Raw genomic sequence first — 50,240 nt, forward strand, 5'->3', positions numbered from 1 at the left:
CGCGAGCTTTGCTCGCGGCGCTCTCTTACTGAATTAGAAGGGGGGGTTACAGCTCACCGCCGGAGAGGACCGGGGTCAGGTCCTCAAAGTTGGAGAAGCTGGGATAAGAGATGCGCACATCATCGCCGGTGGCGTTGACATCCATCTGCATATCCATCTGGAGCTTGGCAGTAATCTGCGCATTTTCGACCTCCGTGACAGGCAGGCCCAGCACCAGATCCAGGTCGAAGTCCGCGGTGCAGGACTCCAGCTCTCCGTCGGAACCGACGGTGTAGACGTATGTGCAGCTCTGCAGATCTGCGGTGAGGTCCACCGGGCTCTCCATGGCGGCAAGCTCTTCCTGCAAGGCCGTCAGCAGATCCTCCAGAAGGCTGTTCAGGCTATCATCCATCTTCATGGTGTATACGGTGCGGGAGCCCGTGCGGGAGACGTCGATGGAGTCGATCATGGGCAGCATCATGCTGTTCATCTGGCCGCTGATCTGCAGCATCTCCTGGTAAAACTCCGCGAACCCGTCCATGTCGCCCACCGGATATTTGTACCGGTCTGTGGTTCCGTCCATCTCCTCCTGGACATAGACCCAGCCGTCCTGCATCCACTCCTGAACAGAGACTTGATCCTGCATGGTCACATCGGGGCCGGCGCCTGCCGTGTTGGATTCCATGTTCATGTTCATGGAAATGGCCAGCTGGAGCGGGTCTTTCAGAATCATCTGGATGCGGCCGTTTCCGGAGACGGCCACGGACATGGTTTCGTGGACGGTCTCGGTCCCATCGGAGCCGTCAACGGCAATGTCCATCCCCATATTCATGGTATAGTCCGCGTCGATGCCGGTGGAGGAGGCCTGGCTGGCGGCGGTCAGGGCCCGGTAGGCCTCGATTTTCTCGGTAATGGGCCGGGCGTCCGCGGCGTCGATGGCGCCGCTCTCCACCAGGCTGGCCAGCAGATAGGTGCTGCCGTCCTTGAGATCAGCGCCCAGGGCCTGGTAGGTGACGGCAGCCAGATCGTCCCGCAGGAAGGGGGCGGCGTCCAGCATGGAGAGATTGAACAGGCCGTGGAGCATGGCGAAGTCCAGCGTGTCTGCCGTACAGGAAGTCCACGCCGTCCTCATAGCCTAGTGCCCGCAGCAGGAAGGCGCAATACATTTTTGCGCTGCACGGACTGGATGCGCCGAAAGTGGTGGCGGAGGTGCCGTTGGTGATGCCTTGGCTGTACAGCCAGGCGACGGAGGGGGCCGCGGTTTCGCTCACGTCGGTGAAGGGCATGGAGATCTCTCCCGCCTCATAGGCGGCTTTGGCCTCGTCCTCGGCGCCGTAGAGCCGCACCAGCATGATGGCGGCCTCGGAACGGGTAGGGGCGCGGTCCAGCTCAAAGCCGCCGGCGGTGCCCCGGAATACGCCGATGGCGGACAATTCCTCCGCAACGGAGTCGTAGGAAGAGGCGGAGGCGGTCCCGGCCATTGCCGCAGTCAGCAGCAAGGTCGCGGCCAGTATGGTCAGAATGCGTTTCATGGTCAACGCTCCTCTCTTTTTTGGTGGAAGAATTTCCATTGATTACTGCTATCTTACGCCGGGCGGAAAGAGCCGTCAAGAGCAGGGAACATGATTTATGGAAAAAGGGCTGGTATTTCCCGCCGGTTCCCGGTATAATGTACCCAAATGGTTTCTCTTTCCCCATTTTTCCAAACAGCTGTGATCGGCTGGGGCGAGGCGGGAAAGCAGAATCATTGGGAGAAAGCGCGTCCGGTCAAAGGGCTGACACGGGGCAACGGCGCAGGTGCCGTGAATCCCGGCAGCCTATGCATGGATCCGGCGGAGAGAGCAAAATTGCGGCTCTTTTGCAGCCTGCCCGCTGTTCTGGGCAGCCGCTGGACGAGCTGTTTGGCAGGATGGAAAAGAGGAGAGACCATGCGCAAGCTGGCCGCGTTCACCGTGTCCTTCGCTCTGGGGATCTGTCTGGCCCAGTATCTGCTGCCGGAGAGGCTTCTTCTGCCCGTGGCGGCAGTTTTCTTTGCCGCGGCCTGCCTCGCCCTGCTGCTGCCGGGACTTTGGCGGAAGCGGGTGCTGCTGGTGGGCACGGGGCTGGCCCTGGCCCTGGGGTGGAACTGGCTGTACAGCTATGCTGTACGGGCGCCTCTTGCGGCCCTGTCCGGCAGCGAGGGCACCGCTTCCATGACTCTTTTGGAGTACGCCGTCCCCACGGACTACGGCGCCAAGGTGACAGTGAAGCTGGAGGGGGTTCCCCTGGGCAAGGTGGTCTGCTACGGCGGGGCGGACCTGCTGGACCTGGAGCCGGGCCAGACGGTGGCGGCACAGGTGAAATTTCAGGATTCCGCCCGGCTTCGGGAGGATACCATTACCAACTTCACCGCTCAGGGAGTGTTCCTGCTGGCCTACCAGCGGGGAGACGAGGCCGTCTACGGTGAGGGATCCGCCGGCTCGCCACGGTGGTGGCCCGCCCATGCGGCCCGGGCCATGCAGAACCGGGTGACGGCGCTGTTTGACGGAGATGAGGCCGCGTTCCTCAGCGCCATCCTCACTGGGGACACGTCCGGATTGTCGGAAGAAGCCCGGTCCGACCTGTCGGAGGCGGGACTCAGCCACATCCTGGCGGTGTCCGGGTTGCACTGCGGCTTTCTGATGACGCTGATTCTGCTGCTCACAGGACGGCACCGGCACCGTCTGGCGGCGGTGCTGGCGCTGCCCGTCCTGATGTTCTATACGCTGTTGACCGGGGCCAGTCCCTCGGTGGTCCGGGCCTGCATCATGGTGGTGTTCGTGCTGGCGGCACCCCTGTTTCAGCGGGACAGCGACCCGCCCACCACGCTGTCCGCCGCCCTGTTTTTGATCCTGCTGGCGAACCCCTTTGCGGCGGCCTCCATCAGCCTGCAGCTGTCCTTCGGAGCCATGGCGGGGCTTCTCTGGCTGACGCCGAAGCTCCAGGACCTGCTGTTGGGGGAGAGACCGAGTGGGAAGGTCTGCCGACTGCTGGTTTCCAGCCTGTCGGCCACCGTGGGGGCCATGGCATTCACGGTGCCTTTGTGCGCTGTCTACTTCGGGTCGCTGGTACTGATCTCTCCGGTAAGCAACCTGCTGTGCCTGACAGCCTCCAGCCTTGTGTTCACGCTGGGGCTTGGGGCAGTCCTGGCGAGCTTCCTCTGGGTGCCTCTGGGGACGGTGATCGGTTTCGTGCCGGCTTTGCTGACCCGGTATATCCTCTGGATATCCGGGGTTCTGGCGTCTGTCCCCCACCACGCCCTGTACTTCACCAACCCGTACCTGAAATACTGGCTGGTATTTCTGTATGTCCTCTTCGCCGCGGCCTTTTTTCTGCGGCCCAAGGCCCGGCGGAAGTATGCCGTGGCCGGTGTGCTGGCGGCGGTATCCCTGGCGGTGACGGTGCGGCTGGGCGCGCCCCACTACACCCGGGGCGGCCTGGACGCCTATGTGCTGGACGTGGGGCAGGGGGAGAGCGTGCTGCTGACCTCCGGCGGGAAATTTGCCCTGGTGGACTGCGGCAGCCGCAACAGCTGGTACGACGCCGGCGGCATCGCGGCGGATCACCTGGCCACCATGGGCTGCGGGACGCTGGACTATCTGATTCTGACCCACTATGACTACGATCACATCTCCGGCGTGGCGGAGCTGCTGGCAAGAGCGCGGGTGGACACTCTGCTCCTGCCGGACGTGTCCGACGATGCAGGGGCGCGGTTCCGGGTGGAGCTGGCCGCCCGGAACCACGGCGTGGACATTCAATACGTGGAGGCGGAGACGGTTTACACCCTGGGGGAGAGCAGCCTCACCATCTACCCGCCGGGGGACGTGGAGGGCGACAACGAACAGGGGCTGGCCGTCCTGTGCACCTATGGCGACTACGACCTGCTGATTACCGGGGACCGGAACATGGCCGCGGAGCGGCAGCTGATCGCCGACCATGATCTGCCCGACATCGAGGCCCTGGTAGTAGGCCACCACGGCTCCAAATCCTCTACCTCGAAGGAGCTGCTGGAGGCCCTGACGCCGGAGACGGGCATCATCAGCGTGGGGGACAACAGCTACGGCCACCCCACGGAGGACGCCCTCCGCCGCCTGGTGCTGGCAGACGTGGAGATCTACCGGACGGACAAGCAGGGTACCGTCCATCTATCTGTGAATTGAGGAGACACCATGGCATACGCGAAAAAGACATCCAAGGCCAACGAGGCCTTTCAGAAACTGAAAAACGACCTGGCCGCGGGAACGGCGGGGAACGCCTACATCTTCTACGGGGAGGAGACGTATCTCCGGGAGTACTATCTCAAAGAGCTGCGGAAGAAGCTGGTCCCCGCCGGGTTTGAGGAGTTCAACTACCACACCCTGGAGGGGAAGGACCTGACGGTCCAGACCCTGGCAGAGACGGCGGAGGCCATGCCCATGATGGCGGAGCGAACGCTGATCGTGGTGTCGGACTTCGACCTGTTCAAGCTGAACGAGGAGCAGCGGGAAAAGCTGATCGCCTTTTTGGAGGATGTGCCGCCCTACTGCTGCGTGGTGTTCCTCTACGACACGGTGGAATACAAGCCCAACCGCACCATGAAGAAGCTGTACAAGGCCGTCACCGACCACGTGGAAGCGGTGGAGTTCCGTCCGGCGGACAACAGCGACCTGGTGGTGTGGATCGCCCGGCGGTTCAAGGCCCTGGGGAAGGAGATCGACCGTCAGACGGCGGAGTACCTGATCTTCACCTGCGGCGGTCTGATGACGGGGCTGGTGCCGGAGATCGCAAAGATCGGCGCCTACGCCAAAGGCAGGGCCATCACCCAGAAGGACATCGACGCTGTGGCGGATCCGGTGCTGTCGGCGGAGGTGTTCCGCCTGTCCGACGCGGTGCTCCAGGGGAATTACGACGGGGCGGCCCGCATCCTGGGGGACCTGCTGAAAATGCAGACAGAGCCCATCATGATCCTGGCGGCTTTGGGCAGCCAGCTCCGGCGCATCTATACCGCCCGGATGGCCATTGACAGCGGCAAGGACAAGTACTGGCTCATGGAGCTGTGGGAGATGAAGAGCGACTATCCGGCCAAACTCCTGCTCTCCGCCGCCAAAAAGACCACGGCCGCCTGGTGCGCCGACGCGGTGCAGATGTGCCAGGTGCTGGACCGGCGGATGAAGAGCGAGAAGGGCGTGGACGCCGTGGGCGAGCTGAAGCTGCTGCTGGTGCGTCTGGGGGCGCAGCGGCGATGAAGAAAGCGATCCGAGAGGTCATTGTGGTAGAGGGCCGCTACGACAAAAACGCCCTCAGTCAGGTGGTGGACGCTACCATCATCACACTGGGCGGCTTCGCCGTGTTCAACGACCGGGAGAAGCTGGCCTTTCTCCGCCGCCTGGCGGAGCAGAGGGGGCTCATCGTGCTGACGGACAGCGATGGGGCAGGGTTCGTCATCCGGAACTATCTGAAGGGTGCCCTCCCACGGGATCGGGTGAAGCAGGCATATATCCCGGACATCCCAGGCAAGGAGCGCCGCAAGCGGATCCCCGGCAAAGAGGGCAAGCTGGGCGTGGAGGGTATGAGGCCCGCCGTGCTGCTGGAGGCCCTGCGCCGGGCGGGCGCCACCTTCGCCGACAAGGGGGCGGCGGAGTGCCCAGGAGACCCTATCACCAAGGCGGATCTGTTCGCCCTGGGCCTCACCGGCGGAACCGACAGCGCCGCGAAGCGCCGGGCGCTGCTGAAGCAGCTGGACCTGCCGGAGCACCTGACGCCAAACGGCATGTTAGAGGCGTTGAACCTGTTATACAGCCGGGAGGAGTTCCTTTCCCAAATGGTGAAAACTCAGTAAAAAGCGGGAGGAAGCCGGGCCATCGACAGGGTTCGACAGCATTCCCCCAAACGGCCGTGCTACAATTTTTTTGTTCGTGTGTGACAACAGACAGAAGGAGGAAATCGAGGTGCGGGCCTTCCTGGTAGGAAGAAGGCCGTGCCGCGGCGTACCGGTGGACTACTTTCTGCTGGTGGAGGAGTGGGACGCCCTCTGGGAGTGCTACGGCATCCGCGTGGAGAGCGGCGGGGAGCGGACGGAGATCCCAGGGATCACCGCCTCGCAGTCTGGGATCCTGTCGCTGCTGTCCAAGCTGATGCGGGGGAGCGTGACGCCCGTCGCGGCGCGGGATGTGGTGGAGGACTGGTTGCTGGAATAGCGTGCAGTCCGGCCGTAAAAAGGAGTCCGGAGAGGATGCAGGGTGTGCATTCTCTCCGGACTCTTTTTACAAATTTCAGGGCGCTTTTGCCAACGCCGCCAGAACGGCGGACAGGAGCGGGCACAGGACCAGTCCCGCCGCCAGCAGCCGTCCCCGGCGGGAAGCGAACGTCACGCCCTTCCGTCCCGCCCGTTCCGCCAGCAGCCCCATGGGGAGGGACAGCAGATAGATGCATCCCCAGAAGGCCCAGCCGTAGTGCCCGTGTCCCATGGCCGCTCCCGCCGGGTGGGGCCCCAGAACCAGCCCCATCAAAAATCCGATGAGAAAATAGGCGCAGGTGGTGCAGGAGAGCCGGTACCGCCCCAGCAGCGCCGTCAGGGCGGAGAGGGCCATGGCCCACCAGAAGAGACCGCTGCTGAGGAGCCAGCCGTAGAGATAGCTCTCCCCGCCGCTGGGCCGCTCCCACAGCAGCCAGCCCAGCAGGGAGCTGTCCTCCAGGGGGCACCAGAGGATGCGGCCCAGCAGGTAAAAGACAAGATACCCCGCAGTTACCGCCAGAGCCGCCAGGACCCGGGGACGCCGGCGGCTCCGGGACCACAGGGGTGGAGGTGCCTCTGCCGCCGGAGCGTCCGCCCCCTCTGATGGGAGCAGCAGGTCCACCGTGGTGCCGAAGAGCTCCGCCAGGCGGAAGAGGTTCTCCGTGCTGGGGGCGCTCTGGCCGGACTCCCATTTGGTAACCGCCTGGCGGCTGACATCCATCCGGCGGGCCAGAGCCTCCTGGGACAAGCCTGCCCGTCGGCGGTGTTCCCTGATCCGCTGACCCAGCGTGGTCATGGACACACCTCCTTTCAGACTTTATGCTACCAGAATTCAACTCCTTTGACCACCAACTATCCGGCAACAATCGGTTGCGGCGGCGGAAAAGGGCAGCTTTACCGCTTCAGCAGCCGCCGTAGAGAAGCGGTGTCCAGCAGGTTCACCGTCTGGAAGGCACCGCCGTAAAACACGGCGTAGTTGTTGAACACGCAGGGAAGGGCCTTGGCCTTCTCCAATGTGTCCACAGGCACCAGAGAATACGGAGCCCCGGCCTCTCCACACACCTGCCGGATGATCTCCAGGCTGTTGACCGCATAGGGACACTGGTCACTGTAATAAATCGTCAGCGCCTTTTCCTCGATGGTCCCCGCCCTGGCTTGGTCCGTAAAGCGGGGGAGGGTACCGTCGAAGGATCGGGCCAGCAGGGTGTAGCCATAGCCCGTTTCATCCACCGTCTCAAAGCCGTACTTCCGGGCGAAGGACTGGTCGGAGAGCCAGGCCTTCTGTTTTTCCGCCCCCAGCATGCAGATGCCGGATTTTCCCCGGTCCCGGGCGTCCGCCAGGCAGTGCTCCATCAGCGCCCGGCCGTACCCCTTGCCCTTGTATGCACCGGCCACCCAGAGGCAGTAGAGGTACAGATAGTTGTCCCCCTCTACAGGGACCCAGGCGGTCTCCAAAGGGGCGTACTCGATAAAGACCTTTTCCTTGACATCCAGTTTCCGGAAGACGTGCCCCTCCGGCAGGCGGTCCACCAACCATCGGCGTTTAGCCTCCACGCCGGGGTGGGGCTTTTTGCTGCGGATGATGCAGCACAGGTGCTGATCGGCGATGTTTTCCGCCGTCAGATCGATGAATCCCGGTTCCATACAGACGCTCTCTTTCCGCCGGAGACGCCGGCCTTTTTTCGTATCGTACCAGATCCGGCGGAAGAACGCAACTGTCCTGCCGGTTCGCCAAAGGCGCTGCCAGCGGCAGGTTTATCTTATGATGCGGTGCCGGCGCATCCCGCTTTTGGGCATTGAGGAGAGGTCAATCTCCGTTTTGTGAATATGTGATCGCTTTTGACATATTCCCGCATACAGACAAGTTTTTGCTGTCCCCATGCCGCCAATGGCCGTCTAAAACAACGTATTGCATTTCCCCGTCAGATTTTGTATAATAAATATCCTAACGTGTACGCATACCAACGATACACTGCGCGAGAGGGAGGAATGACAGCGCATGGCAGAGGAGATCAAGCTGACGCAGGACGAGGCGCCGGAGAGCCGGAACTTTATCCACGCTTTCATCGAGGAGGACATCGGCCCCGGCGGCCAGTTCGAGGGGATGACCGTCCACACCCGGTTCCCGCCGGAGCCCAACGGCTACCTGCACATCGGGCACTGCAAGGCGCTGACCATCGACTTCGGCACGGCGGAGAAGTTCGGCGGCCTGTGCAACCTGCGGATGGATGACACGAACCCCACCAAGGAGGACGAGGAATTCGTAGACGCCATTCAGCAGGACATTCACTGGCTGGGCTTTGACTGGGGCGACCGGTTCTTCTACGGCTCGGATTACTTTGACGAGGATTATCGTCAGGCGGTGGGCCTCATCAAGAAGGGCCTGGCTTATGTCTGCGAGCTGACGCCGGAGCAGTTCAAGGAGTACCGGGGAGATACCACCACTCCGGCCCGCTCCCCCTGGCGGGACCGGCCCATCGAGGAGAGCCTGGACCTGTTCGAGCGGATGAAGAACGGCGAGTTCCCGGAGGGCAAGTACACCCTGCGGGCCAAGATCGACCTGGCCAGCGGCAACTTCAATATGCGGGACCCGGTGCTCTACCGGATCAACTACCTGCCCCATCACCGCCAGGGGAACAAGTGGTGCATCTATCCCATGTACGACTTCGCCCACCCCATCCAGGACGCGCTGGAGGGCATCACCCACTCCCTCTGCTCCCTGGAGTTTGAAAACCACCGCCCCCTATACAACTGGGTGGTAGAGCACTGTGACCTGCCCAGCCATCCCCGGCAGATCGAGTTCGCCCGCCTGGGCATCGACCACACGGTGCTCTCCAAGCGCAAGCTCCGCAAGCTGGTGGAGGAGGGGAGAGTCTCCGGCTGGGACGATCCCCGGATGCCCACGCTCTGCGGCCTGCGCCGCCGGGGCTATACGCCCCGGTCTATCCGGAACTTCTGTGAGCGCATCGGTGTGGCAAAGTCTGCCAACGTGGTGGAATACGGCTTCCTGGAGCACTGCCTGCGGGAGGACCTGAACGAGACCGCCCAGCGGACCATGGCGGTGATCCGGCCCATCAGGCTGACCATCACCAACTATCCGGAGGGGAAAAGCGAGACCGTTACCGTGGAGAACAACCCCCTGGACCCCGCCGCCGGCACCCGGGAGATCGCCTTCTCCCGCAACCTCTGGATCGAGTCCGACGATTTCCTGGAGACCCCGGTGCCCAAGTACAAGCGGCTCTACCCCAATGGACCGGAGTGCCGCCTGAAAGGGGCCTATCTCATCCGCTGCACCGGCTGCGTGAAGGACGAGAACGGCAGCGTCACCGAGGTGCTGGCGGAGTACGACCCGGAGAGCCGGGGCGGCGACCCCGCTGACGGCCGGAAGGTGAGGGGTGCCACCATCCATTGGGTGGATGCCGCCACCGCCATCGACGCGGAGGTGCGGCTGTACGACAACCTGTTCACCGACGCGGACCCGGACGCCGCCGACAAGAACTTCCTGGAGTGCCTGAACCCCAACTCCCTGGAGGTCCTCACCGGCTGCAAGGTGGAGCCTTCCCTGGCGGATGCCGCAGCTCCCGCCAGCTTCCAGTTCATGCGCCTGGGCTACTTCTGCCTGGACAGCAAGGACTCCAAGCCCGGCCATCTGGTGTTCAACCGATCTGTGAGCTTGAAGGACAGCTTCAAGAAATAAGCATACAAAAAGACCGCCGAAGGGCGGTCTTTTTGTATGCGCTTCTCACAGCGGGATCTCCCGGTCCAGCTTGTAGAAGGTGAAGGACCCGTTCCCCAGCAGCGTCCCCGCCTGGTCCCGGATCTCCACCTCGTAAAAGCAGAGAGTTCGGCCGGGCTTGGTCTCCCGGGCCTCTGCCACCAGATGGTCCCCCAGCTTGGCGCTGCGGAGAAAGTTGTAGGAGGCGTTCACCGTCACGGCATAATATCCGTGGGAGGCCATGGCGGAGCCGCAGGCCGTGTCTGCCAGGGAGAAGTAGCAGCCCCCGTGGGCAACCCCCACAGGGTTGGCGTCCTCCGCCGTGATGTCCTTTACCGCCCGGGCGTAGCCGGGGCCGATCTCCTCCACAAAGATCCCCAGCCGCTGGGCGAAGGGGTTGGAGCTGTTCCGGGTGTCTCTGAGCTTTTTGTAGTCCATGTGTGCGGTCTCCTCGTTTTTGATGACTTGCTTTCAGCTTACTCCGAACTTGTGAAAAGGTCAATTTTTTTCCTCCTTTTTTCAGTGGAAATTCAGAAATCCATGATAGACTGCCTCCATCTTGACGGAAAGGATTTGCTGCAATGAAACGAATTGCTTCTCTCTTGCTGGGGCTGGCGATGGCTGCGGCCGCGCTTTCTGGCTGCGGCGCGCAGGGCCGCGAGACGGCCGCGCAGGAATTTCCGGACGCTGTTTCCATCGTCCTCTCGGATGACGGCATTATTGTGGACGGGAAGGCGGTCTCCACAGACGAGTCAGCCGCCGTCCACACGGCCCATGACATTGTCTGCTATGAATCCGGCCGCGACTTCACCTACGGCGAGGGCACGGAGGCCGACGAACACACCGCCGAAGAGGCGGAGGCCCACACGGTGGTCCACATCACACAACCCGGCACCTACGCCCTCAGCGGCACCCTGTCCGCAGGACAGATCGCTGTGGACCTGGGGGAGGACGCGGAGGACGACCCGGCGGCAGTGGTGACGCTGATCCTGAACGGCGTGGACATCACCTGCACTGTGGCCCCGGCGGTGATTTTCTATAACGTCTATGAGTGCGGCAGCACAGACGAGGACACCGCCTCGGAGACCGTGGACACCTCCGCCGCCGGTGCCAACGTGCTGATTGCTGACGGTACTATCAACAACGTCACCGGCTCCTATGTGGCCCGGATCTACGACCCGGACAGCGTGGTGCTCAGCGAGGACGGAATGACCGTGGAGGACAGCGAGAAGCTCCACAAATACGACGGCGCGTTTTACTCCAAGATGTCCATGAATGTGGACGGGGGTGAGGCCGGCACTGGTGTGCTGAACATCACCGCCGACAATGAGGGGCTGGACACGGAGCTGCACCTCACCATCAACGGCGGCACCATCAACATCACCTCCGGCAATGACGGCATCAACACCAATGAGGACAATGTATCCGTCACCACTGTCAACGGCGGTTCCGTGAACATTCAGGTCACCGGCGAGACCGGCGAAGGCGACGGCATCGACTCCAACGGCTGGCTGGTAATCAACGGCGGCGCCGTCACCGCCGCGGCCTGCTCCGACAGCGGGGACGCGGGTATCGACGCCACCATGGGCATCACCATCAACGGCGGCACAGTAGCGGCCTCCGGCAATATGTATGACCAAATCGACGGCGGGGCCCAGAACTATGTGGTGTTCTCCTTTGCATCCCGGCAGAACGGCGGCCAGACCTATACCCTGCAAAACGCCGACGGGGAGACTGTGGGCACCTGGACGCCGGCAAACGACTTCACCTGTCTGGTGGTGTCCTCCCCGGACCTGACGGCAGGGGACTACACCCTGTGGCAGGGAGACACCCAACTGGCCGGCACCATGTCCGACGGCGTGGGCAGCCCCGGCGGCGGTCGGCACATGGGCGGTGAGGCGCCTCCCGCGGACTTGGATCCCTGGCAGGCGCCGGAGGGCGAGGTGCCGGAGAACGCTGGCAGTGAAGTTCCGGACGATCCCCCTGAGCGCCCGGATGGGGAAATGGAGCCTGACGGTAGGGAATCTCCCGCAGGCGGCCACGGCCCCGGCGGTGGAGAGGGCGGCCAGAGCGCCGCGGGCCTGTCCAAGACATTCACTTTGTCGGATGGCGGGAGCTTCTTTAACGGGCTCTCACCGACGGAGACAACAGAAGCCTCTGAGACGTAAAGACAGCGGGGCCGGTTTCCCGGCCCCGCCTGCTCATATATTTTTTTTGATGGTGTTGATGGCGCCCTTCTCCAGCCGGCTCACCTGAGCCTGGGAGATGCCGACCTCCGCGCTGACCTCCATCTGGGTCTTTCCCTCGTAGAACCGCAGGGAGAGGATGCGCCGCTCCCGGTCATCCAGCCGCTTCATGGCCTCTTTCAGGGCGATGCGGTCCGTCCAGGCCTCGTCGGTGTTCCGGGTGTCGCTGACCTGGTCCATGACGCAGATGGCGTCGCCGCCGTCGGAGTATACCGGCTCGTACAGCGACACGGGATCCACGATGGCGTCCATGGCGAAGACCACTTCCTCCCGGGGGATGCCCAGCTCCTGGGCGATCTGTTCCACCGTGGGCTCCCGCTGGTTTTCCGCCAGGTACTTGTCCCGGACCTGCAGGACTTTATAGGCCGTGTCCCGCATGGAGCGGGACACCCGGATGGCGCTGTTGTCCCGGAGATATCGGCGGATCTCGCCGATGATCATGGGCACGCCGTAAGTGGAAAACCGCACTGGCTGATTGATATCAAAGTTATCGATGGCCTTGATGAGCCCCACGCAGCCCACCTGAAACAGGTCGTCGGCGTTCTCGCCCCGGCCGGCGAAGCGCTGGATGACGGAGAGCACCAGCCGCAGATTTCCCTCGATCAGTTCCCGGCGGGCCTCCTGGTCCCCGGCCTTGGTGCGGCGCAGGAGTTCCATGGTCTCCTCGTTTTTCAACACCTTCAGCTTTGCCGTGTTGACGCCCGCGATCTCCACCTTGCCCTGCATGGCTGTGCCCCCTCAAACCCTGAAACTTCATGAGTTCAGTATGGCCGGAGGGCTTTTTTCCTATACTGGAAGCTTTTGTCGCTTTCTGCCCGTCTGCATAAAACAGTGTTGGGACATTCCGTCCACTGCATAGTCTCAAGGCAGGGGGTGAGCGCGGTGCAGTGCAGGATCCGGGATTTCCGGTGCAAGGAGGTCATCAACGTCTGCGACGGCTGCCGCCTGGGCTACGTGTCGGACCTGGACGTGCGGGTGCCGGAGGGGCAGGTGGTAGCCATCATCGTCTACGGCCCGGGCCGCTTTTTCGGCCTGTTCGGCAGGGGGGAGGAGTTCTACATCCCCTGGGAGTGCATCCAGCGGATCAGAGACGACATCATCCTCATCGACAAGCCCTTTCAGCGGCGGGATCCCCGCCTGGAGCGGAAGCGGCGCAAGCGTTGCTGACAAATGCCCCCGCGGTGAAAGCCGCGGGGGCATTTGCGTATGCCGGCGGAGCGGTCACGGCTCCTCCGGATAGGGGATCTTCAGCGTCATGCCGTCGTGCCAGACACCAGCGCTGCGGGAGATGGGCAGATACTGCCCCTCGGTAAAGCCGATGGTCTCCCCGTCGTGGAAGGTGACATCCTCCTCCAATACATAGCTGGCCAGATCCAACAGGAAGCTGTGCAGGTCACCCGGGGCAGCCTGGGTGTCCAGAACCTCTATCTCCTCCTTGCCGAAGGCCGCAAGGCCGTCAGTGTAGCCGCACAGGCCCTCTTCCCGGCGGTAGAGGCCCATCCACACCAGATCCAGCAGGGGCAGCTCCCCGTCCTCCATGGGTTGAGACGCGTTAAGATAGAACTCCGGCTGGTACACGGTGCCGTTGGCGTAGACACCCAGCGTTCCGCGCTGGCGGCAGGCGGCGCACACCAGCTTCACCTGGAGTATGGCCGCCTCTCGGACGGATTCCTCCCGGGGCGGGACGGTCACCAACAGCTGGCCCCGGTGGCGGGCAGCAGATTCCGCTGCCTCCGGCCACAGGTAGTTGTGGGCGGCGTTTTCCTCCGCCTCGCCGTGGGGCACAGGGAATGGGTATAGGCAGACCGCCGCCAGCATTCCACTGACCTCAAAGGTCAGGGTGCTGCCGCCGTCTTCAGATTCCTCTGCCTCTGTGAGGCAGGGGATGCCGTACAGATCCCGCAGATCCCGGCGGAACTGGTCCGGGTCCCAGGCAGGCGCTTCCAGTAGGACAAAGGCCAGGAAGGCGCCGCCCTCCGGCCGGGTCAGGGCGGGCTGCCGGTCCTCGCTGCAAAGGGAGAAATCCCTGTTGAACAGGACCATCTGCTGGTCCTGCCCCCGGATGTAACACAGGCGCATCGTCCGGTCCGGATGGACCGCGAACCATTCCAGGGACAGCCCCTCCGTGCCCAGCCCCGCCTGGGCGGCCAGGAAGGTTCGGCCCCGGCGGTCCAGCTCCGGCAGCCGGCGCACAAACTCACGGACCCAGGAGAGGGGAAACTTGGACAGTGCCGCCTCGTTCAGAAAGAACCGGCCGGTGAGGCTGCCGCCCTGATAGGGGAGCTGGAAGGTGCAGTAGGGGGCGTCCGCCTCCCACTCCATGGGGGAGAGGGCGGCCTTGATGGCAGCGAGGTTCTCCGGATCGCAGCAGATCCCGGCGATGGACAGCCGCTTTTCCGCCTCGTTTTCGTCTCCGCCGGCCTGCAGAACCGCGTCGCACTCCGGGTCGATCCAGTGGAACTCCATCTCCTCTAGAGTCCGGCCCTCCTGGATCTCCCGGCGGAGAGTGGTGAACTCATAGTCCCCGGGCACCAGCTCCAGGCCCCGGCGCACCGCCTCCAGGGCGCCGTCCCGGTCTCCGAAGTGGGCCCGGAGCTTGGCGGTCTCCAGCCAGCCCCAGGGATACTCCGGGTCCAGGGACACGCCGGTCTCCGCATAATGCCGGGCCTCTTCCAAGCGGCCGCAGTACATCAGGGCGCAGGCGTAGCGATAGTACCAGATCCCGCTCCCGGCCGCCTCCGCCGCCGGTTCCGAGGCGGGCATCCACTGGGCAGCTTTATAATAGTAGTCATAGTCGTCGATGTTGTTGCAGGCATAGGCGTACCACAGGGCAAGATCCAGATCGCCCCGGGCCTGCTCCTCCGTGAACTCTCCCTGACGCACACCGTCCCGGACCCGCTGGTCTAGGTAGTCCAGCATTTTGTAAAAGTAGCCGGAGACGTCTCCGCACAGTTCCTCCAGCGCCGCTACGTCCTCCGCCGTCAGGACCGGCGGAACCTTTTCGCCGGGAACCGTTCCACCCGGAGATGATTTCTGCTTTTCAGTGTCCATCCATGTGCTCCTTTCTGATCTGCCGCGTTTTTATATAAACTGAAAATGGGATTTTGGTCATTATAGCAGACAGACAGGCGCGGCGCAACAACAAATGGGGGGCTGCTGGGGAACTCGGACAAATTCGGACAAAACCGGGAATTTTACACGGCTTTTGGGAAAAAATACTTGCATTGCACACTGGATTGTGATACTATATTTCAGCATTCCGCACGGTGCGTCGACTTTCTGTCTGTGCCCGGGGCCCAAAACGGCCGGGTTGGCAGGGGGGATGAAACCGCCGGAGGACCAACTAAATTGAAATTGGAGGAACACACAACTATGGCAAATTCTAGCGTCGTATCCATGAAGGCCCTGCTGGAGGCGGGCGTCCACTTCGGTCACCAGACCCGCCGTTGGAACCCCAAGATGGCTCCCTATATCTACACGGAGCGCAACGGCATCTATATCGTGGACCTGCAGAAGACCGTCCGCAAGCTGGAGGAGGCATACAGCTTCGTCCGTCAGCTGTCTGAGAGCGGCCAGTCCCTGCTGTTCGTGGGCACCAAGAAGCAGGCGCAGGAGGCCATCCGCGAGGAGGCCACCCGTTGCGGCCAGTTCTATGTGAATGCCCGGTGGCTGGGCGGCATGATGACCAACTTCAAGACCATGCGCACCCGTGTGGACCGGCTGAACCAGCTGAAGACCATGCAGGAGGACGGCACCTTCGACATGCTGCCCAAGAAGGAAGTCATGAAGCACCTGGGCGAGATCGCCAAGCTGGAGAAGTACCTGGGCGGCGTGAAGGAAATGAAGAAGCTGCCCGGCGCCCTGTTCATCGTGGACACCCGCAAGGAGCGCAACGCCATCGCCGAGGCCCACAAGCTGGGCATCCCCGTGGTGGCCATCGCCGATACCAACTGCGACCCCGATGAGATCGATTATGTGATCCCCGGCAACGACGACGCCATCCGCGCCATCAAGCTGATCTCCTCCATCATGGCCAACGCCGTGCTGGAGGGCAAGCAGGGTGAGCAGACCGCTGAGGCCGCCTCTGAAGAGGCTGCTGCCGACGCTGAGTAATCTGCGCCCGCATTTGCGCGTATATACCAAAACTGTTTGGAGGAATTCAAAATGGCTTTTACCGCAGCTGATGTAAAGAACCTGCGCGAGATGACCGGCGTGGGCATGATGGATTGCAAGAAGGCGCTGACCGCCTCCGACGGCGATATGGACAAGGCCGTGGAGTGGCTGCGCGAGAAGGGCATGGCCGCCTCCGCCAAGAAGGCCGGCCGCATTGCCGCCGAGGGTATGGCCTATGCCGCCGTCATCGACGGTGTGGGCGTGGTGGTCGAGGTCAACGCCGAGACCGACTTCGTGGGCAAGAACGAGAAGTTCGTGGACTTCGTCAAGGGCGTGGCCGCCACTGTGGCCAAGGAGGCTCCCGCCGACCTGGACGCGCTGATGGAGTGCAAGTACGTCGGCACCGACCTGACCGTCACCCAGCAGCAGCAGGAGATGGTGCTGGTGATCGGCGAGAACATCAAGGTCCGCCGCTTCGCCCGCTTCGCCGAGAACGTCTCCGTGCCCTATGTGCACGCCGGCGGCAAGATCGGTGTGCTGGTGAACCTGGAGTCCGACCTGCCCGCTGAGAAGGTGGAGGAGATCGGCAAGGACGTGGCCATGCAGATCGCCGCTCTGAACCCCCGCTTCTGGGACAAGTCTCAGGTGGGCCAGGATGTCCTGGACGAGGAGAAGAAGATCATGATGGTCCAGATGGAGAACGATCCCAAGATGGCCTCCAAGCCCGAGGCCGTGCGGGAGAAGATCGTCATGGGCAAGCTGAACAAGTTCTACTCCGAGAACTGCCTGCTGCAGCAGGAGTTCGTGAAGGACAACTCCATGAGCGTGGAGCAGTATATCGCCTCCGCCGCCAAGGCCGCAGGCGGAAAGGTGACCTTCAAGGACGCCATCCGCTTTGAGAAGGGCGAGGGCATCGAGAAGAAGCAGGAGAACTTCGCTGAGGAGATCGCCTCCATGGTGAAGGGCTGATTATTAAGCCAGCTGAATCAGGAGCGGGTGCGAAAGCACCCGCTCCGCTTGTTTCCGCCTGAAAGCCCTTTGAATTCCGGTGATTTTCCTTGTATTGCGGGGGGAAAACTGGTATAATACTCCTATCTTTTGGGTTATCATCACAGGGAGACGAATATGCTGCACTATTTACAGGGATTGCTTTCCGCGCTGGACCTGACTTCACTGCTGGACGCGGTGTTGCGGGTGGCCGCGATTTTTCTCTGCCTGACAGTCCACGAGACTTGCCACGGTCTGGCGGCCCTGGCTCTTGGGGACCCCACGGCCAAGTCCATGCACCGCCTGAGTCTGAATCCTCTGCGGCACATCGACTGGATCGGCCTGCTGGTGATGTTCGTGGCAGGATTCGGCTGGGCCAAGCCGGTGCCGGTGGACCCCCGGTACTTCCGAAAGCCCAAGCAGGGCATGGCATTGACCGCCCTGGCGGGACCCGTCTCCAACTTTGTGCTGGCGGTTTTGGCAATGCTTATCAGTAAGGTGATTTACCTTTACGCCCCTTATTCTGCGGCGATGGACGTGGTGTTCAGCTTCTGCCTGTACACGCTGGCGCCTCTGTCCATCGGTCTGGGGTTGTTCAATTTGATTCCCATCCCGCCGCTGGATGGGTCCAAGGTGCTGGCGGCGTTTCTGCCGGACCGGCAGTACATCACGCTGATGCGGTATGAGCGGTACGGCATTGTCGTGCTGTTGGTGTTGTCCTTTGTGGGCATCGGCAGCAGTTTGATCTCCCGGGGCATCCTGGGCATTTACAGTGCCCTGTTGTCCCTGATTTTTGGTTGAGGTGAACGGTTTGCAAAACCCCGTATTCAAGCTGGAAAAGGTGGTCCGCAGCAAATCCGAGGAAGAGATGCAGGACTTTGAGGGCCCTCTGGACCTGATTCTATATCTGCTGGGCAAGAACAAAATGGAGATCCAGGACATCTCCATCTCCCTGATCTGCGACCAGTACATGGCGTGGCTGGCCCGGCGGCAGGAGATGGATCTGGAGGTGGCCAGCGAGTTCGTCACCATGGCCTCCCAACTGGTGTACATCAAGACCCGGATGCTTCTCTCCATTGAAGATGAGGAGGCCCAGAGCGAGATGGATGCCCTGATCGCCTCTCTGGAGGAACGGAAGCGCAACGAGAACTACGCCAAGGTGAAGTCCATGGCCGCCCGGCTGGAGCCCATGGGAGAATTCGGACGGAATATCCTCACCCGTCCGTCGGAGCCGGTGAAGCGGGGAAAGATCTACGAGTACGACCAGACACCGGCGGACCTGGTCCTGGCCATGGCCGAGATCCAGGGCCGGGCGGAGCGGTCCCTGCCGCCGCCCCGCTCCGCTTTCCAGAGCATCGTCCAGCACGAGCCCTATCCCGTGGAGAGCAAGGCCCGGGAGATTCTGAGCCGGCTAAGGACTCACGGCGTCACTCGGTTTCTGCTGCTGTTTCGGGGCAGCCGCAGCCGCAGCGAGGTGGTGGCCACCTTTCTGGCGGTGCTGGAGCTGTGCCGGGCCCGCATCCTGCATCTGGCAGGGAGTGAGACGGACTGCACTGTCCGGCAGGAGCGGGAGTTGCCCCAGGATCTGAAACTGTGAGAGAGGACCGTTCCAAGATGGAGATGAAAGAGATCGAATCGGCAGTGGAGGGTATCCTGTTTGCCTCTGGGGAGCCGGTGCAGACCGACCGGATCTGCGTGGCCCTGGAGATGGACCGCCCCACGGTGGAGCAGGTGCTCCAGAAGCTGATGGACTACTATGCCTACGAGCGCCGGGGCATCCGGCTGCTGCGCATGGAGGATACCTGGCAGCTGTGTTCCGCGCCGGACTACGCGGATGTGATCCGAAAAGCCTTTGAGATCCGCAAGCCCGCCAAGCTCAGCCAGCCGGCGCTGGAGGTGCTGACCATCATCGCCTACTACCAGCCCACCACCCGGGCCTATGTGGATCAGATCCGGGGTGTGGACAGCGCCTATACCATCGGCCTGCTGCTGGACCGGAAGCTCATCGAGGAGTGCGGCCGCCTGCAGGTACCCGGAAGGCCCCGCCTGTACCGGACCACCAAACAGTTTCTCCGGGCCTTCCATCTGACCAGCCTGGATGACCTGCCGGAGCTGCCGGACCTTGGCGGCGAGGGACAGATGCGGATCGGCGAGGACGGACAGATCATGGACCCGGCGGACACGGCAGAGATCACCGGAGCCGACACGCCGGAGACGGCCGGCGCCATGGAGGAAGAGGCGCCTTGAGAATCCGCTCCGCCAGAGCGGTCAGGGGGGTGATGGACGTTGCTGGGACTTTGGATCACGTTGGCGGTGCTGCTGGCACTTGCGATTTTTCTGTGGCGGCTGCGGCTGGGACTGTATGTGGTCTTCGGCAGGGGGCAGGCCGCGGCGGATTTGACGATTGGTCCCTTCCGGGTCCGGCTGGTACCGTCCAAAGAGACAAAAAAAACGCCGCAGGAAACCAAAAAAACGGGAAAGCCTAAAAAGGAGCCGAAGGACCTGGCAGAGGCGGCAAAAAAAATCCCGAAGCCCAAACTGGAAGATCTTCAGGACGCCGCAAGGACGCTGTGGCCCGCCGCCAAAAAGGCTCTGCGCCGCACCCGGCGGGGTATCCGCGTAGACCCGCTGCGCCTGTCCGCCACCCTGGGCGGGGCGGAGGACCCGGCGGCAGCCGCAGAGTTGTACGGTGGACTCCACGCCCTGGTCTGGACCGGGATGCCGGCTCTGGAGAAGCTGGTGGTGATCCGGGATCCCGGGATTCATCTCGGAATTGATTTTGACGCGCAGGAGACCCGGGCGGAAGGAGAGCTTGGCATCTCCATCCGGCTGGGGACGCTGATCGCCGTAGGAACGCAGCTGGCGGTCCCGGCCATCGGCTGGCTCCGGCGGTTCATGAAGCGGCGGCGGATGCCGCCCGCATCCAAAGCAGCAGACAACAAGGCGGCAGAACACCCCGCCGCGTGACGAGAAAGGATGGCATCCATGGACGAGACAATGGACAAGAAGAGACCCCTCAGCGATTTGATGCGTTCCACGATGGACAAGATCCGGGAGATGGCGGACACCAACACCATCGTGGGGCAGCCCATCACCACGCCTGACGGCGTGACTCTGATCCCCATTTCCCGGGTCAGTATGGGCTTCGGCTGCGGCGGCGCCGACTACGGTAAGACCCAGCCCAAGGACTTCGGCGGCGGCAGCGGCGCAGGCGTGAAGATCGAGCCTGTGGCGTTCCTGGTGATCCGGGAGGGAACGACCCGGGTGCTGCCGGTGGCGATGCCGCCCATGACCACGCTGGACCGGGTGGTGGAGATGATGCCGGATCTGGTGGACAAAGTGGAAAAATATTTCGACAAGAAGGAAGAAAAAGAACCCGTCTGAACGGGGTATACTACCATCACCAAACAAATGAGGTGATGGCATTTGCAAACCCTGCTCCGGCGGCTTGCCGCTTTGGGGATCGCTCTGGCGGCCCTGTTCACTCTTTTTCCTTGTCAGACGCACGCGGTCAGTACGTCTGCCTCCTCCGCCATTTTGATGGACGTGGACAGCGGCCGGGTGTTGTATGAGCAGAACGCCGACGCGAAAATGCTGATCGCCAGCACTACCAAGATTCTGACGGCCCTGGTGGCTATCCGGGAGGGAGACCTGAACGATGTGGTCACGGTCTCCCGGGAGGCGGCGTATACAGAGGGCTCCTCCATGTATCTGAAGGTGGGGGAGAAGCTGACGCTGGAGACACTGCTGTATGGACTGCTGCTCTGCTCCGGCAACGATGCGGCCGTGGCCATTGCCGAGCACATCAGCGGCAGCCAGGAGGACTTTGCAAAGCTCATGAATGCAACGGCCCGGGAGATCGGCATGGAGCACTCCTCCTTCGCCAACCCCAACGGGCTGGACCATGAGGACCATTACTCCACGGCCCGGGACATGGCGCGTCTTGCCTGCGCGGCGGTGGAAAATGAGACTCTGGTACGGATGGCCTCCACCCGCAGCGTCACCATTGGCGGGCGGACCATGACCAACCACAACAAGCTGTTGAACCAGATAGAGGGGTGTATCGGCCTGAAGACCGGCTATACCATGGCGGCAGGCCGGACGCTGGTGAGCTGTGTGGAGCGAAACGGCCAGCGGCTGGTGGCGGTGACTCTCCAGGACGGCAACGACTGGGCGGACCACGCGGCGCTGTATGACTACGGTTTTTCCACCTATCCCGCCAAGCTGGGGGCCTCTCTGGGCCAGACAATCCAGCGGGTCCAGGTGGAAAACGGCATGAGCGCCACGGTGCCCCTGGTGGCGGCGGACAGCTTCGCCTGGCCGCTGGCGGAGGGGGAGTCCCTGGAGCTGGACGTGGAGCTGGCCGGATCTCTGCGGGCCCCCATCCGGGCCGGCCGGCGGGCCGGGGAGGCGGTTTTCTCGGTCAATGGAAAAGAGGTGGGCCGGGTGGCGCTGCTGTATGGCGCCGACGTGGCGCCCCGGATGGAGAGCGCCCTGAGCATTCTGAAGCAGGGGTTGCCGGGATAGAGAGAGGACAACATGGAAGAACGACTGCAGAAGCTGCTGTCCGCCGCGGGGGTTTGCTCCCGGCGGACGGCAGAGACATATTTGATCGCCGGAAGGGTGACGGTGAACGGCCAGACCGCCCATCTGGGCCAGCGTGCAGACCCGGATCGGGACGAGATCCTGGTGGACGGCCATCCCCTGGCGCCCCGGGCGGAGGCCGTGTACATCCTGCTGAACAAGCCGCGGGGCTATGTCTCTACCCTCTCGGACGAGCGGGGGCGGCGGACAGTGGCGGAGCTGGTAGCGGACTGCGGGAGCCGGGTTTATCCCGTGGGACGGCTGGACCTGGATTCCGAGGGCCTGCTGCTGCTGACCAACGACGGTGCCTGGGCCCAGCACCTGCTGCATCCAAAGCACGAGGTGGAAAAGACGTATCACGTCTCCGTATTCGGACCGGTGGCCGGCGCGGCGGCCCGGCTGGCAGCCGTCACCGACCTGGAGGGGGAGCCCATCCGCCCCGCCCGGGTGGAGGTGCTGCGGGAAACTCCCGGAACCGCGGTGCTAGCAGTGACCATTCATGAGGGGAAGAACCGGCAGGTCCGCCGGATGTGTGCCCAGTGCGGCCTGACGGTGAAGCGGCTGCGCCGGGTCCGGGAGGGAGCTCTGGAGCTGGGCGATCTGCCGCCGGGAAAGTGGCGGTATTTGACACAGGACGAGGCAGGGGCGCTGGGAGTCACCCCCTGACTGAAAAGCGGAAGGCGCCGCCCTGAATGGGGCGGCGTCTTTTCCATTCCGGCGGCGAGACGGAAAAATCCCGCAAAGCGGTTTGAATTTTGAAAAAACTGTGCTACAATAGACCGCGGAACGTCCGGCGGGCCAGCGGAGCTGCCGGGCAAGATCAAGAACGGCCCCCTGCAGGCGGCCGACGGAGGAAACAGCAGTGGCTAAGAGCATCCTACATACCATTGAGCGCAATATGCCCACCTTTTCCAAGGGACAGAAGCGGATTGCCGACTACATCCTGCAGAATTACGACAAGGCCGCCTTCATGACTGCCAGCAAGCTGGGGAAGCTCTCCGGCGTCAGCGAGTCCACAGTGGTACGCTTCGCATCGGAGCTGGGGTACGACGGCTATCCCAGTATGCAGCGGGCACTGCAGGAGATGATCCGCAGCCGCCTCACTTCCACCCAGCGCATCCAGGCGGCGGACAATCTGTTCGGCGGACAGGATGTGCTGTCCGCCGTGATCCAGTCCGATATGGACAAGCTGCGGATGGTGGCGGAAGAGGCGGACAGGACCGAGTTCAACAAGGTGGTGGACCTGATCCTGGGCGCCGGGCACCTGTACATCCTGGGGGTGCGGACCTCCTCCTTTGTGGCGGGGTATCTGAACTTCTACCTGCACCTGCTGTCCGAGAACGTGACGCTGGTGCAGTCCAACGCCGCAGGGGAGATCTTCGAGCAGCTGCTGCGGATCGGCCCCGGGGATGTGATGATCGCCATCAGCTTCCCTCGGTACTCCAAGGTCACTATGAACACAGTGAAGTTTGCCCAGGACCGGGGGGCTACCATCGTGGCTATTACAGACAATGAGCTGTCCCCCGTCTACCAGATGGCGGAGGCTGCTCTGCTGGCTCCCAGTGAGATGATCTCCTTTGTGGACTCCATGGTGGCGCCTCTGTCCCTCATCAACGCGCTGCTGATCGCCGTGGGCTCCCGGATGCGGTCGGACGTGTCCCGCACCTTTGCGGAGCTGGAGGACATCTGGAACGCCTACGGCGTGTTCGGGAAGATGGACGATGAGTAAGGGGCTGGTAGTGATCGGCGGGGGAGCCGCCGGGATGATGGCCGCTGTCTCCGCGGCGGAGCGGGGCGCACAGGTGACGCTGCTGGAGCCCAATGAGCGGCTGGGAAAGAAGCTGAACATCACCGGCAAGGGCCGGTGCAACGTCACCAACAACGCCGATGTACAGACCTTGCTGGCCAACGTGCCCCGGAACGGCAAGTTTTTGTACAGCGCCTTTTCCCGGTTCGACGGCCGGGACACCATGGCGTTCTTTGCGTCCATCGGCGTGCCGCTGAAGACCGAGCGGGGGAATCGGGTGTTTCCCGTCAGTGACCGGGCCTTTGACGTCAGCGCCGCTTTGGAGCGGCGGCTGAAGGCGCTGAAGGTCTCTCTGGTCCGGGACCGGGCGACGGAGCTGGAGATCACCTCCGGCGCCGTCACAGGTGTCCGGGGAGAGCGGGGGACATACCCTGCCGGGGCGGTAGTCCTTGCCACCGGCGGCGTCAGTTACCCCGCCACCGGCTCCACAGGAGAGGGGCACCGAATGGCCCGGGAAGCGGGGCATACGGTGACGGACCTTCAGGGCTCTTTGGTGCCGCTGCGGGATTACGGCCTGGGCCGGGAGCTCCAGGGCCTGAGCCTGCGGAATGTGGGGCTGGCGGTGTTCGAGGACCGGAAGAAGATCTACACGGACTTCGGGGAGATGCTGTTCACCCACTTCGGTGTCAGCGGGCCCCTGGTGCTATCGGCCTCCGCCCACATGCGGCACTTCGGCAAAAAGACCTATCGGCTGGAGATTGACTTGAAGCCTGCTCTGGATGAGCAGGCCTTGGACAAGCGGCTGCTGCGGGACTTTGAGAAGTACGCCAACCACGACTTCTGCAACGCGCTGGACGATCTGCTGCCCCAGAAGCTGATTCCGGTGGCAGTGGAGCGGTCGGGCATCCCGCCCCATCAAAAGGTCCATGACCTGACGCGAGAGCAGCGGCGGGAACTGGTCCAGAGCCTCAAGCATTTTTCTGTGGAGATTGCCGGCCCCTGCCCGGTGACGGACGCCATCGTTACTTCCGGTGGCATAAAGATCAGTGAAATTGACCCAAAGACAATGGAATCAAAACTTGTAAAGGGATTATACTTTTCGGGAGAAATCATGGATGTGGACGCCTATACCGGCGGATTCAACCTGCAGATCGCCTGGGCCACAGGCCGGGCGGCGGGACAGGCTGCGGCGGAGGCGCTGAGACAAGGGGAAGAGAACGCATGAGTGAGAACATTCGCGTGGCCATCGACGGGCCCTCCGGCGCGGGGAAGAGCACCCTGGCCAGGAGCGTGGCCGCCAGACTGAACTTTTTATACGTGGACACAGGTGCCATCTACCGCACCATCGGCTATGCCGTGTGGCGGAAGGGGATCGATCCCCGGGACCGCTCCGCCGTGGTGGCGGTGCTGCCGGACCTGGAGATTTGCCTGACCTATGGGACGGACGGCCTGCAGCACATGGAGCTGAATGGAATGGATGTGACGGCGGAGATCCGCCTGCCGGAGGTGTCCCGCTACGCCTCTCTGGTATCCGCCTATCCGGAGGTTCGGGCGTACCTGCTGGAGATGCAGCGCCAGCTGGCCCGGGAGAACAGCCTGGTGATGGACGGCCGGGATATCGGCACGGTGGTGCTGCCGGATGCGGAGGTGAAGGTGTTTCTCACTGCTTCCGCAGAGGAGCGGGCCCGCCGCCGGATGCTGGAGCTGGAGGAGCGGGGGACGCCGGAGCCTTATGCGGCTATCCTCCGCGCCATTCAGGAACGGGACTGGAACGATACCCACCGTGACGCCGCACCCCTGCGTCAGGCGGAGGACGCGGTGCTGCTGGACACCACGGCTCTGGATTTTTTCCAGAGCGAGGACGCGCTGCTGCACATTATCCGGGAGAGGACGGGACTATGAGCGAAAAGAGGCCGCTGAATGGATTTTTCGTATGCATCTACTATCTGGTAAACTTGGTGGCGGGGATTCTTCACCCGGTCACCATCATCGGGCGGGAGAACCTGCCGGAGCACGGCGCCCTGCTGTGTCCCAACCACAACAGCAACTGGGACCCGGTGCTGGTGGCGCTGAAGGTTCCGGTGAACTACCGGCTCCACATCATGGCCAAGAAGGAGCTGTTCTGCAACAAGGTCTTTGACTGGGTACTGCGGAAGCTGGGCGCCTTCCCTGTTGACCGGGGCGAGGGGGACATCGAGGCGGTGAAAACCGCCCTGAAGGCTATCAAGAGCGGGGACAACCTGCTGATATTCCCGGAGGGAACCCGGGTGGAACACGAGGGGGCCCTGCCCGCCAAGGGTGGTGTGGCCGTCATCGGCATCCGTTCCGGGGCGCAGTTCGTGCCGGTGTACGTGGAGGGGAACAAACGCCTCTTTCGCCGGACCCGCATCATCTTCGGCCAGGCATACCGGCCGGAGGCCACCAGCCGTCGGCCTTCACCGGAGGAGGTCCAGGCCATCGCCGACGAGGTGCTCCGCCGCTCCTACGCCCTGGGGAAGGAGGCGCGATGAAGGTCCTTTTGGCCAAGAGCGCCGGATTCTGCTACGGCGTGAAGCGGGCGGTGGAGTTGGCGGCAAAGACCGGGGAGGAGACCGGCGGATGCTGGATGCTGGGAGACCTGATCCACAACTCCCACGTGGTGGAGGATCTGGCCCGCCGGGGTGTCCGGAAGACCGAGGACCCGGCTGGCCTGGCGGCGGGGGACACGGTGGTGATCCGATCCCATGGAGAATTGAAATCCGTGCTGGACGATCTGGAGGCCCGGGGCGTCCGGTGCGTCAATGCCACCTGTCCCAATGTGATCCGCATCCAGCGCCTAGTGGCCCAGGCGGAGGCGGAGGGCCGTCGTCCGGTGATCATCGGCGAACCCCTGCACCCGGAGGTGATGGGGGTGGCCAGCTGGTGCCGCCAGCCCCTGGTGTTCGACGGGCCGGAGGCCGTGGAGGCTTGGCTGGACGGGGATGAGAAAAGTCGGGAAATCCCTGTTACCGTAGTAGCGCAGACCACCTGCATCCGAAAACTTTTTGAAACTTCTTGGAAAATCATAAAAAAACAGTGTACAAACGTAAAAATCTTTGATACAATATGTAATGCTACGCATGAACGTCAGTCTGAGGCGGCAGAAATCGCCGGCAAAGCAGACGTGATGGTCGTGGTGGGAGACCGTAAAAGCGCCAACACCAAACATCTGACGGAAATTTGCCTGAGGAGATGCCCCCGCGTGGTCCAGATTGAACGCGCGGACGAGCTCTCGCCGGATTTTTTCAATGGTTGTACTGTTGCGGGCCTTACGGCTGGTGCCTCCACGCCTGCGGGCATCATTAAGGAGGTATATGCAACGATGAGCGAAGAAATCAAGGCGGCCGAGGGCAAAGAGGAGTCCTTCGAGGAATTACTGAATCAGTCTTTTAAAACTTTAAATAACGGTGACCGGGTCACCGGCATCGTTACCGCCATCACCCCCACCGAAGTGCAGGTGGACGTGGGCGCCAAGCAGGCGGCCTACATCAAGCTCAGCGAGCTGAGCGACGACCCCAATGTCAAGGCGGAGGACATCATCCACGTGGGCGACCAGATCGAGACCTATGTGGTCCGCGTCAACGACGTGGAGGGCTACGCAGAGCTGTCCAAGAAGCGTCTGGACGCTGCCAAGGTCTGGGAGAACATCGAGCAGGCCGTGGAGGAGAAGACCGTTCTGGAGGGCACTGTCACCGAGGAGAACAAGGGCGGCATCGTGGTGTCCGTCAAGGGTGTGCGGGTATTCGTCCCCGCCTCTCAGAGCGGTCAGCCCCGCGGCGCCGATCTGTCTGCCATGGTGAAGCAGAAGGTCCAGCTGCGGATCACCGAGGTCAACCGCGCCCGCCGGCGCGTGGTGGGCTCCATCCGCTCCGTCACTGAGGAGGCCCGGAAGGCCGCCCAAGCGGAGGTGTGGGCCAACATCGAAGTGGGCAAGCACTACACCGGCACCGTCAAGTCCATGACCAGCTACGGTGTGTTCGTGGACATCGGCGGCGTGGACGGCATGGTACATATCTCCGAGCTCAGCTGGAGCCGGATCAAGACCCCCGCCGAGGTCTGCAAGGTGGGCGATACCATGGACGTGTACGTCATCTCCTTCGATCCCGAGAAGAAGAAGATCTCCCTGGGCGTGAAGGATCACAGCATCGATCCCTGGCAGGTGTTCATGGACAAGTACCAGGTGGGCGACGTGGCCTCTGTCCGCATCGTCAAGCTGATGACCTTCGGCGCCTTTGCCGAGGTCGTGCCCGGCGTGGACGGCCTGATCCATATTTCCCAGATTGCTGACCGGCGCATCGACAAGCCTGAGGATGTCCTCTCCGAGGGCCAGATTGTGGACGCCAAGATCACGGCCATCGACGAGGAGAAGCAGAAGATCTCCCTGTCCATCCGCGCCCTGCTGACTCCCGCGGCTGATGAGGCTGAGGAGGAAGAAGCTCCTGTGGAGGAGTAATCCGCACGGATTTCCAGACCTAAAAAAGACAGGCTCCGGTGAGGGGCCTGCCTTTTTTTGAAAATTTTGTGATTTTTTTCACGGTATGGATTGCTTTTCAAGGGCTGGTATGTTATACTCTTGACAATCAATGTAAGACAACACCGATGACATCATACAACAAACGGGAATTACAGGAGGAAGATCAACATGAGCTACCAGGAAGTGTACAAACAGAAGCTGACAACGGCCGACGAGGCGGTCAAGGCCGTCAAGTCCGGCGACTGGGTGGATTACGGCTGGAGCGTCTGCTCGGCGGATGCCTTGGATAAGGCGCTGGCCCGGCGGATGGGCGAGCTGACCGACGTGAAGATCCGGGGCGGTATCCTGACCCACAAGCCCGCCATTTTCGATGTGCCCAATGCGGCGGAGCATTTCTGCTGGAACTCCTGGCACATGGGCGGCATCGAGCGCAAGGCCGTGAGCGAGGGCTTCTCCTATTACATCCCCCTGCGGTATTCTGAGCTGCCGGGGTATTACCGCAACTGCATCAAGAGCCTGGACGTGGCCATGTTCCAGGTGGCCCCCATGGACGAGCACGGCTGGTTCAATTTCGGTCCCGGCGGCTCCCACCTGAAGGCTGTGTGCGAGTGCGCAAAGACCGTCATCGTGGAGGTCAACAAGAACATGCCCGTGTGCTTGGGCGGGTTTGAGAACTGCATCCACATCGACGACGTGGACATGATCGTGGAGGGAGAGAACCCTGCTTTGGATGAGCTGGGCGGCGGCGGAGCCGCCAGTGAGGTGGACATGGCGGTGGCCAAACTGGTGGTGCCGGAGATCTGTGACGGTGCCTGCCTGCAGTTGGGCATCGGCTCTATGCCCAACGCCATCGGCAAGATGATCGCCGAGAGCGACTTGAAGGATTTGGGCGTGCACACCGAGATGTACGTGGACGCCTTCGTGGACATGTCCATAGCCGGTCGCATCACGGGCCTGCGCAAGCCCTTTGACCGGGGCCGGCAGACCTATGCCTTCGCGGCGGGCACACAGAAGCTGTATGACTTCATCGACAACAACCCTGAGTGCATGGCTGCTCCCGTCAGCTATGTGAACGACATTGCCCGGGTGTCTCAGATCGACAACTTCATCTCCATCAACGGCGCCGTGGATATCGACCTGTACGGCCAGGTGTCCTCTGAGTCCTCTGGAATTCACCATATCTCCGGTGCCGGCGGCCAGCAGGACTTCGTCATGGGCGCGTACCTGTCCAAGGGTGGCAAGAGCTTCATCTGCTGCTCCTCCTCCTACATGGACAAAAAAAGCGGCCAGCTGAAGTCCCGTATCCGGCCCACGCTGCTGGAGGGGTCCGTGGTCACCGCCACCCGCACCAACCTCCACTATGTAGTGACGGAGTACGGCAAGTTCAACGCCAAGGGCAAGTCCACTTGGGAGCGGGCCGAGGGCCTGATTGCCATCGCCCATCCTCAGTTCCGCGAGGAGCTGATCGCCGAGGCGGAGAAGATGCACATCTGGCGCCGTTCCAACAAGAGATAACAAAATCCTCCGGAGCCGGGCGGCATATCTGCCGTCCGGCTCTTTTGTACAGGGGGGACCTGTGTCTGGAGGAGCTGATGCCCTTGCCGCGGGTGGATGATTCTCTGCGGAAAGTGTAAGGCACTGGAAAAGATAGTAAAAAAATTTCAAAATAAGCTTGTAAAGCTGCTGAAAAGCCGGTATAATGAAATTTATGAAAACAGAAAAGTGGAAATAGAGAGAGCGGGTTCCAGTCACCGCCCGGCGGAAATGGGAAGGAGTTTACCATGTTCAGCGTTGGGGATCTGGTCGTTCATCCAATGCATGGGGCCGGCGTGATCGACGCCATCGTTCAGGAAAAGGTCGCGGGGAGTACACAGGACTACTATGTGTTCAAAATGCCGGTGGGTGGACTGCTGTTGAAGATCCCCACCGCCAACAGCCAGACGATTGGAGTCCGCTCGGTCATCCAGCGGCCGGAGGCGGAAGCCCTGATTGCCGCTATTCCGTCTTTGGCGGTGGAGGAGAGCAGCAACTGGAACAAGCGGTACCGGGAAAATCTGCTGCGGATGAAGAGCGGGGATCTGTACGAGGTGGCACGTGTGATTAAGGGGCTGATGTTCCGGGAACGGAAGCGGGGCCTCTCCAATGGGGAGCGGAAGATGCTTCATACGGCCCGCCAGATCCTGCTGTCGGAGCTGGTGCTGGCAGAGGACAGCGGCTATGAAGAGGTGGAGCGGCGTGTGGAGCAGGCCATGCTCCAGACACCGGAGATCCAGAGATAACGTGTTCGCGGACCATGTCCGCGAACATTCTGCTGTTTCAGGAGAAATTTCCAGGGAGGTCGGATCATGGCATTTTTCAAAAAATTCCGGGATGCCCAGCGCCCTTGCTGCGCCGCGCTGGTGGCGGCGGCAGGCAGTTCTTCCCGCATGGGCGGGGTGAACAAGCTGCTGCAGCCCCTGGACGGCATTCCTGTACTGGCCCGGACACTGACGGCCCTGCAGATGGCCCGGCGGATCGACGAGATCGTGGTAGCCGCCCGGGAGGAGGACTTTCTGGAGATCTCCCAGCTGTGCAGGACCTACGGCATCACCAAATGCACCAAGGTGATCCGGGGTGGGGAGAGCCGGGCCCACTCGGTGCTTCTGGCAGCACTGGAGGCCGGGGAGGGCATGGAGCTGCTGGCGGTGCAGGACGGCGCCCGCCCCTTGGTGACGCCGGAGCTCATCGACGATGTGGCGGAGCAGGCCGCCCGCTGCGGGGCGGCGGCCCCGGCGGTGGCGGTGAAGGACACCATCAAAGCCGTCCGGGACGACGGCACGGTGGCGGAGACGCTGGACCGGGCGGCCCTGCGGGCTGTGCAGACACCCCAGATCTTCGAGAATGCGCTGCTGAAAGCTGCGCTTCAGGCGGCTGTTGAGGGGGGCATTCCCATAACGGATGACTGCTCCGCCGTGGAGCGGCTGGGCAAGCGGGTCTATCTGGTGGAGGGGGACGAGGAAAACCTGAAGATCACCACTCCGGTAGACCTGATTTTGGCGGAGGCTATTCTGCAGGCCAGGGAGGATCGGATATGACGAATCTGCGGATCGGACATGGATATGACGTCCACCGGCTGACGGAGAGGCGGCGGCTGGTGCTGGGGGGCGTGGAGATCCCCTGGGACCGTGGGCTGCTGGGCCACTCCGACGCGGACGTGCTGACCCACGCGGTAATGGACGCCCTCTGCGGCGCCGCCAAGCTGGGGGACATCGGCAAGCTGTTCCCGGACAGCGATCCCCGCTACGCCGGTATTTCCAGCCTGGAGCTGCTGCGGCAGGTGGCAGCGCTGCTGCAGGAGAGAGGATGGGCCGTGGTGAACATCGACGCCACCCTCATCGCCCAGGCCCCCAAGGTGGGCCCCTACCGCCCGGAGATGGAGGCGAACCTCTCCGCAGCTCTTGGGACGGATGCGGACCGGGTGAATGTGAAGGCCACCACAGAGGAGCATCTGGGCTTTACTGGGGACAGCTCCGGCATGGCGGCCCATGCGGTGGCGCTGCTGGAACGGCTCCCCTGAAAAAAGGACGTGCCTCGGGCGCGTCCTTTTCGCACGTCCGCGCCTCCCGACCATAGAATGGGTAGAGAGGAGGAGTGTCTGTGGAGCACTATTTGATTATCGCCCGCTCGGTGACCTATGCCCAGCGGATGCAGCGGGCGCTGGCCCGGTCGGGGATCCGAAGCCGGATCTTCCGGGCCCCCCGGGACCTGACGGACCGGGGCTGCGCCTACGCCGTGCAGATCGCGGACTCCGACCTGACGGCTGCCCTGACGGCCCTTCACAGGGAATCTTTGGACCCTGTTCAGATATTCTTGACTCAGCGGGGGACGTTCCGGGAGGTGAGACCGTGATCTATTTTGACAGCGCGGCCACCACCTTCCAGAAGCCCCGGACTGTGGCGGACGCCATGCGGAACGCCATGGCCACCATGAGCTCTCCCGGCCGCGGCGGATACCCCGCCGCCATGCGTGCGGCGGAGGCTGCCTTCGACTGCCGGACAGAGCTGGCGGAGCTGTACCATCTGGAGAACCCGGAGCAGGTGGCCTTCACCATGAACGCCACCCACGGCCTGAACATTGCCATCAAGAGCCTGGTGCCCCCCGGCGGGAAAGCCGTGATCTCCGGATATGAGCACAACGCTGTCACCCGGCCCCTGGCGGCCCTGGGGGCCCAGGTGTCCGTGGCGGCGGCGCCCCTGTTTCAGCCTGCAGCGGTGACGGCGGCCTTTGACCGCCTGATCGTGCCCGGCACGGACGCGGTGATCTGCAACCACGTGTCCAACGTATTCGGCTTCGTCCAGCCGGTGGAGGCTATCGCCGCTATCTGCCGGGAGCGGGAGGTACCCTTCATCATCGACGCGTCCCAGTCCGCCGGGATGCTGACCCTGGACATGACGGCCCTGGGGGCGGCCTTCATCGCCATGCCGGGCCACAAGGGCCTGTACGGCCCCCAGGGAACCGGCGTACTGCTGTGCGGGAAGGACGTCCCCGTCCGCACACTGCTGGAGGGCGGCACCGGCAGCATCTCTATCCAGCAGGAGATGCCGGACTTCCTGCCGGATCGGCTGGAGGCGGGCACCCACAATATGCCCGGCATCGCAGGGCTGCTGGCGGGGGTCCGATTCGTCCGCCAGCTGGGGCCGGAGGCCATCTGCGCCGGAGAGCGGCAGCTGACCTTCCAGGCGGCGGAGGGCCTGAGGCGGCTCCCTGGACTGCAGGTGTTTGCCCTGCCAGACCTGGCGGCCCAGGCGGGGGTGCTTTCCATTGTCCCGGAGCGCATGGACGCAGAGGCATTGGGCGCGGCCCTGGCAGACCGGGGCATCGCCGTGCGGGCGGGCCTTCACTGCGCGCCCCTGGCCCACCGCACCGCCGGGACGCTGGACACCGGCACCGTCCGGCTGAGTTTTTCCCACTGGAACACGCGGGAGGAAGTATCCCGTTTCCTAGTGGCTATGGGGGAGATCCTGAGGTGACTTTCTGAACAGACCGTGAATTTTAGCTTGGTTTGCCTTGCATTCTACAGGCAGATTTTATATAATCTAGATATTCATGGCCTGAAAGGGATGATGACGTCCAATGGAATTTGTCACGCTCTCCACACTGCCCGGGATCATCGGCCGGTATCTGATGATGCTGAAGGTCACGGACATTTTGGATATAGCGATTATGGTGTTTGTGTTTTACAAGGCTCTGACGCTGATTCAGAGCACCCGGGCCGCCAGCCTGCTCAAGGGCGTGCTGGTGTTTCTGGCGGCGCTGATGCTGTCCATGGTCCTGAATATGAACAGCATCAACTTTATCATGAACCAGCTGGTGAGGTGGGGCGTGGTGGCGCTGATCGTCCTCTTCCAGCCCGAGATCCGACGCATCCTGGAGGAGGTGGGCAGCCGCCGCTTCATCGCCTTCTTCTCCCGGGCGGAGGCCGGCACCGCCGTGGAACAGGCCATCGACCAGACGGTGCTGGCCTGCACCGAGATGTCCCAGTCCCGCACCGGCGCCCTGATCGTGTTCGAGCGGGAAAACCTGCTGGACGACATGGTCCGCAGCGGCACGGTGCTGGATGCGGCGGTCTCCAGCGAATTGCTGAAAAACATCTTCTTTGTAAAGGCTCCCATGCATGACGGCGCCGTCATCGTCCGGAACGGGCGGGTGCTTGGCGCCGGATGCATGCTGCCTCTCAGCAAGAACGTGAACCTCTCCCGGGAGCTGGGGATGCGCCACCGGGCCGGTATCGGCATGAGCGAGAACGCCGACGCCGTGGTGGTCATCGTCTCCGAGGAGACCGGGTCCATCTCCGTGGCCATCGGGGGAATGCTCAAGCGGCACCTCAAGCCGGAGACGCTGGCCAATATCCTGCGGAACGAGTTGCTTCCGCAGGAGGCCGGGGAGGACAAGCCCAAGTTCAGCCTGATGAATCTGCTGCGGGCCGGAAGCACGGGAGGCGACAACCATGAAAAGTAATCCCAAGCAGAAGGCGGTGTATCTCGCCCTGTGCATCCTGGCGGCCATCGTGGTGTGGATCTTCGTGGACAACTTCGGAAACAACGGCGGTGCGGTGATGCATACCAAGTGGTTCCGGGATGTGCCCATCACCTACACTGGGGAGACGGTCCTTACAGAGCGGGGCTTCATGCTGCTGGACGAGGATACCGTCAGCACCGTGGATTTGGAGATGGAAGGGACTGCGTTTGACCTGGCTCTGCTGGACAAAGACTATATCCGGGTGACAGTGGATCTCTCCAACGTGAGCCGGACAGGGGTGCAGACGGTGACCTCGGTGATTTACGGCTATACGGAAGAGTATTTCCGGCAGAATATTACGGTGAGCGACCGGACGCCCTCCGTCATCACCATCAACGTGGCGGAGCTGTACCACAAGACGGTGGATGTCCGGTGCGAGATCTCCGGCAATGTGGCAGAGGGTTACTCCGCCGGAGAGCTGCAGGTCAGCCCCACGGAGATCGAGGTCCGGGGCGATCAGGAGGATGTGGATGCCGTCAGCTATGCCAAGGTGACCCTGGATCTGGGAGAGGACGCCACCTCCACGGTCACGGGAGAGCTGCCCATCCAGTTCTATGACGCAAACGACCAGCTGCTGGAGAACACCAGCCTCCAGACCACAGAGGAGACCATTCAGGTGACGCTGCCGGTATATGTCACCCGGGAGCTGCAGCTGACCATGAACTTCGTGGAGTCCGCCGGCGCCCGCATGTACAACGTGGACTGGGGGATCGAGCCGTCCACCATCTTGGTGTCCGGCCCGGCAGATGTGCTGAACAGCATGGACAGCATCGTTCTGGACGATTTCAATCTGGCGGAGCTGGGCAGCACCACCAATTACAGCTATGCCATTCCCATCCCGGAGGGATGCGAGAATCTCAGCGGCGTCACACGCGCCACGCTGCGCATCTCCTTCAAGGATATGCAGCGCACCACGGTGACGGCCACCAACTTCATTCTGGAGAACGCGCCGGAGGACCGGACCGTAGACCTGCTGACAGAGCAGCTGGCCGTGTCCATCTTCGGCACCAGCGGGGATGTGGGGGCCATTACCTCGGACAACATTCTGGTGACGGTGGACCTGGCGGACTTCGGCTCCGCCGTGGGCACCTACACTGTCCCCGCGGAGGTGACGGTGGTGGGGCACGACGTGGGCGTCTCCGGCGGGACGTATCAGGTGCGTGTCACCATTTCTGAACAGACATCCGATCAGCCGGCGGAGCCTGATACGCCCGCCGGGGAGATCCCAGATACAGGAGACGAGACAACATGACGCAGATCGCAACAGTTGAACGAATTTTAGATGCGGACCACGCGGAGATTTCCGTACCCCGGAAATCCGCCTGCGGACACGACTGCGAGGAGTGCGCCGGCTGCGGCGTCACCGGCGCGGCGGTCCACGCCCGGGCCAGCAACCCCATCGGCGCCCGGCCCGGACAGAAGGTGGTTGTGGAGAGCAGCACCAAGAATATGCTGCGGATCGTGGTACTGGTGTACCTGATCCCGGTGGTGCTGTTCCTGGCGGGGTATGTCATCATGTCCCTGTTGACGGACAGCGTGGCGGCGCAGTACGCGGTGGCTGCGGCCGGATTCGCGGCGGGCATCGTCTTTGCCATCTTCTATGACCGCAGGCTGCGGGCCAGGGGCGGCCTGACCTTCAACATCGTCCGGGTGTTCTGAGGCGGTGTTCGGCTATGTACGCCCCCCGCTGGAGATCCTGCCTCAGGAGGAGGCAGACCGGTTCCGGCGGGCATACTGCGGGCTGTGCCACATCTTGGGGGAGCGGTACGGCCCGGCGGCCCGGATGATCCTGAACTACGACTTCACCTATCTGGCCATCCTGCTGTCGGATCCGGAAGAAGCTGCACCCTGCCGGAGGCGGTGCGTGTCCAGCCCCGTCCGGCTCCGGGCGTACCAGCCCGCAACCGCGGCCCTGGAGCTGGCGGCGGATGAGAGCGTGATTCTGGCCTACTGGCAGCTGCGGGACGGCGTGGAGGACCACGGCCTCTGGAAGGGGTTGGGCTACCGGGTCTCCGCCGCCGCACTGCGGGGCGGCTATCGAAAGGCTGCCGCGGCCCGGCCGGAGTTTGACGGCCGGGTGCGGGAACAGCTGGCGGCTCTGAGCCGCTTGGAGGGGGAGTGTTGTCCCTCCATGGATCAGGCGGCAGATACCTTTGCCCAGCTGCTAGCGGCAGCGGCTGCCGGGGTGGAGGACCCGGTGCGGCGGCGGGTGCTGGAGCAGATGCTCTACCACCTGGGCCGGTGGGTGTATCTGATCGACGCGGCGGACGACCTGCAAAAAGACGCCGTCTCCGGGAATTATAATCCCGTGGCCCTGCGCTATGGCCTGCGGGACGGCAAATGGGACGAGGAGAGCCGCCGGGCCTTTGCCAGAACGCTGGACCACTCCATCCACATGATCGCCACGGCCTTTGAGCTGTGGGACTTCGGCGTCTGGCGCCCCCTGCTGGAGAGTACGGTGTACACCGGGCTTTTTGCCGTGGGCCGGGCCGTGCTGGAGGGCACCTTCCACAAAATGCCCCCCAGGGAACAGAGAAAGAAACACAAGAAGGCTGAGGAGACCACATGAACGATCCCTATCAGATACTGGGTGTGTCGGAGAACGCCTCCGACGAGGAGATCAAAAAAGCATATCGGGAGCTGGCCCGGAAGTACCACCCGGATAACTACCACGACAATCCGCTGGCGGATCTGGCGCAGGAGAAGATGAAAGAGATCAACGCCGCCTACGAGCAGATCACCAAGGAGCGGGCCTCCGGCAAGCGGGGGAGCGGCTCCGGCGGGGCCTCTTACGGCGCTTCCGGCTACGGCGGGTACGGCGGCTATCAGGGCTACGGCGGATATGGGGGCTCCCAGAGTTACAGCGGTCAGAGCTCCGTGCTCCAGCAGGCCCGCATCGCCATCAACACCGGCAACATCAGCCGGGCGGAGGCGCTGCTGGCCAATTACAGCGACCACAATGCGGAGTGGAACTTCCTGAAGGGGGCGGTCTGCTACCGCCGGGGCTGGCTGGACGAGGCGCTGCGGTACTACCGGACCGCCTGCCAGATGGACCCCACCAACGCCGAGTACCGGCAGGCGCTGGAGTATATGGAGGGCACGGACGACACGGCATACCGCCCCGGCGGCGGGAGTTTCGGCACCTTGTGCGGCGGAAATCCCTGTATGAGCCTGTGCTGTCTCTGGGCGCTCTGCAATGGCGGCGGCTATTGGTTCTGCTGCTGAGAGACCACAAGAGAGGAAGTAGGGATCACATGATTAAGAGCATGACCGGCTACGGCCGGGCAAGACAGGAGCTGCACAAGCGGGACATCACGGTGGAGGTCCGCTCCGTCAACAACCGGTATCTGGACTGCACCGTGAAGATGCCCCGGATGTATGCCTTTGCGGAGGACGCGGTGAAAAAGCACGTCCAGCAGGCGGTGTCCCGGGGAAAGGTGGACGTGTTCATCACCGTGGACGCCACTGCCGCGGATGTGGTCAAGGTTGCGGTGAACCGGGAGCTGGCGGCCCAGTATGCCGCCGCCCTGGGGGAGCTGTCGGACGTCTGCGGCACAGCGGACTATCGGCCCGCACCGGAGACGCTGGCCCGGTTCCCGGACGTCCTCACCGTCACGAAGGCGGATGAGGACCTGGAGACCGTCAGCGCCGACCTCTGCGCGGTCTTGGACGAGGCGCTGGCCGCGTACAATGACATGCGGGCCGTAGAGGGGCAGAAGCTGGCGGAGGACATCTCCAACCGGCTGGACGCCATTGAGCGCTACACCGGACAGGTGGAGATGCGGTCGCCGGAGACGGTGGCGGAGTACCGCGCCAAGCTCACCGCCCGGATGGAGGAGGTGCTGCAGAGCACCACCGTCGACGAGCAGCGGATCCTGATGGAGGCCGCCATCTACGCGGACAAGGTGGCTGTGGACGAGGAGACCGTCCGCCTGCGGAGCCACGTGGCCCAGCTGCGTACCATGCTGGCAAGCGACGAGCCCATGGGCCGGAAGATGGACTTCCTGATCCAGGAGGTCAACCGGGAGTCCAACACCATCGGCTCCAAGTGCAACGATGTGGCCATTGCCAATGTGGTAGTGGGGCTGAAGGCGGAAGTGGAGAAGATGCGGGAGCAGGTCCAGAATGTGGAGTGATGGAAGATGAAGCTCATCAACATCGGATTCGGCAATCTGGTCTCCGCTGACCGGCTGGTGGCTGTGGTGGGGCCGGACTCGGCCCCCATCAAGCGCATGGTGCAGGAGTCCCGGGAGCGGGGAATGCTGATCGACGCCACCTACGGCCGCAAGACCGCGTCCATTTTTATCATGGACAGCGACCACGTGGTACTGTCGGCCCTGCCGCCGGAGCGGTTCGCACCGAAGGAAGAGAGAGAGAACGAAGAATAGGAGCGTGTGTATATGAGAAAGGGGAGGACCTTTGTGGTCTCCGGCCCCTCCGGCGTGGGGAAGAGCACGGTGCTCAAGGCCCTGCTGGAGTCCCGGAAGAATCTGTATTTTTCTGTGTCGGCCACCACGCGGGACCCGCGTCCCGGAGAGCTGGACGGCATCCACTACCACTTCATGGACGTGGAGTCCTTCCGGAAGTGGATCGCCATGGACCAGTTCCTGGAGTACGCGGAGTACGTGGGGAACTTCTACGGCACACCCAAGAAGTTTGTGGACGATGCCATGGAGGCCGGGAAGGACGTGATCCTGGATATTGAGATTCAGGGCGCCATCCAGGTGTGCAGCAAGCGGCCGGACACGGTGCGCATCTTCATCGCCCCTCCCAGCTGGGCGGAGCTGGAGCGCCGCCTGACAGAGCGGGGCACCGACAGCCCCGAGAAGATCCAGAAGCGGCTGCTGCGGGCCAAAGTGGAGTTTCAGACGGCCCACACCTATGATTACTTTGTCATCAACGACACCGTGGAGAATGCGGTGGGGGAGCTGAACGCCATTATCACGGCGGAGCACTGCAAGCCCCAGGAGCGCATGGAGATCATCAGCGGACGCTGAGACGCGCACTTTGTTCATAAATAAATTTACGCCTGCAAGGCAGATAGGAAGTTGATCCATTATGATGCTGTATCCCGCAATGAACAAGCTGACCGGCTATATCCCCAACCGCTATATGCTGGTGGACGTGGTGGCCCGCCGGGCCCGGCAGATCGCCGACGAGGCGGAGGAGACTGGCGAGCATCTGACGGAGAAGCCCGTCACCCTGGCCATCCAGGAAGTGGCGGACGGCAAGCTGGACGCCAGAAATATGGACCTGACCATTGAGGAACCGGAGGATCTACAGCCGGCGGAGGAAGAGGCACAGTAACAACAGGAGGGGCGAGGCATGGAAACCGCTGAGATCGTGAAAATCGCGGTGAGCGCCGCGCCCTATTCCATTGACAAGCCCTATGACTACTTGGTTCCCCCGGAGCTGCTGGAAACGGCGGTACCCGGCGTCCGGGTCACCGTGCCCTTCGGCCGGGGCAACCGCACCAGTGAGGGCATTATTCTGGCCCGGACGCCAGGTGAAAAGATGCAGGGGCTCAAGCCCCTGCTGTCGGTCCTGGACCGAGGGCCGGTACTGGACGGCGATGGCATCGCCCTGGCATTGTGGCTGCGGCAGCGGTACTTCTGCACGCTGTTTGAAGCGGTGAAGGCCATCCTGCCCGCCGGACTCTGGTACCAGATCCGGGAGGTCTGGCATGTGGCAGAGGGCATGGACCGCTGCGCGGCCGACGGCGCGGCCACCGGCATCCGACGGGCCGCCCCGGTGCTGGACGCCTTGTTTGCCGCCGGAGGCTCCGCAGAGCTGTCAGTGCTGGAGGAGGCCTGCGGCAGGGAGGCTGGCACTGTGCTGCGGGCACTGCAGAAGGCCGGGGTCACGGTCTGCGAGACTGCGGCCCGCCGGAGGATCGGCGACAAGTCCCGTCGGATGGTGGAACTGGCCGTCAGCGCCGAGGAGGCCGCATCTCTGACGGAAAAGCGATCCTCCCCCCAGCGGCGGGAGGCGGTGCGTCTCCTGGCGGCAGAGGGGCGGATGAGCGCGGCGGAGGTATGCTACTTCACAGGCGTCTCCATGGCCGCCCTCCGGGGGATGGAGAAGGCGGGGATCGTGGCTTTTTCAGCGGAAGAGGAGCTGCGGCTGCCGGACCTGACGGCGGTGGAACCCAGCGGTCCTATCGTCCTCAATGAGGAACAGGAGGCGGCCTTTCAGTCTATCCGGACCCTGACGAAGACCGGGAAGCCGGAGGCGGTGCTGCTCCAGGGCGTCACCGGCAGCGGCAAGACCCAGGTCTATCTCCGTCTGGTTCAGGAAATACTGAGCCGGGGGAGGCGGGCCATGGTCCTGGTGCCGGAGATCGTGCTGACGCCCCAGATGATGCGGCGGTTCTCCGCCTGTTTTGGGGACCAGGTGGCCATGCTCCACAGCTCCCTGCGGATGACGGAGCGCTACGACCAGTGGAAGCGTATCCGCCGGGGCGAGGTCCAGGTGGTGCTGGGCACCCGGTCCGCCATCTTCGCCCCGCTGAAAAACGTGGGCCTGATCGTCCTGGACGAGGAGCAGGAGAGCAGCTATCAGTCGGAAAACCCGCCCCGGTATCACACCCGGGACGTGGCCAAATACCTCTGCGCCCGGGACAAGTCCACCTTGGTCCTGGGGTCTGCCACTCCGGCGGTGGAGACCGCCTGGAACGCGGAGCATGGGATCTATCACAAGGCGCTGCTGCGCCAGCGCTATAACCGGCAGGCATTGCCGGAGGTGCTGGTGGCGGACCTGAAACAGGAAATCCGGGCGGGCAACGCCGGGATGGTGGGGCAGGTCCTCCGCACTGAGCTGGAGGAAAACTTGCGGCGGGGAGAGCAGAGCATCCTGCTGCTGAACCGCCGGGGCAGCAGCAGGTATCTGCTGTGCGGGGAGTGCGGCCATGTGCCGGAGTGTCCCCGCTGCAGCGTGGCGCTGACGTATCACTCCGCCAATGGGCGGCTGATGTGCCACTACTGCGGCCACTCGGAGCGATCCAGCGACACCTGCCCCGTCTGCGGCGGCATCATGAAGCACGTGGGCACCGGCACTCAGAAGGTGGAGGAGGAGCTCCACGATCTGTTCCCAGGTACGGAGGTGCTGCGGATGGACGCAGACACCGCCGAGGGCCGTCATGAACAGCTGCTGGACAAGTTTGAGCGGGAGCAGATTCCCATCCTCCTGGGCACCCAGATGGTGGCCAAGGGGCTGGACTTTCCCCAGGTGACACTGGTGGGGGTTCTGGCTGCGGATCTGTCCCTGTATGTAGACAACTACCGGGCCGCCGAGCGGACCTTCAGCCTGCTGACCCAGGTGGTGGGCCGGGCGGGCCGGGGCGGCAGTGCCGGCCGGGCGGTGATCCAGACCTACACCCCGGAAAACGATGTGATCCAGTGCGCGGCTCGGCAGGATTACCAGGGGTTTTATGAGCGGGAGATCCGGATGCGGCAATTGCGGCGGTTTCCGCCATTTGCAGACCTCTTTACCTTCACCGTCTCCGGTACCGAGGAGGGCGCCGTCCTCCGGGCCGCCGTCGCAGTGCGGGAAGAGCTGCGCCGCCTCTGCGCCCTGCCGGAGCTGGCGGCCGGAGAACCGGAGGTGCTGGGTCCCGCCCCTGCGCCGGTGATGAAGCTGAATAACCGCTACCGCTACCGCTGCCTGCTGGTGGGAAAGAACGACAGGCCCACCCGAGAGGCGGTGAGCTGGCTGCTGAAGGCATTTGCAAACGACCGCGCCAACCGCGGGATGAATCTATTTGTGGACTGCAACTCCATGGAGTGAGCAGCGTTTTGAAGGAGGTCAAGGACTTATGGCTTTACGGAAGATCGTGGTGCAGGGAGAGGAGTGCCTGACAAAGGTGTGCCGCCCTGTGACGGAGTTCAACCCTCACCTGCACCAGTTGCTGGACGATATGCTGGAAACACTGGAGGATGCCAATGGCGCTGGGCTGGCTGCTCCCCAGGTGGGAGTGCTGCGCCGGGTGTGCGTGGTGCTGGACGAGGACTCTGAGGAGTATATCGAACTGGTGAACCCGGAGATCGTGGCTCAGAGCGGCGAGCAGACCGGGCTGGAGGGCTGCCTCAGCGTGCCCGGCAAATGGGGCATCGTCACCCGGCCGGACGTGGTCCGGGTCCGGGCCCAGGACCGGTATGGCGACTGGTTCGAGGTGGAGGGCGAGGGCCTGACGGCCCGAGCCTTCTGCCACGAGATCGAGCATCTGGACGGCCATCTGTTTGTGGAGCACATCGACCACTTCCTCTCTGATGAGGAGCTTCGGGACTATCTGGAGCAGGAGGAGCGGGAGGCCCGTGAGGCCGCAGAAGCTCAGGAAGGGGAGTGAGCCCATGCGGATCCTGTTCATGGGCACGCCGGACTTCGCCGTGGCGTCCTTGCGGCGGCTGGTGGCCGACGGCCATGAGGTCTGCGGCGTGTTCACGCAGCCGGACAAGCCCAAAAACCGGGGACATAAGCTGGTGCCAACGCCTGTAAAGGAATTTGCTTTGACAGAAAATATTCCCGTCTATCAGCCTTTGAAGATGCGGGACGGCACGGCGCTGGAGCTGGTGCAGTCCCTGGCACCGGAGCTGACGGTGGTGGCGGCCTACGGCCGCATCCTGCCGGAGGACATTCTGGAGGCGCCCAGATACGGCTCTATCAACGTCCACTCGTCTCTGCTGCCCAAGTATCGGGGGGCGGCCCCCATCAACTGGGCCATCCTGAACGGGGAGGAGACTACCGGCGTCTCCATCATGTATATGGCGAAGGAGCTGGACGCAGGGGACGTGATCCTGCAGAAGGAGACTCCCATCGGCCCGGACGAGGACGCCCAGGCCCTGACGGTGCGCCTGGCGGACCTGGGGGCAGAGGCCCTCAGCGAGGCGGTGGCGGCCATCGGAAACGGCACAGCCGCCCGGACACCCCAGGATGAGAGCCGTCAGACCTACGCCTCCATGCTGACAAAAGAGATGTCCCCCATCGACTGGACCCGCTCCGCCCGGGAGATCGACTGTCAGGTCCGGGGACTGATTCCCTGGCCCTGCGCGGCCTGCGAGCTGGCAGGGCAGCGGTTCAAGGTCTACCGCACCGCCCCCGGCGAACAGACCGGCGCGGCGCCCGGTACAGTGCTCTCCGCCGGGAAGCAGGGCATCCAGGTGGCCTGCGGCAGAGGAGAGAGCCTGTATCTCACGGAGATCCAGGCGGAGGGCGGCAAGCGCATGGCTGCGGCGTCCTATCTGCTGGGCCACCCGTTGGAGGTCTGAGCTCCGCCAGTTTCACAATTCGGGAGGTTTTTATGCCCTATTACGGTCATATCTATTACGGCTATGGCGACTTTCTTGCAAATAATCTGTACGTCCTGCTGCTGATCCCAGTGCTGCTGCTGTCCCTGTGGGCCCAGTTCCAGGTGTCCGGCAGCTTCCGGCGGTACAATGCCGTGAACAACCGGCGCCGCATCACCGGTGCCCAGGCGGCGGAAGCGGTGCTGCGGGCTCACGGGGTATTCGGTGTGCCTGTCCGGCCCTGCCGGGGAAATCTGACAGACCACTACGACCCCCGGGACAATACCATCTACCTGTCTGAGACAGTCTACAACGCCCCCACCATCGCGGCGGTGGGCGTGGCGGCCCACGAGGCGGGCCACGCTGTCCAGTACGCGGAAAACTACGGGCCTGTGCGGCTGCGCACGGCCATCATCCCCGCCACGCGGATCGGTTCCAGCCTGTCCTTCATCCTGTTGCTGGTGGGGCTGGTGCTGTACAACCAGTCTCTGTTCTTCATCGGCATCGTGCTGTTTTCCTTCACCACGCTGTTCCAGCTGGTGACGCTGCCGGTGGAGTTCAACGCCTCCGCCCGGGCCATCGCCACCATCGACGGGGCGGGCCTGCTGGATGAGGATGAGCTGCCCGGCGCCAAAAAGGTGCTGCGGGCCGCGGCGTTGACCTATGTGGCGGCGCTGCTGATGAGCCTGCTGCAGCTGATGCGGTTTGTGCTGATCTTTATCGGCCGCGGCGGCCGCGATCAGGGAGGCAGCCAATGAGGGCCCCTAATGCCCGGGACACCGCCCTGCGCGTCCTGGTGAGCTGCCGCACGGCCGGGGCCTGGGCGGATGCGGCCCTGAGGGCCCAGCTCCGCCGGGACGGCCTGTCCGGACCAGAGGCGGCGCTGTGCAGCCGCATCGTCTACGGCGTGATGCAGAACCGGCTGCTGCTGGACTTCTACCTGGGTGCCTACTGCTCCCAAAAGGTCGACCACTTGCAGCCGCCGCTGCTGGAAATTCTGCGGATTGGGGCTTATCAAATTCTGTTTCTGGATAAAATTCCCCACAGCGCCGCTGTCAATCAGGCGGTGGAGCAGGCCAAGGACAACGGCCGGGCCAAGGCAGCCGGGCTGGTGAACGCGGTGCTGCGGCAGCTCTCCCGGAACAAGGTGCACCTGCCGAGGATCCCGGACCAGGATGCACTGCACAGCATCTCCATCCGGTACAGCCATCCCAAGTGGCTGGTGAAACGCCTCCAGGCCATTCTGGGGCCGGAGACGGAAGCCTGCCTTGCGGCCGACAACGCTCCGGCGCCGCTGACGATTCAGGTGAATCCGCTGAAAGCTGCTGCGGAGGAGCTGACGGCGGAGCTGGAGGCATCCGGCGTGATTGTCCGGCCCCATCCTTGGGTGTCCGGATGCCTAGAGCTGGACCACGTCGGGGATCTGACGGCGCTGGAGCCCTTCCGAACGGGAAAATTCCTGGTCCAGGACCCGGCGGCCCGGCTGGTGTCCCAAATCGCCGGGGTGGAGCCGGGTATGCGGGTGCTGGACGTGTGCGCCGCGCCGGGAGGCAAGTCCTTCTCCGCCGCCTTTGCAATGGAGGACCAGGGGGAGATTTTGGCCTGCGACCTCCACGAGAACAAGCTGAAGCGCATCCGGGAGGGGGCGGAGCGACTGGGCCTTGCGTGCATCCAGACTACCGCCGCAGACGGCCGGACATTCCGGCCGGAGTGGGAGGCGCGGTTCGATGTGGTGCTGGTAGACGCCCCCTGCTCGGGTTTCGGCATCATCCGGAAGAAGCCGGATGTCCGGTACAAAAAGCCTGACGACCTGTTCGCCCTGCCGGTGATCCAGCGGGCGATCTTGGACAACGCCGCCCGGTACGTGAGGCCCGGCGGCACGCTGGTGTACTCCACCTGCACGATCCTGCCGGAGGAGAACGAGGGTGTATCCGACAGCTTCCTGGCAGAGCACCCGGACTTTTGCCGCACGCCCTTCTCCCTGTCCGGACCGGTGGGGGAGACCGAGGGCCAGGTGACTCTGTGGCCCCACCGCCACGGCACCGACGGCTTTTACATCTGCCGCATGACGCGGAATTGAGGAACGATCCATGACCGATTTGAAATCACTGACCCTGCCGGAGATGACGGCCTTCCTCCAGTCCCTGGGGGAGCCGGCCTTCCGGGGCAGGCAGGTGTTCACCTGGCTCCACCGGGGGGTGACGGACTTCGATGGGATGACCAATCTCTCCAAGTCCCTGCGGGAAAAGCTGAAGGAGACCTGTTTCATCACCGCCCCCCAGGTGGCCCGCAAGCAGGTGTCCCGGTTGGACGGGACCATCAAATACCTCTGGGAGCTGTCCGACGGCAACTGCATCGAGACAGTGCTCATGCAGTACCACCACGGCAACACCGTGTGCATCTCCTCCCAGGTGGGGTGCCGGATGGGGTGCGCCTTCTGTGCCTCCACCATCGCCGGCAAGGTCCGGGACCTGACCCCGGCGGAGATGCTGGACCAGGTGCTGTTCACCCAAAAAGACTCCGGCCTGCCCGTCTCCAACATCGTGCTGATGGGTATCGGCGAGCCGCTGGACAACCTGGACACGGTGCTGAAATTCCTGGAGCTGGTGAACCACCCCGACGGCATGAACATTGGGATGCGGCATATCTCCCTCTCCACCTGCGGCATCGTGCCGGGCATCCGGCGGCTGGCGGAGCTTGAACTTCAGCTGACTCTCTCTGTGTCCCTCCATGCGCCGGACAGCGAGACCCGATCCAAGATCATGCCCATCAACCGGGCCTATGACGTGGAGGAGCTGTTCCGGGCCTGCCACGACTACTTCGACAAGACCGGCCGCCGCATCTCCTTTGAGTACGCCATGATCGACGGGGTCAACGACCACGACTGGCAGGCGGACCTGATCGCCAGGAAGCTCCGGGGGATGCCGGGCCACGTGAATCTGATTCCCCTGAACGACGTGGTGGAGAGCCCCTACAAGCCCTCCCGCCGGATCGGGGCCTTTCAAAAACGGCTGGAATCCCACGGCATCACCGCCACCGTGCGGCGGAGCCTGGGTGGAGATATCGACGCCTCCTGCGGACAGCTCCGCCGGAAGGCCATGGAAGAAGCGCAGAAAGGGGAGTGTTCCCAATGAACCAAATGAACGTCTGGGGCATGACCGACATCGGCCTTGTCCGGAAGGAGAACCAGGACGCCTACGTCACGGCGCAGCACACGGCCTCCGGCCGCACGGTGGGCGTGGTGTGCGACGGCATGGGCGGCCCCGCCGGGGGCCGTGTGGCCAGCCAGATCGCCGTCTCCGTCTATCTGGAGGAGCTGGAGAAGCTCCTGACGGCGGATCAGACCCCTCAGCAGCTGCTGGAGGCATCCGCCCAGGCGGCAGCCCTGGCCAATCAGGCCATTCAGGCGGAGGCAGAGCGCCGGGAGGAATGCCGGAACATGGGCACTACCCTGGTGTCCGCCATCTCCTATGACGGCGGCGTGGTGGTCACCAACGTGGGGGACAGCCGGGCTTATCACATCACGGAGGACGGCATCACCCGCATCACCAAGGACCACTCCCTGGTGGAGAGCATGGTAGACCGGGGAGATATCACCGCTGAGGAGGCCCGCCGCCACCCCAGCCGCAATCTCATCACCCGGGCCCTGGGACCGGACATCTCCGCCGACTGTGACGGGTACATATGCCCGATGAACGCCGGGGAGTACCTGCTGCTGTGTTCCGACGGGCTGGTGAACACCGTCACCGATCAGGAGATGCTCTTCGAGGTCATCCACGGGGACGGGCCGGACACCTGCCTGGACCGGCTGCTCGCCATCGCCAAGCGCCAGGGCGCGCCGGACAATGTCACGGCCGTCCTGATGCAAAAACAGTAAAGGGGGGAGACACATGGAACACAAGGACCCGTATATTGGAAAAATGCTGGACAACCGCTATGAGATTCTGGAGCGTATCGGCACCGGGGGCATGGCGATTGTGTACAAGGCCAAGTGCCACCGGCTGAACCGCCTGGTGGCCGTCAAGATTCTCAAGAGCGACCTGGCCCAGGACGAGGACTTCCGCCGCCGGTTCAACGCAGAATCCCAGGCAGTCGCCCAACTGTCTCACCCCAACATCGTATCGGTGTACGACGTGTCCAAGGGCGGCGATATCGAGTATATCGTCATGGAGCTGATCGACGGCATCACGCTGAAGCAGTACATGGAGAAGCGGGGGCAGCTGAACTGGCGGGAGTCGCTGCACTTCATTACACAGATCATGCGGGGCCTCAGCCACGCCCACAGCCGGGGCATCGTCCACCGGGATATCAAGCCCCAGAACGTGATGGTGCTGCGGGACGGCAGCGTGAAGGTAGCCGACTTCGGCATCGCCTGCCTGGAGAACGCCGCCCAGACCCTGACCCAGGAGGCTCTGGGCTCCGTCCACTACATCTCTCCGGAGCAGGCCCGCGGGGACCGCACCGACGCCCGCAGCGACATCTATTCCGCCGGCGTGGTGCTGTATGAGATGCTCACCGGCCGCCTGCCCTTTGAGGGGGACAGCGCCGTATCCGTGGCCATCCAGCACCTGAGCTCCGTGCCCCTGGCTCCCCGGGAGGTGAATCCGGACATCCCCGAGCAGCTGGAGCTGATCTGCATGAAGGCCATGGCACCGGATCTGGAGAAGCGCTACCCCTCCGCAGACGCGATGATCGCAGATCTGGAGGCCTTTCGGAAGAACCCCGGCGTGAATCTGGACTTCGAGCTGTCCGACCTGCGGCCGGAGGAGACCGACGAGCCCACTCAGAAGCTCCGCTCCGCTGTGCCGCCCCAGCTCCACCGGCAGGGCCGGGAGCCCTCCTATGAGCGGGGACGCCGGTGGGAGGAGGATCGCTACGAGGACGAACAGCCCTCCCGCCTCAGCGGCGGCAAGAAGATCGCGTTGATCGGCGGCGGTGCCGTAGTGGTCGTGGTGGTCCTGTTCTTCCTGTTCCGGGCCATCTTCGCCTCCTTTGTCCCGGCGGCGCCGGACACCTACACCGTACCCAAGCTGGTGGGCATGACGGAGGAGCAGGCCAACGAGCAGGCCAGTGTGGCGGACGGCACCTTCCAGGTGGTGGTGGCGGGCACCGAGGCCAGCGACGCCGCCGTGGGTGAAATCATCCGCCAGGACCCGGAGCCGGACACGGAGAAGAAGGGTGAGCTGCCCATCACCATCAACGTCTGGGTCAGCGCCGGTGAGGACGTGGGCACCATGCCGGACCTGACCACCAAGCCCATGACCTATGACCAGGCCATGACCATCCTGCAGGATCTGGTGGCGGAATATGAACTGAACGTCCAGCCCTATGAGGAGACCCAGAAGGAGTACGATGACGAGCTGGCCGTTGACGTCATCAAGTCCACCACCCCAGCGGCGAATGAAGAACTCCACAAGGGGGACACCATCACCTTTGTCCTCAGCCGGGGACCCCAGACCGTGCCGCTGATCGATTTCACGAATAGGGAACGTGCCTGGGCGGAGGACCAGCTGAAGAACGTGCTGGGCCTGGAGGTCGAGGTCCATGAGGAGGCCAGCGACACTGTGGAAGCGGGTCTGGTCATCCGCCAGAACCCGACGGCTACCACGCAGGTGCCTGCCGGCAGCACAGTGGAGCTGTGGGTCAGCACCGGCCCGGAGAGCAGCGGAAATGAAGACCTGCAAATGGAACCGCTGATTATCGCCCTGCCCACAGACCGGGAGACAGCAGAAGTTCAGATCGTGGTGGACGGAGTGATCAAGGTCAACGAGTCGGTCCCCTGCCGAGATGGCAACTATGTCTATGAGCTGTACGGCACCGGAACGGTCTCCGTGGAGGTGTACGTGGACGGCGTGATGGATGTGAACAATACCCGTGAGGTGACCTTCGGTGAGTGAGGGACGGATCCGAAAGGCCCTCAGCGGCTTCTACTATGTGGACACCGGCAGCGAGGTGCTCACCTGCCGGGCCCGGGGCAAGTTTCGGAAGGAGGGCATCTCCCCTCTGGTGGGGGACCGGGTGGAGGTCCGGGAGCTGGGGAACGGCGAGGGCTTTGTGGAGGCCATCCTGCCCCGGAAGAACGCATTTTCCCGGCCGGCGGTGGCCAACATCGACCAGCTGGTGGTCATCGCCTCCGGTGCCATCCCCAAAACAGACCCGTTCCTCATTGACCGGGTGGCGGCCATCGCAGCACTGAAAGGATGCAGCGTGATGGTGCTGCTGAACAAATGCGATCTGGACTGTGCCGATGCACTGTACGCCGTTTACGCAGCCGCCGGATTTCCAACTCTGCGGGTCAGCGCGGAGACCGGGGAGGGGATCGAGGAATTGAAGCCCCTGATCGCCGGGAAGCTGTCTGCCTTTACAGGGAATTCCGGTGTGGGAAAGTCCAGCATCCTGAATGCCCTGGATCCGGCGTTTCAGCTCCAGGTGGGGGATGTGAGCCAGGCGCTGGGCCGGGGACGCCACACCACCCGGCACGTGGAGCTGTTCCACCTGAGCTGCGGGGCGGACGTTGTGGACTCCCCGGGCTTCTCCTCCTTTGAGACCGATGAGCTGAATCTGGAGCTGAAGCACCGCCTGCCGGAGACCTTTGTGGAGTTCCGGCCTTATCTGGACCAGTGCCGCTTCGTGGGGTGCAGCCACACCAAGGAGAAGGGCTGCGCCGTGCTGGAGGCGGTGCGCGCTGGCAAGATCCAACGGAGCCGCCACGCCAGCTATGTGCGCCTGTATGAGGAGCTGAAGCCCCTCCAGGACTGGCAGGAGCGGAAGAAGTGAATCGCGCGGAAGAGGCGGGCAGATGCCCGC

The 50,240-nt window shown here is 63.2% G+C and carries 51 protein-coding genes; 45 read left to right on the forward strand and 6 right to left on the reverse strand.

Annotated features, from left to right (window positions below):
• Nucleotides 1–968: 968 nt before the first annotated feature.
• Nucleotides 969–1,511 carry an S-layer homology domain-containing protein gene (locus HMPREF1546_RS00125; RefSeq protein WP_036630651.1) on the reverse strand — a complete coding sequence of 181 codons (543 nt, stop codon included), beginning with the start codon at nt 1,509–1,511 and terminating at the stop codon, nt 969–971.
• Between the two features lie 396 nt (nt 1,512–1,907).
• Between HMPREF1546_RS00125 and HMPREF1546_RS00130 the strand changes: the two genes are divergently transcribed.
• The 4 genes from HMPREF1546_RS00130 (at nt 1,908) to HMPREF1546_RS00145 (ending at nt 6,173) form a co-directional block, all read left to right on the forward strand.
• Nucleotides 1,908–4,157 carry a DNA internalization-related competence protein ComEC/Rec2 gene (locus HMPREF1546_RS00130; RefSeq protein ID WP_036630652.1) on the forward strand — a complete coding sequence of 750 codons (2,250 nt, stop codon included), beginning with the start codon at nt 1,908–1,910 and terminating at the stop codon, nt 4,155–4,157.
• A 9-nt stretch (nt 4,158–4,166) separates the two neighbouring features.
• Nucleotides 4,167–5,222 (forward strand): DNA polymerase III subunit delta, encoded by a 1,056-nt coding sequence (gene holA, locus HMPREF1546_RS00135; RefSeq protein WP_021749854.1) that lies wholly within the window; start codon nt 4,167–4,169, stop codon nt 5,220–5,222.
• Nucleotides 5,219–5,815 (forward strand): toprim domain-containing protein, encoded by a 597-nt coding sequence (locus HMPREF1546_RS00140; RefSeq protein WP_021749855.1) that lies wholly within the window; start codon nt 5,219–5,221, stop codon nt 5,813–5,815. The genes holA and HMPREF1546_RS00140 overlap by 4 nt, the downstream gene beginning before the upstream one ends.
• A 109-nt stretch (nt 5,816–5,924) precedes the next feature.
• Nucleotides 5,925–6,173, forward strand: a complete 249-nt coding sequence (locus HMPREF1546_RS00145; RefSeq protein ID WP_051319917.1) for a DUF6514 family protein — start codon at nt 5,925–5,927, stop codon at nt 6,171–6,173.
• 75 nt (nt 6,174–6,248) lie between these two features.
• On the opposite strand, the gene HMPREF1546_RS00150 is transcribed toward HMPREF1546_RS00145, so the two are convergent.
• On the reverse strand, nt 6,249–7,007 hold the full coding sequence (locus tag HMPREF1546_RS00150; protein ID WP_021749857.1) for a helix-turn-helix transcriptional regulator: 759 nt from the start codon (nt 7,005–7,007) through the stop codon (nt 6,249–6,251).
• 98 nt (nt 7,008–7,105) lie between these two features.
• Nucleotides 7,106–7,855, reverse strand: a complete 750-nt coding sequence (locus tag HMPREF1546_RS00155; protein ID WP_021749858.1) for a GNAT family N-acetyltransferase — start codon at nt 7,853–7,855, stop codon at nt 7,106–7,108.
• Nucleotides 7,856–8,210: 355 nt separating this feature from the next.
• Between HMPREF1546_RS00155 and HMPREF1546_RS00160 the strand changes: the two genes are divergently transcribed.
• Complete coding sequence (locus HMPREF1546_RS00160) at nt 8,211–9,908, forward strand: glutamine--tRNA ligase/YqeY domain fusion protein (protein WP_021749860.1); 1,698 nt, start codon at nt 8,211–8,213, stop codon at nt 9,906–9,908.
• 45 nt (nt 9,909–9,953) lie between these two features.
• Here HMPREF1546_RS00160 and HMPREF1546_RS00165 read toward each other — a convergent pair whose 3' ends face one another.
• Nucleotides 9,954–10,364, reverse strand: a complete 411-nt coding sequence (locus HMPREF1546_RS00165; protein WP_021749861.1) for a PaaI family thioesterase — start codon at nt 10,362–10,364, stop codon at nt 9,954–9,956.
• Nucleotides 10,365–10,507: 143 nt separating this feature from the next.
• On the opposite strand from HMPREF1546_RS00165, the gene HMPREF1546_RS00170 reads away from it, so the two are divergent.
• Nucleotides 10,508–12,094: a carbohydrate-binding domain-containing protein gene (locus tag HMPREF1546_RS00170; RefSeq protein WP_021749863.1), complete on the forward strand. Its 1,587-nt coding sequence runs from the start codon at nt 10,508–10,510 to the stop codon at nt 12,092–12,094.
• A gap of 33 nt (nt 12,095–12,127) precedes the next feature.
• On the opposite strand, the gene sigG is transcribed toward HMPREF1546_RS00170, so the two are convergent.
• Nucleotides 12,128–12,898: an RNA polymerase sporulation sigma factor SigG gene (sigG, locus tag HMPREF1546_RS00175; RefSeq protein WP_021749864.1), complete on the reverse strand. Its 771-nt coding sequence runs from the start codon at nt 12,896–12,898 to the stop codon at nt 12,128–12,130.
• A 156-nt stretch (nt 12,899–13,054) separates the two neighbouring features.
• Between sigG and HMPREF1546_RS00180 the strand changes: the two genes are divergently transcribed.
• The gene (locus HMPREF1546_RS00180) at nt 13,055–13,339 is read left to right on the forward strand and encodes a YlmC/YmxH family sporulation protein (protein ID WP_036630653.1); all 285 of its coding nucleotides are present in this window, start codon (nt 13,055–13,057) and stop codon (nt 13,337–13,339) included.
• Nucleotides 13,340–13,393: 54 nt separating this feature from the next.
• Here the strand turns inward: HMPREF1546_RS00180 and HMPREF1546_RS00185 are convergent, their stop codons facing one another.
• A complete protein-coding gene (locus HMPREF1546_RS00185) occupies nt 13,394–15,223 on the reverse strand; it encodes a DUF4261 domain-containing protein (RefSeq protein ID WP_021749867.1) in 1,830 nt (609 codons plus the stop codon).
• A gap of 321 nt (nt 15,224–15,544) precedes the next feature.
• Between HMPREF1546_RS00185 and rpsB the strand changes: the two genes are divergently transcribed.
• The 38 genes from rpsB to rsgA all read left to right on the forward strand — a co-directional run bounded on the left by rpsB (nt 15,545) and on the right by rsgA (nt 50,210).
• Nucleotides 15,545–16,285, forward strand: a complete 741-nt coding sequence (gene rpsB, locus HMPREF1546_RS00190) for a 30S ribosomal protein S2 (protein ID WP_036630655.1) — start codon at nt 15,545–15,547, stop codon at nt 16,283–16,285.
• Between the two features lie 51 nt (nt 16,286–16,336).
• Nucleotides 16,337–17,254 carry a translation elongation factor Ts gene (gene tsf, locus HMPREF1546_RS00195; RefSeq protein WP_021749870.1) on the forward strand — a complete coding sequence of 306 codons (918 nt, stop codon included), beginning with the start codon at nt 16,337–16,339 and terminating at the stop codon, nt 17,252–17,254.
• A gap of 156 nt (nt 17,255–17,410) precedes the next feature.
• Entirely contained in the window at nt 17,411–18,073 is a 663-nt protein-coding gene (locus HMPREF1546_RS00200; RefSeq protein WP_021749872.1) for a site-2 protease family protein, read from the forward strand.
• A 1-nt stretch (nt 18,074) separates the two neighbouring features.
• On the forward strand, nt 18,075–18,869 hold the full coding sequence (locus HMPREF1546_RS00205; protein ID WP_301546152.1) for a ScpA family protein: 795 nt from the start codon (nt 18,075–18,077) through the stop codon (nt 18,867–18,869).
• Nucleotides 18,866–19,519, forward strand: a complete 654-nt coding sequence (gene scpB / locus HMPREF1546_RS00210) for an SMC-Scp complex subunit ScpB (protein WP_021749874.1) — start codon at nt 18,866–18,868, stop codon at nt 19,517–19,519. Before HMPREF1546_RS00205 ends, scpB begins: the two co-directional genes overlap by 4 nt.
• Before the next feature lie 39 nt (nt 19,520–19,558).
• The gene (locus tag HMPREF1546_RS00215) at nt 19,559–20,239 is read left to right on the forward strand and encodes a DUF2953 domain-containing protein (RefSeq protein ID WP_021749875.1); all 681 of its coding nucleotides are present in this window, start codon (nt 19,559–19,561) and stop codon (nt 20,237–20,239) included.
• An 18-nt stretch (nt 20,240–20,257) separates the two neighbouring features.
• Complete coding sequence (gene ytfJ / locus HMPREF1546_RS00220) at nt 20,258–20,656, forward strand: GerW family sporulation protein (RefSeq protein WP_174232996.1); 399 nt, start codon at nt 20,258–20,260, stop codon at nt 20,654–20,656.
• 42 nt (nt 20,657–20,698) lie between these two features.
• Nucleotides 20,699–21,799: a D-alanyl-D-alanine carboxypeptidase family protein gene (locus HMPREF1546_RS00225; RefSeq protein WP_021749877.1), complete on the forward strand. Its 1,101-nt coding sequence runs from the start codon at nt 20,699–20,701 to the stop codon at nt 21,797–21,799.
• 12 nt (nt 21,800–21,811) lie between these two features.
• The gene (locus HMPREF1546_RS00230) at nt 21,812–22,522 is read left to right on the forward strand and encodes a pseudouridine synthase (RefSeq protein ID WP_021749878.1); all 711 of its coding nucleotides are present in this window, start codon (nt 21,812–21,814) and stop codon (nt 22,520–22,522) included.
• Between the two features lie 196 nt (nt 22,523–22,718).
• Nucleotides 22,719–23,585 carry a MurR/RpiR family transcriptional regulator gene (locus tag HMPREF1546_RS00235; protein ID WP_021749879.1) on the forward strand — a complete coding sequence of 289 codons (867 nt, stop codon included), beginning with the start codon at nt 22,719–22,721 and terminating at the stop codon, nt 23,583–23,585.
• Nucleotides 23,578–24,828, forward strand: a complete 1,251-nt coding sequence (locus tag HMPREF1546_RS00240; protein ID WP_021749880.1) for an NAD(P)/FAD-dependent oxidoreductase — start codon at nt 23,578–23,580, stop codon at nt 24,826–24,828. The genes HMPREF1546_RS00235 and HMPREF1546_RS00240 overlap by 8 nt, the downstream gene beginning before the upstream one ends.
• Nucleotides 24,825–25,505 (forward strand): (d)CMP kinase, encoded by a 681-nt coding sequence (gene cmk / locus HMPREF1546_RS00245; RefSeq protein ID WP_021749881.1) that lies wholly within the window; start codon nt 24,825–24,827, stop codon nt 25,503–25,505. The genes HMPREF1546_RS00240 and cmk overlap by 4 nt, the downstream gene beginning before the upstream one ends.
• Nucleotides 25,502–26,113: a 1-acyl-sn-glycerol-3-phosphate acyltransferase gene (locus HMPREF1546_RS00250; protein WP_021749882.1), complete on the forward strand. Its 612-nt coding sequence runs from the start codon at nt 25,502–25,504 to the stop codon at nt 26,111–26,113. The genes cmk and HMPREF1546_RS00250 overlap by 4 nt, the downstream gene beginning before the upstream one ends.
• On the forward strand, nt 26,110–28,074 hold the full coding sequence (locus HMPREF1546_RS00255) for a bifunctional 4-hydroxy-3-methylbut-2-enyl diphosphate reductase/30S ribosomal protein S1 (RefSeq protein WP_021749883.1): 1,965 nt from the start codon (nt 26,110–26,112) through the stop codon (nt 28,072–28,074). The genes HMPREF1546_RS00250 and HMPREF1546_RS00255 overlap by 4 nt, the downstream gene beginning before the upstream one ends.
• A gap of 189 nt (nt 28,075–28,263) precedes the next feature.
• Nucleotides 28,264–29,610, forward strand: a complete 1,347-nt coding sequence (locus HMPREF1546_RS00260) for a butyryl-CoA:acetate CoA-transferase (protein WP_021749884.1) — start codon at nt 28,264–28,266, stop codon at nt 29,608–29,610.
• 266 nt (nt 29,611–29,876) lie between these two features.
• The gene (locus HMPREF1546_RS00265; RefSeq protein WP_021749886.1) at nt 29,877–30,374 is read left to right on the forward strand and encodes a CarD family transcriptional regulator; all 498 of its coding nucleotides are present in this window, start codon (nt 29,877–29,879) and stop codon (nt 30,372–30,374) included.
• Between the two features lie 66 nt (nt 30,375–30,440).
• A complete protein-coding gene (gene ispD / locus HMPREF1546_RS00270; RefSeq protein WP_021749887.1) occupies nt 30,441–31,169 on the forward strand; it encodes a 2-C-methyl-D-erythritol 4-phosphate cytidylyltransferase in 729 nt (242 codons plus the stop codon).
• Complete coding sequence (gene ispF / locus HMPREF1546_RS00275) at nt 31,166–31,651, forward strand: 2-C-methyl-D-erythritol 2,4-cyclodiphosphate synthase (protein ID WP_021749888.1); 486 nt, start codon at nt 31,166–31,168, stop codon at nt 31,649–31,651. Before ispD ends, ispF begins: the two co-directional genes overlap by 4 nt.
• An 80-nt stretch (nt 31,652–31,731) precedes the next feature.
• Nucleotides 31,732–31,983, forward strand: a complete 252-nt coding sequence (locus tag HMPREF1546_RS00280; protein WP_021749889.1) for a DUF3343 domain-containing protein — start codon at nt 31,732–31,734, stop codon at nt 31,981–31,983.
• The gene (locus HMPREF1546_RS00285) at nt 31,980–33,104 is read left to right on the forward strand and encodes an aminotransferase class V-fold PLP-dependent enzyme (protein ID WP_021749890.1); all 1,125 of its coding nucleotides are present in this window, start codon (nt 31,980–31,982) and stop codon (nt 33,102–33,104) included. The genes HMPREF1546_RS00280 and HMPREF1546_RS00285 overlap by 4 nt, the downstream gene beginning before the upstream one ends.
• Nucleotides 33,105–33,207: 103 nt before the next feature.
• A complete protein-coding gene (gene cdaA, locus HMPREF1546_RS00290) occupies nt 33,208–34,092 on the forward strand; it encodes a diadenylate cyclase CdaA (RefSeq protein ID WP_021749891.1) in 885 nt (294 codons plus the stop codon).
• Nucleotides 34,082–35,404, forward strand: coding sequence for a YbbR-like domain-containing protein (locus HMPREF1546_RS00295; protein WP_021749892.1), 1,323 nt, complete (start codon nt 34,082–34,084; stop codon nt 35,402–35,404). The genes cdaA and HMPREF1546_RS00295 overlap by 11 nt, the downstream gene beginning before the upstream one ends.
• Nucleotides 35,401–35,811 (forward strand): SoxR reducing system RseC family protein, encoded by a 411-nt coding sequence (locus HMPREF1546_RS00300; RefSeq protein ID WP_021749893.1) that lies wholly within the window; start codon nt 35,401–35,403, stop codon nt 35,809–35,811. Before HMPREF1546_RS00295 ends, HMPREF1546_RS00300 begins: the two co-directional genes overlap by 4 nt.
• A gap of 4 nt (nt 35,812–35,815) precedes the next feature.
• Nucleotides 35,816–36,721, forward strand: a complete 906-nt coding sequence (locus HMPREF1546_RS00305; RefSeq protein WP_021749894.1) for a DUF5685 family protein — start codon at nt 35,816–35,818, stop codon at nt 36,719–36,721.
• Nucleotides 36,718–37,377, forward strand: a complete 660-nt coding sequence (locus HMPREF1546_RS00310; protein ID WP_021749895.1) for a DnaJ domain-containing protein — start codon at nt 36,718–36,720, stop codon at nt 37,375–37,377. The genes HMPREF1546_RS00305 and HMPREF1546_RS00310 overlap by 4 nt, the downstream gene beginning before the upstream one ends.
• Nucleotides 37,378–37,406: 29 nt before the next feature.
• Entirely contained in the window at nt 37,407–38,288 is an 882-nt protein-coding gene (locus HMPREF1546_RS00315) for a YicC/YloC family endoribonuclease (RefSeq protein ID WP_021749896.1), read from the forward strand.
• A 6-nt stretch (nt 38,289–38,294) separates the two neighbouring features.
• Nucleotides 38,295–38,540: a DUF370 domain-containing protein gene (locus HMPREF1546_RS00320; RefSeq protein WP_021749897.1), complete on the forward strand. Its 246-nt coding sequence runs from the start codon at nt 38,295–38,297 to the stop codon at nt 38,538–38,540.
• Nucleotides 38,541–38,552: 12 nt separating this feature from the next.
• Complete coding sequence (gene gmk / locus HMPREF1546_RS00325; protein WP_021749898.1) at nt 38,553–39,149, forward strand: guanylate kinase; 597 nt, start codon at nt 38,553–38,555, stop codon at nt 39,147–39,149.
• Nucleotides 39,150–39,210: 61 nt separating this feature from the next.
• On the forward strand, nt 39,211–39,459 hold the full coding sequence (rpoZ, locus tag HMPREF1546_RS00330) for a DNA-directed RNA polymerase subunit omega (RefSeq protein WP_021749899.1): 249 nt from the start codon (nt 39,211–39,213) through the stop codon (nt 39,457–39,459).
• Between the two features lie 18 nt (nt 39,460–39,477).
• Nucleotides 39,478–41,937 carry a primosomal protein N' gene (gene priA, locus HMPREF1546_RS00335; RefSeq protein WP_021749900.1) on the forward strand — a complete coding sequence of 820 codons (2,460 nt, stop codon included), beginning with the start codon at nt 39,478–39,480 and terminating at the stop codon, nt 41,935–41,937.
• 28 nt (nt 41,938–41,965) lie between these two features.
• The gene (gene def, locus HMPREF1546_RS00340; protein ID WP_021749901.1) at nt 41,966–42,496 is read left to right on the forward strand and encodes a peptide deformylase; all 531 of its coding nucleotides are present in this window, start codon (nt 41,966–41,968) and stop codon (nt 42,494–42,496) included.
• Between the two features lie 4 nt (nt 42,497–42,500).
• Entirely contained in the window at nt 42,501–43,415 is a 915-nt protein-coding gene (gene fmt / locus HMPREF1546_RS00345; RefSeq protein WP_021749902.1) for a methionyl-tRNA formyltransferase, read from the forward strand.
• A gap of 32 nt (nt 43,416–43,447) precedes the next feature.
• Nucleotides 43,448–44,191 carry a zinc metallopeptidase gene (locus tag HMPREF1546_RS00350; RefSeq protein WP_021749903.1) on the forward strand — a complete coding sequence of 248 codons (744 nt, stop codon included), beginning with the start codon at nt 43,448–43,450 and terminating at the stop codon, nt 44,189–44,191.
• Nucleotides 44,188–45,513: a 16S rRNA (cytosine(967)-C(5))-methyltransferase RsmB gene (rsmB, locus tag HMPREF1546_RS00355; RefSeq protein WP_021749904.1), complete on the forward strand. Its 1,326-nt coding sequence runs from the start codon at nt 44,188–44,190 to the stop codon at nt 45,511–45,513. Before HMPREF1546_RS00350 ends, rsmB begins: the two co-directional genes overlap by 4 nt.
• A 10-nt stretch (nt 45,514–45,523) precedes the next feature.
• On the forward strand, nt 45,524–46,567 hold the full coding sequence (rlmN, locus tag HMPREF1546_RS00360) for a 23S rRNA (adenine(2503)-C(2))-methyltransferase RlmN (protein ID WP_021749905.1): 1,044 nt from the start codon (nt 45,524–45,526) through the stop codon (nt 46,565–46,567).
• Nucleotides 46,564–47,310, forward strand: a complete 747-nt coding sequence (locus HMPREF1546_RS00365) for a Stp1/IreP family PP2C-type Ser/Thr phosphatase (protein ID WP_021749906.1) — start codon at nt 46,564–46,566, stop codon at nt 47,308–47,310. The genes rlmN and HMPREF1546_RS00365 overlap by 4 nt, the downstream gene beginning before the upstream one ends.
• Before the next feature lie 13 nt (nt 47,311–47,323).
• Nucleotides 47,324–49,330: a Stk1 family PASTA domain-containing Ser/Thr kinase gene (gene pknB / locus HMPREF1546_RS00370; RefSeq protein WP_021749907.1), complete on the forward strand. Its 2,007-nt coding sequence runs from the start codon at nt 47,324–47,326 to the stop codon at nt 49,328–49,330.
• Nucleotides 49,323–50,210, forward strand: a complete 888-nt coding sequence (gene rsgA, locus HMPREF1546_RS00375; RefSeq protein ID WP_021749908.1) for a ribosome small subunit-dependent GTPase A — start codon at nt 49,323–49,325, stop codon at nt 50,208–50,210. Before pknB ends, rsgA begins: the two co-directional genes overlap by 8 nt.
• The last annotated feature ends 30 nt before the right edge of the window (nt 50,211–50,240 follow it).

The organism is Oscillibacter sp. KLE 1745 (genome assembly GCF_000469445.2).
In the GTDB taxonomy this organism is placed as follows: Bacteria; Bacillota; Clostridia; order Oscillospirales; family Oscillospiraceae; genus Oscillibacter; species Oscillibacter welbionis.

Coding starts and splice junctions, on each gene's coding strand:
- HMPREF1546_RS00125 (WP_036630651.1), bottom strand. CDS start 1,511: ATGAAACGCATTCTGACCATACTGGCCGCGACCTTGCTGCTGACTGCG.
- HMPREF1546_RS00130 (WP_036630652.1), top strand. CDS start 1,908: ATGCGCAAGCTGGCCGCGTTCACCGTGTCCTTCGCTCTGGGGATCTGT.
- holA (WP_021749854.1), top strand. CDS start 4,167: ATGGCATACGCGAAAAAGACATCCAAGGCCAACGAGGCCTTTCAGAAA.
- HMPREF1546_RS00140 (WP_021749855.1), top strand. CDS start 5,219: ATGAAGAAAGCGATCCGAGAGGTCATTGTGGTAGAGGGCCGCTACGAC.
- HMPREF1546_RS00150 (WP_021749857.1), bottom strand. CDS start 7,007: ATGACCACGCTGGGTCAGCGGATCAGGGAACACCGCCGACGGGCAGGC.
- HMPREF1546_RS00155 (WP_021749858.1), bottom strand. CDS start 7,855: ATGGAACCGGGATTCATCGATCTGACGGCGGAAAACATCGCCGATCAG.
- HMPREF1546_RS00160 (WP_021749860.1), top strand. CDS start 8,211: ATGGCAGAGGAGATCAAGCTGACGCAGGACGAGGCGCCGGAGAGCCGG.
- HMPREF1546_RS00165 (WP_021749861.1), bottom strand. CDS start 10,364: ATGGACTACAAAAAGCTCAGAGACACCCGGAACAGCTCCAACCCCTTC.
- HMPREF1546_RS00170 (WP_021749863.1), top strand. CDS start 10,508: ATGAAACGAATTGCTTCTCTCTTGCTGGGGCTGGCGATGGCTGCGGCC.
- sigG (WP_021749864.1), bottom strand. CDS start 12,898: ATGCAGGGCAAGGTGGAGATCGCGGGCGTCAACACGGCAAAGCTGAAG.
- HMPREF1546_RS00185 (WP_021749867.1), bottom strand. CDS start 15,223: ATGGACACTGAAAAGCAGAAATCATCTCCGGGTGGAACGGTTCCCGGC.
- rpsB (WP_036630655.1), top strand. CDS start 15,545: ATGGCAAATTCTAGCGTCGTATCCATGAAGGCCCTGCTGGAGGCGGGC.
- tsf (WP_021749870.1), top strand. CDS start 16,337: ATGGCTTTTACCGCAGCTGATGTAAAGAACCTGCGCGAGATGACCGGC.
- HMPREF1546_RS00200 (WP_021749872.1), top strand. CDS start 17,411: ATGCTGCACTATTTACAGGGATTGCTTTCCGCGCTGGACCTGACTTCA.
- ytfJ (WP_174232996.1), top strand. CDS start 20,258: ATGGACGAGACAATGGACAAGAAGAGACCCCTCAGCGATTTGATGCGT.
- HMPREF1546_RS00230 (WP_021749878.1), top strand. CDS start 21,812: ATGGAAGAACGACTGCAGAAGCTGCTGTCCGCCGCGGGGGTTTGCTCC.
- HMPREF1546_RS00240 (WP_021749880.1), top strand. CDS start 23,578: ATGAGTAAGGGGCTGGTAGTGATCGGCGGGGGAGCCGCCGGGATGATG.
- cmk (WP_021749881.1), top strand. CDS start 24,825: ATGAGTGAGAACATTCGCGTGGCCATCGACGGGCCCTCCGGCGCGGGG.
- HMPREF1546_RS00250 (WP_021749882.1), top strand. CDS start 25,502: ATGAGCGAAAAGAGGCCGCTGAATGGATTTTTCGTATGCATCTACTAT.
- HMPREF1546_RS00255 (WP_021749883.1), top strand. CDS start 26,110: ATGAAGGTCCTTTTGGCCAAGAGCGCCGGATTCTGCTACGGCGTGAAG.
- HMPREF1546_RS00260 (WP_021749884.1), top strand. CDS start 28,264: ATGAGCTACCAGGAAGTGTACAAACAGAAGCTGACAACGGCCGACGAG.
- HMPREF1546_RS00265 (WP_021749886.1), top strand. CDS start 29,877: ATGTTCAGCGTTGGGGATCTGGTCGTTCATCCAATGCATGGGGCCGGC.
- ispD (WP_021749887.1), top strand. CDS start 30,441: ATGGCATTTTTCAAAAAATTCCGGGATGCCCAGCGCCCTTGCTGCGCC.
- ispF (WP_021749888.1), top strand. CDS start 31,166: ATGACGAATCTGCGGATCGGACATGGATATGACGTCCACCGGCTGACG.
- cdaA (WP_021749891.1), top strand. CDS start 33,208: ATGGAATTTGTCACGCTCTCCACACTGCCCGGGATCATCGGCCGGTAT.
- HMPREF1546_RS00295 (WP_021749892.1), top strand. CDS start 34,082: ATGAAAAGTAATCCCAAGCAGAAGGCGGTGTATCTCGCCCTGTGCATC.
- HMPREF1546_RS00300 (WP_021749893.1), top strand. CDS start 35,401: ATGACGCAGATCGCAACAGTTGAACGAATTTTAGATGCGGACCACGCG.
- HMPREF1546_RS00310 (WP_021749895.1), top strand. CDS start 36,718: ATGAACGATCCCTATCAGATACTGGGTGTGTCGGAGAACGCCTCCGAC.
- HMPREF1546_RS00315 (WP_021749896.1), top strand. CDS start 37,407: ATGATTAAGAGCATGACCGGCTACGGCCGGGCAAGACAGGAGCTGCAC.
- HMPREF1546_RS00320 (WP_021749897.1), top strand. CDS start 38,295: ATGAAGCTCATCAACATCGGATTCGGCAATCTGGTCTCCGCTGACCGG.
- gmk (WP_021749898.1), top strand. CDS start 38,553: ATGAGAAAGGGGAGGACCTTTGTGGTCTCCGGCCCCTCCGGCGTGGGG.
- rpoZ (WP_021749899.1), top strand. CDS start 39,211: ATGATGCTGTATCCCGCAATGAACAAGCTGACCGGCTATATCCCCAAC.
- priA (WP_021749900.1), top strand. CDS start 39,478: ATGGAAACCGCTGAGATCGTGAAAATCGCGGTGAGCGCCGCGCCCTAT.
- def (WP_021749901.1), top strand. CDS start 41,966: ATGGCTTTACGGAAGATCGTGGTGCAGGGAGAGGAGTGCCTGACAAAG.
- fmt (WP_021749902.1), top strand. CDS start 42,501: ATGCGGATCCTGTTCATGGGCACGCCGGACTTCGCCGTGGCGTCCTTG.
- HMPREF1546_RS00350 (WP_021749903.1), top strand. CDS start 43,448: ATGCCCTATTACGGTCATATCTATTACGGCTATGGCGACTTTCTTGCA.
- rsmB (WP_021749904.1), top strand. CDS start 44,188: ATGAGGGCCCCTAATGCCCGGGACACCGCCCTGCGCGTCCTGGTGAGC.
- rlmN (WP_021749905.1), top strand. CDS start 45,524: ATGACCGATTTGAAATCACTGACCCTGCCGGAGATGACGGCCTTCCTC.
- HMPREF1546_RS00365 (WP_021749906.1), top strand. CDS start 46,564: ATGAACCAAATGAACGTCTGGGGCATGACCGACATCGGCCTTGTCCGG.
- pknB (WP_021749907.1), top strand. CDS start 47,324: ATGGAACACAAGGACCCGTATATTGGAAAAATGCTGGACAACCGCTAT.